At 69.4% G+C, this 55,170-nt stretch carries 51 protein-coding genes, 1 tRNA gene and 2 pseudogenes; 33 read left to right on the forward strand and 21 right to left on the reverse strand.

Features of this window, described 5'->3' with window-relative positions; translation table 11 throughout:
- Positions 1 to 222, reverse strand: a 222-nt coding sequence (locus FL344_RS22190) for a TIGR04563 family protein (protein WP_141619928.1), incomplete at its 3' end; no start/stop codon positions are given.
- 6 nt (positions 223 to 228) lie between these two features.
- Positions 229 to 432: a TIGR04563 family protein gene (locus tag FL344_RS22195; protein ID WP_002638649.1), complete on the reverse strand. Its 204-nt coding sequence runs from the start codon at positions 430 to 432 to the stop codon at positions 229 to 231.
- A gap of 454 nt (positions 433 to 886) precedes the next feature.
- Between FL344_RS22195 and tilS the strand changes: the two genes are divergently transcribed.
- Complete coding sequence (gene tilS / locus FL344_RS22200; RefSeq protein WP_141619929.1) at positions 887 to 2,242, forward strand: tRNA lysidine(34) synthetase TilS; 1,356 nt, start codon at positions 887 to 889, stop codon at positions 2,240 to 2,242.
- Between the two features lie 180 nt (positions 2,243 to 2,422).
- Complete coding sequence (gene ftsH, locus FL344_RS22205) at positions 2,423 to 4,339, forward strand: ATP-dependent zinc metalloprotease FtsH (RefSeq protein WP_090490779.1); 1,917 nt, start codon at positions 2,423 to 2,425, stop codon at positions 4,337 to 4,339.
- A 99-nt stretch (positions 4,340 to 4,438) separates the two neighbouring features.
- On the opposite strand, the gene FL344_RS22210 is transcribed toward ftsH (FL344_RS22205), so the two are convergent.
- From FL344_RS22210 to FL344_RS22220, 3 genes are all read right to left on the reverse strand, one after another.
- Positions 4,439 to 5,365, reverse strand: a complete 927-nt coding sequence (locus FL344_RS22210) for a pirin family protein (protein ID WP_141619930.1) — start codon at positions 5,363 to 5,365, stop codon at positions 4,439 to 4,441.
- Between the two features lie 31 nt (positions 5,366 to 5,396).
- Complete coding sequence (locus FL344_RS22215) at positions 5,397 to 6,092, reverse strand: pirin family protein (RefSeq protein ID WP_141592575.1); 696 nt, start codon at positions 6,090 to 6,092, stop codon at positions 5,397 to 5,399.
- 128 nt (positions 6,093 to 6,220) lie between these two features.
- Positions 6,221 to 7,102, reverse strand: coding sequence for a LysR family transcriptional regulator (locus tag FL344_RS22220; RefSeq protein WP_141592574.1), 882 nt, complete (start codon positions 7,100 to 7,102; stop codon positions 6,221 to 6,223).
- A gap of 134 nt (positions 7,103 to 7,236) precedes the next feature.
- Here FL344_RS22220 and FL344_RS22225 point away from each other — a divergent pair, with 134 nt between their 5' ends.
- The 8 genes from FL344_RS22225 (at position 7,237) to tsaE (ending at position 14,464) form a co-directional block, all read left to right on the forward strand.
- Complete coding sequence (locus FL344_RS22225) at positions 7,237 to 7,785, forward strand: YceI family protein (RefSeq protein ID WP_141619931.1); 549 nt, start codon at positions 7,237 to 7,239, stop codon at positions 7,783 to 7,785.
- 72 nt (positions 7,786 to 7,857) lie between these two features.
- Positions 7,858 to 8,262: an OsmC family protein gene (locus tag FL344_RS22230; protein ID WP_141619932.1), complete on the forward strand. Its 405-nt coding sequence runs from the start codon at positions 7,858 to 7,860 to the stop codon at positions 8,260 to 8,262.
- 85 nt (positions 8,263 to 8,347) lie between these two features.
- The gene (gene folP / locus FL344_RS22235) at positions 8,348 to 9,562 is read left to right on the forward strand and encodes a dihydropteroate synthase (protein ID WP_141619933.1); all 1,215 of its coding nucleotides are present in this window, start codon (positions 8,348 to 8,350) and stop codon (positions 9,560 to 9,562) included.
- Between the two features lie 261 nt (positions 9,563 to 9,823).
- Positions 9,824 to 11,218, forward strand: a complete 1,395-nt coding sequence (glmM, locus tag FL344_RS22240; protein WP_141592570.1) for a phosphoglucosamine mutase — start codon at positions 9,824 to 9,826, stop codon at positions 11,216 to 11,218.
- Positions 11,219 to 11,329: 111 nt separating this feature from the next.
- Positions 11,330 to 12,055, forward strand: a complete 726-nt coding sequence (locus FL344_RS22245) for a pyridoxine 5'-phosphate synthase (protein ID WP_026113891.1) — start codon at positions 11,330 to 11,332, stop codon at positions 12,053 to 12,055.
- Positions 12,056 to 12,061: 6 nt separating this feature from the next.
- Entirely contained in the window at positions 12,062 to 12,442 is a 381-nt protein-coding gene (acpS, locus tag FL344_RS22250) for a holo-ACP synthase (RefSeq protein WP_011554351.1), read from the forward strand.
- Between the two features lie 4 nt (positions 12,443 to 12,446).
- Positions 12,447 to 13,982: an NAD(P)H-hydrate dehydratase gene (locus FL344_RS22255; RefSeq protein WP_141619934.1), complete on the forward strand. Its 1,536-nt coding sequence runs from the start codon at positions 12,447 to 12,449 to the stop codon at positions 13,980 to 13,982.
- Positions 13,979 to 14,464: a tRNA (adenosine(37)-N6)-threonylcarbamoyltransferase complex ATPase subunit type 1 TsaE gene (gene tsaE / locus FL344_RS22260; protein ID WP_141592567.1), complete on the forward strand. Its 486-nt coding sequence runs from the start codon at positions 13,979 to 13,981 to the stop codon at positions 14,462 to 14,464. The genes FL344_RS22255 and tsaE overlap by 4 nt, the downstream gene beginning before the upstream one ends.
- Before the next feature lie 84 nt (positions 14,465 to 14,548).
- Here tsaE and FL344_RS22265 read toward each other — a convergent pair whose 3' ends face one another.
- The 5 genes from FL344_RS22265 to FL344_RS22285 all read right to left on the reverse strand — a co-directional run bounded on the left by FL344_RS22265 (position 14,549) and on the right by FL344_RS22285 (position 20,496).
- A complete protein-coding gene (locus FL344_RS22265) occupies positions 14,549 to 15,412 on the reverse strand; it encodes a class II glutamine amidotransferase (RefSeq protein ID WP_141592566.1) in 864 nt (287 codons plus the stop codon).
- Positions 15,413 to 15,502: 90 nt separating this feature from the next.
- Positions 15,503 to 16,768 (reverse strand): imidazolonepropionase, encoded by a 1,266-nt coding sequence (gene hutI / locus FL344_RS22270; RefSeq protein ID WP_141619935.1) that lies wholly within the window; start codon positions 16,766 to 16,768, stop codon positions 15,503 to 15,505.
- A 3-nt stretch (positions 16,769 to 16,771) separates the two neighbouring features.
- On the reverse strand, positions 16,772 to 17,527 hold the full coding sequence (locus FL344_RS22275; protein WP_141619936.1) for a hypothetical protein: 756 nt from the start codon (positions 17,525 to 17,527) through the stop codon (positions 16,772 to 16,774).
- Between the two features lie 2 nt (positions 17,528 to 17,529).
- Positions 17,530 to 19,185: a urocanate hydratase gene (hutU, locus tag FL344_RS22280; protein ID WP_140792892.1), complete on the reverse strand. Its 1,656-nt coding sequence runs from the start codon at positions 19,183 to 19,185 to the stop codon at positions 17,530 to 17,532.
- A gap of 108 nt (positions 19,186 to 19,293) precedes the next feature.
- Complete coding sequence (locus tag FL344_RS22285; protein WP_141619937.1) at positions 19,294 to 20,496, reverse strand: BON domain-containing protein; 1,203 nt, start codon at positions 20,494 to 20,496, stop codon at positions 19,294 to 19,296.
- A gap of 244 nt (positions 20,497 to 20,740) precedes the next feature.
- Here FL344_RS22285 and FL344_RS22290 point away from each other — a divergent pair, with 244 nt between their 5' ends.
- Genes FL344_RS22290 through FL344_RS22300 form a run of 3 tightly spaced genes read left to right on the forward strand, consistent with a single transcriptional unit; the run spans position 20,741 to position 26,871 of the window.
- Positions 20,741 to 23,119, forward strand: a complete 2,379-nt coding sequence (locus tag FL344_RS22290) for an FdhF/YdeP family oxidoreductase (protein ID WP_141619938.1) — start codon at positions 20,741 to 20,743, stop codon at positions 23,117 to 23,119.
- Between the two features lie 15 nt (positions 23,120 to 23,134).
- Positions 23,135 to 25,453: a hypothetical protein gene (locus FL344_RS22295; RefSeq protein WP_141619939.1), complete on the forward strand. Its 2,319-nt coding sequence runs from the start codon at positions 23,135 to 23,137 to the stop codon at positions 25,451 to 25,453.
- Between the two features lie 38 nt (positions 25,454 to 25,491).
- On the forward strand, positions 25,492 to 26,871 hold the full coding sequence (locus tag FL344_RS22300) for a sigma 54-interacting transcriptional regulator (RefSeq protein ID WP_090490763.1): 1,380 nt from the start codon (positions 25,492 to 25,494) through the stop codon (positions 26,869 to 26,871).
- A gap of 5 nt (positions 26,872 to 26,876) precedes the next feature.
- Here the strand turns inward: FL344_RS22300 and FL344_RS22305 are convergent, their stop codons facing one another.
- The 3 genes from FL344_RS22305 to FL344_RS22315 form a co-directional block, all read right to left on the reverse strand.
- On the reverse strand, positions 26,877 to 28,208 hold the full coding sequence (locus FL344_RS22305) for a serine/threonine-protein kinase (RefSeq protein ID WP_141619940.1): 1,332 nt from the start codon (positions 28,206 to 28,208) through the stop codon (positions 26,877 to 26,879).
- 79 nt (positions 28,209 to 28,287) lie between these two features.
- Positions 28,288 to 32,064 carry a serine/threonine-protein kinase gene (locus FL344_RS22310; protein ID WP_228565271.1) on the reverse strand — a complete coding sequence of 1,259 codons (3,777 nt, stop codon included), beginning with the start codon at positions 32,062 to 32,064 and terminating at the stop codon, positions 28,288 to 28,290.
- 162 nt (positions 32,065 to 32,226) lie between these two features.
- Positions 32,227 to 32,463 (reverse strand): helix-turn-helix domain-containing protein, encoded by a 237-nt coding sequence (locus FL344_RS22315; RefSeq protein WP_013940940.1) that lies wholly within the window; start codon positions 32,461 to 32,463, stop codon positions 32,227 to 32,229.
- Positions 32,464 to 32,730: 267 nt separating this feature from the next.
- On the opposite strand from FL344_RS22315, the gene FL344_RS22320 reads away from it, so the two are divergent.
- The 6 genes from FL344_RS22320 to FL344_RS22345 all read left to right on the forward strand — a co-directional run bounded on the left by FL344_RS22320 (position 32,731) and on the right by FL344_RS22345 (position 38,890).
- Positions 32,731 to 33,138, forward strand: coding sequence for a (deoxy)nucleoside triphosphate pyrophosphohydrolase (locus FL344_RS22320; RefSeq protein WP_090490760.1), 408 nt, complete (start codon positions 32,731 to 32,733; stop codon positions 33,136 to 33,138).
- Position 33,139: 1 nt separating this feature from the next.
- Positions 33,140 to 34,066, forward strand: coding sequence for a hypothetical protein (locus tag FL344_RS22325; protein WP_141619942.1), 927 nt, complete (start codon positions 33,140 to 33,142; stop codon positions 34,064 to 34,066).
- Between the two features lie 175 nt (positions 34,067 to 34,241).
- Positions 34,242 to 36,266, forward strand: a complete 2,025-nt coding sequence (gene ftsH, locus FL344_RS22330) for an ATP-dependent zinc metalloprotease FtsH (protein ID WP_090490758.1) — start codon at positions 34,242 to 34,244, stop codon at positions 36,264 to 36,266.
- A gap of 112 nt (positions 36,267 to 36,378) precedes the next feature.
- Positions 36,379 to 36,624: an RNA polymerase sigma factor region1.1 domain-containing protein gene (locus FL344_RS22335; RefSeq protein ID WP_090490757.1), complete on the forward strand. Its 246-nt coding sequence runs from the start codon at positions 36,379 to 36,381 to the stop codon at positions 36,622 to 36,624.
- A 103-nt stretch (positions 36,625 to 36,727) separates the two neighbouring features.
- On the forward strand, positions 36,728 to 37,357 hold the full coding sequence (locus FL344_RS22340) for a nucleotide exchange factor GrpE (RefSeq protein ID WP_141592555.1): 630 nt from the start codon (positions 36,728 to 36,730) through the stop codon (positions 37,355 to 37,357).
- Positions 37,358 to 37,456: 99 nt separating this feature from the next.
- On the forward strand, positions 37,457 to 38,890 hold the full coding sequence (locus FL344_RS22345) for a trypsin-like peptidase domain-containing protein (protein ID WP_141592554.1): 1,434 nt from the start codon (positions 37,457 to 37,459) through the stop codon (positions 38,888 to 38,890).
- Positions 38,891 to 38,902: 12 nt separating this feature from the next.
- On the opposite strand, the gene FL344_RS22350 is transcribed toward FL344_RS22345, so the two are convergent.
- Complete coding sequence (locus tag FL344_RS22350) at positions 38,903 to 39,538, reverse strand: DUF6066 family protein (protein ID WP_141592553.1); 636 nt, start codon at positions 39,536 to 39,538, stop codon at positions 38,903 to 38,905.
- A gap of 167 nt (positions 39,539 to 39,705) precedes the next feature.
- Between FL344_RS22350 and FL344_RS22355 the strand changes: the two genes are divergently transcribed.
- Positions 39,706 to 40,065 carry a PilZ domain-containing protein gene (locus tag FL344_RS22355; RefSeq protein ID WP_013940932.1) on the forward strand — a complete coding sequence of 120 codons (360 nt, stop codon included), beginning with the start codon at positions 39,706 to 39,708 and terminating at the stop codon, positions 40,063 to 40,065.
- Between the two features lie 169 nt (positions 40,066 to 40,234).
- On the opposite strand, the gene FL344_RS22360 is transcribed toward FL344_RS22355, so the two are convergent.
- Positions 40,235 to 41,785 carry a Glu/Leu/Phe/Val dehydrogenase gene (locus FL344_RS22360; RefSeq protein WP_141592552.1) on the reverse strand — a complete coding sequence of 517 codons (1,551 nt, stop codon included), beginning with the start codon at positions 41,783 to 41,785 and terminating at the stop codon, positions 40,235 to 40,237.
- A gap of 337 nt (positions 41,786 to 42,122) precedes the next feature.
- Here FL344_RS22360 and FL344_RS22365 point away from each other — a divergent pair.
- Positions 42,123 to 42,197 (forward strand) — tRNA-Thr (locus tag FL344_RS22365).
- Positions 42,198 to 42,317: 120 nt separating this feature from the next.
- Here FL344_RS22365 and FL344_RS39260 read toward each other — a convergent pair.
- A pseudogene (locus FL344_RS39260) lies at positions 42,318 to 42,569 on the reverse strand (hypothetical protein); the annotation flags it as partial.
- A complete protein-coding gene (locus tag FL344_RS22370; protein ID WP_228565272.1) occupies positions 42,556 to 42,849 on the reverse strand; it encodes a DUF2381 family protein in 294 nt (97 codons plus the stop codon). The gene FL344_RS22370 and the pseudogene FL344_RS39260, both read right to left, overlap by 14 nt.
- A gap of 204 nt (positions 42,850 to 43,053) precedes the next feature.
- Between FL344_RS22370 and FL344_RS22375 the strand changes: the two genes are divergently transcribed.
- The 3 genes from FL344_RS22375 (at position 43,054) to FL344_RS22385 (ending at position 45,731) form a co-directional block, all read left to right on the forward strand.
- On the forward strand, positions 43,054 to 44,355 hold the full coding sequence (locus tag FL344_RS22375; protein WP_141619943.1) for an AHH domain-containing protein: 1,302 nt from the start codon (positions 43,054 to 43,056) through the stop codon (positions 44,353 to 44,355).
- Position 44,356: 1 nt separating this feature from the next.
- On the forward strand, positions 44,357 to 44,938 hold the full coding sequence (locus tag FL344_RS22380) for a DUF1629 domain-containing protein (protein ID WP_228565273.1): 582 nt from the start codon (positions 44,357 to 44,359) through the stop codon (positions 44,936 to 44,938).
- Positions 44,939 to 45,272: 334 nt separating this feature from the next.
- Complete coding sequence (locus tag FL344_RS22385) at positions 45,273 to 45,731, forward strand: hypothetical protein (RefSeq protein ID WP_141619944.1); 459 nt, start codon at positions 45,273 to 45,275, stop codon at positions 45,729 to 45,731.
- 192 nt (positions 45,732 to 45,923) lie between these two features.
- On the opposite strand, the gene FL344_RS22390 is transcribed toward FL344_RS22385, so the two are convergent.
- Genes FL344_RS22390 through FL344_RS22405 form a run of 4 tightly spaced genes read right to left on the reverse strand, consistent with a single transcriptional unit; the run spans position 45,924 to position 48,456 of the window.
- Positions 45,924 to 46,547, reverse strand: coding sequence for a cyclopropane-fatty-acyl-phospholipid synthase family protein (locus FL344_RS22390; protein WP_141619945.1), 624 nt, complete (start codon positions 46,545 to 46,547; stop codon positions 45,924 to 45,926).
- A 28-nt stretch (positions 46,548 to 46,575) separates the two neighbouring features.
- Positions 46,576 to 47,370 carry a sulfite exporter TauE/SafE family protein gene (locus FL344_RS22395; RefSeq protein ID WP_141619946.1) on the reverse strand — a complete coding sequence of 265 codons (795 nt, stop codon included), beginning with the start codon at positions 47,368 to 47,370 and terminating at the stop codon, positions 46,576 to 46,578.
- A gap of 26 nt (positions 47,371 to 47,396) precedes the next feature.
- Positions 47,397 to 47,723 carry a rhodanese-like domain-containing protein gene (locus FL344_RS22400; protein ID WP_141619947.1) on the reverse strand — a complete coding sequence of 109 codons (327 nt, stop codon included), beginning with the start codon at positions 47,721 to 47,723 and terminating at the stop codon, positions 47,397 to 47,399.
- 31 nt (positions 47,724 to 47,754) lie between these two features.
- Positions 47,755 to 48,456, reverse strand: coding sequence for an MBL fold metallo-hydrolase (locus FL344_RS22405; protein WP_141592546.1), 702 nt, complete (start codon positions 48,454 to 48,456; stop codon positions 47,755 to 47,757).
- A 91-nt stretch (positions 48,457 to 48,547) separates the two neighbouring features.
- On the opposite strand from FL344_RS22405, the gene FL344_RS22410 reads away from it, so the two are divergent.
- The 9 genes and pseudogenes from FL344_RS22410 to FL344_RS22450 form a co-directional block, all read left to right on the forward strand.
- Positions 48,548 to 48,973, forward strand: coding sequence for a YeeE/YedE family protein (locus tag FL344_RS22410; protein ID WP_141592545.1), 426 nt, complete (start codon positions 48,548 to 48,550; stop codon positions 48,971 to 48,973).
- 11 nt (positions 48,974 to 48,984) lie between these two features.
- Positions 48,985 to 49,455 (forward strand): DUF6691 family protein, encoded by a 471-nt coding sequence (locus tag FL344_RS22415; RefSeq protein WP_141619948.1) that lies wholly within the window; start codon positions 48,985 to 48,987, stop codon positions 49,453 to 49,455.
- 94 nt (positions 49,456 to 49,549) lie between these two features.
- Positions 49,550 to 50,077, forward strand: a complete 528-nt coding sequence (locus FL344_RS22420; RefSeq protein ID WP_141592543.1) for an RNA polymerase sigma factor — start codon at positions 49,550 to 49,552, stop codon at positions 50,075 to 50,077.
- Complete coding sequence (locus tag FL344_RS22425) at positions 50,064 to 50,825, forward strand: anti-sigma factor (protein WP_141619949.1); 762 nt, start codon at positions 50,064 to 50,066, stop codon at positions 50,823 to 50,825. Before FL344_RS22420 ends, FL344_RS22425 begins: the two co-directional genes overlap by 14 nt.
- Positions 50,826 to 51,037: 212 nt before the next feature.
- A complete protein-coding gene (locus FL344_RS22430; protein ID WP_141619950.1) occupies positions 51,038 to 51,394 on the forward strand; it encodes a rhodanese-like domain-containing protein in 357 nt (118 codons plus the stop codon).
- Between the two features lie 100 nt (positions 51,395 to 51,494).
- Positions 51,495 to 53,093, forward strand: coding sequence for a bifunctional UDP-sugar hydrolase/5'-nucleotidase (locus FL344_RS22435; protein WP_141619951.1), 1,599 nt, complete (start codon positions 51,495 to 51,497; stop codon positions 53,091 to 53,093).
- Positions 53,094 to 53,122: 29 nt separating this feature from the next.
- Positions 53,123 to 54,166 (forward strand): YeiH family protein, encoded by a 1,044-nt coding sequence (locus tag FL344_RS22440; protein ID WP_141619954.1) that lies wholly within the window; start codon positions 53,123 to 53,125, stop codon positions 54,164 to 54,166.
- A gap of 28 nt (positions 54,167 to 54,194) precedes the next feature.
- A complete protein-coding gene (locus FL344_RS22445; RefSeq protein WP_228558284.1) occupies positions 54,195 to 54,656 on the forward strand; it encodes a DsrE family protein in 462 nt (153 codons plus the stop codon).
- Positions 54,657 to 54,671: 15 nt separating this feature from the next.
- Positions 54,672 to 55,170: pseudogene (locus FL344_RS22450) on the forward strand (hypothetical protein); the annotation flags it as partial.

The following is a 55,170-nucleotide window of genomic DNA, read 5'->3' on the forward strand; positions in this document are numbered from 1 at the left end:
CACCGGCTGGGCGGGGGCGGGCGGGGGGGCCGCGGGACGAGGAGGCGGGCTGAGCACGTCGTTGACCGACGGCATCTTCCGGATGTCCCCGCGCGCCACCTTCCACGCTTGCTGGACAATCCAGGACAGCGAGCGGTCCTGCCTCGTCGCCTCACGCTGGATCTCCTCCAGCATGTCCTCGGGGAAATAGAGACTCTGTTTACGATGGTCCGTCGTAGCCATCCGTCGTTACTCCTCCCGAGGGTCCTGGCGCTCGTCGCCAGTCACGTCATTCACGGCGGGGAACGACTTGATGCGCTCGCGGGCGATCTTCCACGCCTGCTGCACGACCCAGGAAAGGGAGCGGTCCTGGCGGGTCGCCTCTTCCTGGATCTCCTTCAGCATCTCCTCGGGGAAGTACAGCGACTGCTTGCGCTTGTCGGTGCCTGCCATACTTGGGTCTCCGGGGCGGATTCGGGGTGACGACCTGAACACACCTGGGCCGTTATCCGACAGACTCCCAAGTGGGTCAACGGTTTCCAAGGACTCATTCCGAGGTCGCACGGTCCGTCCCCGTGCTCGTCCAGTTGCACGTAAGCTGTGCAACCATGCGCGAAAAAGGAAACGCCCCGGACTCCACGAGGGAGTCCGGGGCGCTTCGGAAAGAGGGACCGCCCGGGGAAATCTCCAGGCGGGCCCGTGGACCCAGAGGGGGAGGGGGGGGACCCCTAGGTCCAACAGCTCAAAATTCGACCGTCTCAAGAACAGCGTTCGCGGCCGCGTGTATTTCCGCTACCGCATCAACGCCGATTCGATGTTGTGGCGATCATAAGAATCAGCCCCCCTGCCTTCAACCGCACGTGCCTCTGTAACCCGCTCGCCCGACACTCCATTCCACCGCGGTCCGATGCCCCGTCACGATTCCGCCACGCAGCTGCTGACGACGACGCTTCAAGAGGCGTACACCCGGCTGGGACTCGAGGGAGGTTCGGTGCTGCTCGCCGTTTCCGGCGGCGCGGACTCCACGGCCCTCCTGGTGGGAACCGCGCTCGTCGCCGAGCGACTCCGGCTTCGCGTGGAGGTGGCCTCGCTGGACCATGGCCTGCGTCCCGAAGCGGTGGAGGAAGCCCGCCAGGTGTCCGTCCTGGCGGCCGCGCGGGGGCTGCCCTGCCACGTCCAGGCGCTGCGGCTGCATCCAGGGGCCGGCATCGAGGCGCGCGCGAGGGAGGCTCGCTACGCGGCGCTGGAGGCGCTCCGCCTCGGGCGGGGCCTGGACGTGGTGGCCACCGCGCACACCGCCACGGACCAGGCGGAGACGCTGCTCATGCGCCTGGCCCGAGGCACCGCCCTGCGCGGCGCGGTGGGCATCCACGAAGCGCGCCCCGGACTGGTGCGTCCCCTGCTGTCGTGCACGCGGGAGGAGGTGGTGGCCTTCCTGGCGGAACAAGGTGTCGCCTATGTGACAGACCCGATGAACGCCGACCCTGTCCACTTCCGGACGCGCGTTCGCCTTGGAGTGCTACCCGCCCTGTCGCGCGCCGCCGGCTTCGCGGTGGAAGGGCACCTGGCCGCCTTCGCGCGGGTGGTCGCGGAGGACGAGTCGCTGCTGGCGTCCATGGCGGACGCGGCCTTCGACCGGCTGCGCCTGGAGGATGGCGCGCTGGATGCGGTGGGCGTGCGCGCGCTGGAGCCCGCGCTGCGCCGGCGGGTGCTCGCCCGGCTGGTGGCCGGCACGGAGGCCGCGGTGGATGAGGCCACGCTGGCCCGCGTGCAGCGCGCGGTGGCCCAGGGCGGCACGGCCACGTTGGGGCGGGGCTACGTGCTGCGCGCGACCAGCGGACGGGTGCGCTGCGTGCGGCAGGTGCCGTCCACCCCACCGGCTGAACTCCGGCTGGAGCACGCGGGTTCGCGGGGTGCGCTCGTGGGGACGGGCTGGAATTTTTCCGTCGAGTTCGCACCTCCACCTGCGGGCGTGCTCGGGCTGGCGCTCGGGGACGGGACGCGCTGGCCGCTGACCGTGCGGACACGCCGCCCCGGCGATCGGGTGTGCACTGCCGGGGGACAACGCAAGCTCCAAGATGTGTTGGTTGATCTTCGAGTGCCCGCGGAAGCACGGGCCACGCGGCCGGTGGTGGCGGATGCCGAGGGGCAGGTGTTGTGGCTCCCCGGCCTCTGGTCTCCGGTGGCTCCGCGTGCGGCCGCCAGGGAGTACCTCTGGGCGGTCCCTCCCGGTTCGAGCATTCAGCGGACCGCGGCGTTATAGAGTGGCAGAGTCGCAGTTCGGGGGATGGGCGCGGCCCCCTAAATAGTTGAGGGCTTTTTGCTGTTGCTGATACGGTCCGTCGCTGGGTAGCTCGCCTGGTGTCGGCCAAGTGATGGATAAAGCTGGGGTTCTTCCCAGCGCGGCCCTCATCCCGCCGAGTTCCGAAAGGGCAGCTGACACGTGCGTTCGACTTACAAGACCATCGGGCTCTGGGTCATCCTGATCGTCCTCTTCGTCGCCTTCTACAATTTCTTCTCCCAGGGCAACGACCAGGTCCAGGAACCGTCCTTCACCCAGTTGCTGACGAAGGTGGAGGAGAAGAAGGTCCAGGAGGTTGCCGTCAAGGGCAACACCTACTCCGGCAAGTTCACCGACACGTCGGAGAAGTTCCGCACGACGGGGCCGGCGCCGGATGCGGCCATGCTGAACCAGCTCCGCAGCAATGGCGTGGACGTGAAGTACGAGCGGGAGGAGCAGAACAGCCTCTGGCTGACCATCCTCGGTCAGTGGATGCCGGTCGTCTTCCTGTTCCTGTTCTTCATCTTCTTCATGCGCCAGCTCCAGGGTGGCAGCGGCAAGGCGATGACCTTCGGCAAGTCGAAGGCCAAGCTCCTCAGTGAGAGCCACAACAAGGTCACCTTCGCGGACGTGGCCGGCGCGGACGAGTGCAAGGAAGAGCTCGAGGAGATTGTCGCCTTCCTCAAGGACCCGAAGAAGTTCACCAAGCTGGGCGGCCGGATTCCCAAGGGCGTGCTGATGATGGGCTCGCCGGGAACGGGCAAGACGCTGCTCGCCCGCGCGGTGGCCGGCGAGGCCGGCGTGCCGTTCTTCTCCATCTCCGGCTCGGACTTCGTGGAGATGTTCGTGGGCGTCGGCGCCAGCCGCGTCCGTGACCTCTTCGAGCAGGGCAAGAAGAACGCCCCCTGCATCATCTTCATCGACGAAATCGACGCCGTGGGCCGTCACCGTGGCGCGGGCCTGGGCGGTGGACACGACGAGCGCGAGCAGACGCTCAACCAGCTCCTCGTGGAGATGGACGGCTTCGAGTCCAATGACGGCGTCATCCTGATTGCCGCCACCAACCGTCCGGACGTGTTGGATCCGGCGCTCCAGCGTCCCGGCCGCTTCGACCGGCGCATCGTGGTGCCGCGTCCCGACGTGAAGGGCCGCCTGGGCGTGCTGAAGGTGCACACCCGCCGCGTGCCGCTGGCGCCGGAGGTGGACCTGGAGGTCATCGCTCGCGGTACGCCGGGCATGACGGGCGCGGACCTGGAGAACCTCGTCAACGAGTCGGCGCTCATGGCCGCGCGGCAGAACAAGGAGCGCGTGGACCTGAGCGACTTCGAGGCCGCCAAGGACAAGGTCTTCATGGGCCCCGAGCGGCGCTCCATGATCATGACCGAGAAGGAGAAGAAGAACACCGCCGTCCACGAGGCGGGCCACGCGCTGCTGGCCAAGCTGCTCCCGGGCTGCGACCCTCTCCACAAGGTCACCATCATCCCGCGCGGCCAGGCCCTGGGCGTCACCTGGAGCCTGCCCACCGAGGACAAGGTCAACGGCTACAAGAAGCAGATGCTGGACCAGATCTCCATGGCTATGGGCGGCCGCATCGCCGAAGAGCTCATGTTCAACGAGATGAGCAGCGGCGCCGCCAACGACATCGAGCGTGCCACCGAGACGGCCCGCGCCATGGTGTGCCGCTGGGGCATGAGCGAGAAGATGGGCCCCCTGGCGTTCGGCAAGAGCGACGGTGAGGTGTTCCTGGGCCGCGACTTCAACTCGTCCAAGGACTACTCCGAGGACACCGCCCGGCAGATTGACGCCGAGGTCCGCAGCATCGTCGTGGGCTGCTACGAGCGCGGCAAGAACCTGCTGACGGAGAACATCGAGGCCCTGCGCCGCGTGTCCGACGCGCTGGTGGAGTACGAGACGCTGGACGCCGAGGACGTCAACATCCTCCTCCAAGGTGGTCAGCTGACCCGTGAGCGTCCGCCCCCGCGCGTGAATGCGCCCCCGAAGGCGACGGAGAAGAAGGACAAGCGGAAGATTCTCGACGCGCTCGAGGGCCTGCCGACGATGGAGCCGAAGAAGGCCTGAGCGTCACGCCCTTCCAGCGGTTGAGCTGAAATGAAGAAGGCCCTTCCCAGCAGCGTGGGAAGGGCCTTCTGCTTTGCGGGCTCCCGGGAGTCCGCGCGCCTACGGGTAGCGCACGGGGAGGGGGGCCTCGGGCAGGGGGATGAACTCCGTCTCATCCGGGACGGCGGCGAAGCGGCCAGCCTTCCAGTCCTCCTTCGCCTGCTCCAGCCGCTCCTTCGAACTGGAGACGAAGTTCCAGAAGATGTAGCGCGGCCCGTCCATGGGCTCCCCGCCGAGCACCAGCAGCCGCGCCGCCGCGGTGGCGCGGAGGGTGACGGCGCCGCCGGGCCGGAAGACGAGCAGCTCTCCCGGCTCGAAGGCCATGCCGTCCACCTCCACGGTGCCCTGGACGAGGTACATCGCCCGCTCCTCGTGCTCGGCCGGAACCACGAAGCGCGCGCCGGCCTCCAGCGCCACGTCCGCGTAGAACATGTCCGACAGCGTCTGCACCGGCGAGCGCTGACCGTGCACGGTGCCGGTGATGACGCGCATCCGCGCGCCCTCGCCCTCGTGGACGGGCATCTGGTCCTCGGGGTGGTGGACGAACGCTGGGGCCGTCTCCTCATGGCGCTTGGGCAGCGCCACCCACGCCTGCATGCCAAAGAGCTTGCTGCCCGCGGCGCGTGGGCCGGGGCCGGTGCGCTCCGAGTGGACGATGCCGTTGCCCGCCGTCATCCAGTTCACCGCGCCGGGGCGGATGGGCTGCACGGTGCCCAGGCTGTCCCGGTGCATGACTTCTCCGTCGAAGAGGTAGGTGACGGTGGCCAGCCCGATGTGCGGATGGGGCCGCACATCCAGGCCGTGGCCGGGTTGGAAGCCGGCGGGGCCCATCTGGTCCAGAAAGATGAAGGGCCCCACCATCCGGCGGCGGGCCGAGGGCAGCGCGCGCCGCACCTCGAACCCGTCGCCCAGGTCGCGTGAGGGCGCGACGATGAGTGTCTCCATCGAAGGAGGAAGCTGCTCCGCGTTCAAGTCGTCCCGGCTCATGTCGTGCTCTCTTTCGTTCAGCGATGTGGCCTCAGGCCAGGTCGAACAGCAGCGCTTCCACCGGCTCCGTGGCGGAGAGGACGAGCTGCGACTCGTCCGCCACCGCGGCGCCGTCCCCCGCCTTCAGCTCCACGCCGTTGAGCGTGGCCTTGCCCCGCGCCAGCTGCAGCCAGGCGTGGCGGCCTGGAGCGAGCGTGTACGTCGCCTGCTCGCCCGTGCCCAGCAGCGTCGCGTGAAGCACCACGTCCTGGTGCACCGTGAGGCTGCCGTCGCGGGCGTCCGGGCTGGCCACCACCCGCCAGCGGCCCTGGCGCTCGGCCTCCGGGAAGGCCTTCTGCTCGTAGCCAGGCGTCAGGCCCTTGCGGTCCGGGATGATCCAGATCTGCAGGAAGTGGAGGTTCTCATCCGCGCCGTTCATCTCGCTGTGCAGCACACCGGTGCCGGCCGTCATCCGCTGGATTTCACCGGCGCGCAGCAGGCCCTCGCCGCCCGTGCTGTCGCGGTGGGCAATGGCGCCGCTCAGCGGGTAGGTGATGATTTCCATGTCCCGGTGAGGGTGCGTACCGAAGCCCTCGTGGGGCGCGACGCGGTCCTCGTTGATGACGCGCAGGGCTCGGAAGCCCATGAAGTCCGGGTCGTAGTAACTGGCGAAGGAGAAGGTGTGGTGGGAGTCCAGCCAGCCGTGGTTGGCGTGACCGCGGGCTTCCGAGGGGCGAATGGCAATCATGGCGTTCCTTTCCGCGGCAGAACCTGGATGGCGGCCGCTGTTTCGAGAGTCATGATGTGCGTGAGGGCCTTCCGGGACTAGGCGTGGACAATGGGAAGAATCGTTCCACGGATGGAACGATGTCCCGTTCAGCCGGGGATGGGCCAGTGCTCGCGCAGGCACTCCACGAAGGCCATCACCTTGGGGGAGTGGTGCCGCGTGCTCGGGTAGACGGCGTGGACGGGGGCGCCCGTGGAGCTCCAGTCCGGCAGGATGCGCTGCAAGCGCCCGGCGGCCAGCTCCGAGGTGAAGGGGAGGTTGGGGAGCAGGGCGATGCCGGAGCCCGCCCGCGCCACCGCGTAGAGCATGTCCGGCTCATTCACGACGATTCGGGCGGGCACCTTGATGTCCACCGAGCGGTTGCCGGAGTGGAGCGTCCAGACGTTGTTCTCCAGGCCCGCGCCGAAGAGGAGGCAGTCATGCTTCTCCAAATCCTTCGGCGCCTTGGGCGTCCCGCGCGCCTTGAGATAGCTGGGCGCCGCGATGACGACGCGCTCCACGATGCCCAGCCGCCGCGCCATGAGTGACGAGTCCGCCAGCCGCCCGGCGCGAATCGCCACGTCGAAGCCTTCCGCCATCAGGTCCACGTTGCGGTCGGTACACACCAGCTCGAGCTGGACCTCGGGGTACTGCTTGATGAAGGTGGACACCAGTGGCCCGATGAAGCTGAACGTCAGCGGCGTCGTCACGCGCAGCAGGCCATGGGGGGCGGCCTGCATCCGCGTCACGGCCAGCTCGGCCTGCTCCGCCTCCGCGACGATGCGCGCGCAGTGCTCGTAGTACGTCCGGCCCACGTCGGTGAGCCGCAGCTTGCGTGTGGTGCGCTGGAGCAACTGAGCGCCGACCCGCGTCTCCAGCTCCGACACCTTCCGGCTCACCGTGGACTTGGGCATCCGCAGCCCACGCGCCGCGGCGGTGAAGCTGCCTGCCTGGACGACGCGTGCGAAGACGAGCAGCTCGTTGAGGTCCATCTCCCGTCCTTCCCGGAGCGTTGTTCCGTGGGTGGAACAGTTCTTCCAGTCTGGCCCATCTAATCAAGCCCGGGGGGCCCCGCTACCTTCCTCCTCGTCGAACACACCGCTTCACACAAAAAGGAAGGCACCTCATGGCCACCACGACCTGGAACATCGACACCACCCACTCCGCCATCCACTTCTCCGTCCGCCACATGGTCATCGCGAAGGTTCGCGGCAGCTTCCGCAAGTACAGCGGCGCCATTTCGCTGGACGAGCAGGACATCACGAAGTCCTCCGTCGCCGTCACCATCGAGACGGGCAGCATCGACTCCGGCGTCGATCAGCGTGACAACCACCTGCGCTCGCCGGACTTCTTCGACGTGGAGAAGTTCCCCACCATCACGTTCAAGAGCACGAAGGTGGAGAAGGCGTCCGGCAACGGGCTGAAGGTGACGGGCAACCTGACCATCCGCGACATCACCCGCGAGGTGGTGCTGGACGCCGAGCAGCTCGGCGGGGCCAAGGACCCGTGGGGCAACGTCAAGACCGCGTTCGAGGCGAAGACGTCGGTGGACCGCCGCGACTTCGGCCTGACGTGGAACCAGGCGCTGGAGGCCGGCGGCGTGCTCGTCGGTGAGAAGATTGAAATCGCCATCGAGGTCCAGGCGGTGAAGGCGCAGGCCGACCAGGCGGCCTGAGTCACCCACGCGGACCGCTCCGGAGGCGCCTTCACCGGGCCTCCGGTCCACCTTCTTCTCCCGGAGCCCCCCATGACGACCCACACCCAGACCGAGAAGCCCGGAGCGTTTCGCCAGGTCCTGCAGACCGGCACCCATACCTTGCACGCGGACGTGGCCCCCGCGCTGGGCGGAGAGGACTCCGCGCCCGGCCCGCACGACTACTTCGACGCCGCGCTGGCGGCATGCAAGGCCCTGACGGCCACGTGGTACGCGAAGCGTCACGGCCTGGCCCTGGAGCGTGTGGAGACGCACGTCGAACGGGATGATTCGCGGGAGCGGCAGGGCACCTACACGCTGAAGGTGAAGCTGGCGTTCCACGGGGCGCTGTCGCCGGCGGACACGCAGCGGCTGTACAACGCCGTCGCGCAGTGCCCCATCCACAAGCTGATGACGACGTCCACGGTGGACATCGTGACCGAGCCGCTCGAAGCCTGAGCCCCGGGCGCGCTCGGGAGCGGTAGGGTAGGGAAGCGCGTCCCGTCCTGGTGGCGGTACGCGGTCCCCTCCCTGGAGCCTCCCGATGATTCGCGCCCGCCCCCTGACTTCGGAGCACCCGGAGGACCTCATCCTGGCCTTCCGGCGGATGGGGCTGACGGAGCCCACGCAACGGGCCCTGCTGGAGACGCTGCCATTCACTCGGCTCCTCCTCACCGGGTTGCTCCCCCAGGACGAGGCCTTCCTCCAGACGCTGTCTGAGGCGTTCCCCGAATGGCTTCCCGGGGACGTCCACTCCCGTTCAGGGACGGGGCTGCTGACAGGGCGCGCCGAGCAGTTCCAGCGGCTGGTGACGGCTGCTCGCGCCGACGCCCGGGGCCTGTCCGCGTTGGCATCGGCGGTGGCGTCCGCGCTGGCCGCGGGCGTGGCGCCCGCGGTGCTGACGCTGGGCGAAAGGCGCTTCGAGTGGGGCTCCCGCACCTACGTCATGGGCGTGGTGAACGTGACGCCGGACAGCTTCTCGGATGGCGGGCGCCATGCCGGGACGGACGCCGCCGTCGCCCATGGGTTGGCCTTGGCCGAGGCGGGGGCGGACCTGCTCGACGTGGGCGGCGAGTCCACCCGGCCCGGCTCCCTGCCGGTCAGCGCCGACGAGGAGCTGGCGCGGGTGATTCCCGTCATCGAGGGACTCCGGGCCCGGACCGATGTGCCTCTTTCCGTGGACACCACCAAGGCGGCGGTGGCGCGCGAGGCGTTGAAGGCCGGTACGCACCTCATCAATGACATCACCGGCTTCAGCTCCGATGCCGGCCTGCCCCGTGTGGTGGCCGAGGCCGGCGCCGCCTGCTGCCTGATGCACATCCAGGGCACTCCGGCCACGATGCAGCAGGCGCCGCGCTACGACGACGTCGTCGAGGACGTGCTGGCCTTCCTGGAGGCCGCCATCCTCCGGGCCGAGTCGGCGGGCATCCCCCGGGGGCGCATCCTCCTGGACCCCGGCATCGGGTTCGGGAAGACCTTCGAGCACAACCTCTTCCTGCTGCGCCGCCTCCCGGAGTTGCGCGTGCTGGGGCTGCCATTGCTGGTGGGCACGAGCCGCAAGGGCTTCCTCGGCCGGTTGGCGGGCGGCAAGCCTGCCTCCGAACGGCTGGCGGCGACGTTGGGCTCGGTGGCCTCCATGGCGGCGCTGGGCGGGGCCGACGTGGTCCGCGTCCATGACGTGACCGAGGCCCGGGACGCGCTGGCCGTCGCGGACGCCATCCGGAGGTGCGAAGACGGAGGAACGTTCTACGCCCGGTAACAAGGTGTGGCTTACAGCCCTCAAGCTGTGGCGGGAACCTTCACCTTCCGCTGGCCGCTCCCCGAGCCGCCGTGTATGGACGGCTGCGATTCGGTTGGTACTGATTTCGCAACCTCTTTTAGTCTGCGTCGGCCCGCATGCCTGGGTGGTTGCCCAGGGAGCAATGGGTTCCTAACTTCGAGCCCGGGTGGTGGGCGGGGTATAAGCCCCGACGTCGAGAGGCCGGCGCAGGCCCGGCGTGGGAAAGGCGGAGCGGCACACATGGCGTACAGGATGAACATGCCTCCGAAGGAGGCGCAGGCTTCCCAGAAGCTGTTCGGCACGGATGGTGTTCGCGGGAAGGCGAACGTCTATCCCATGACTGCCGAGGTCGCGATGCAGCTCGGGCGGGCGCTCGCGTTCCTCATCCGCAACGGCCCGCACCGCCACCGCGTCATCGTGGGCAAGGACACGCGGCTGTCCGGCTACATGTTGGAGCAGGCGCTGGCCTCCGGCCTCACCTCCATGGGCGTGGACGTGGAGCTCGTCGGGCCGCTGCCGACCCCGGGCATCTCCAACATCACCACCTCCATGCGGGCGGACGCGGGCGCCGTCATCTCCGCGTCCCACAACCCCTACGAGGACAACGGCATCAAGTTCTTCTGGCGCGACGGCTTCAAGCTGCCGGACGAGACGGAAGGCAAGATTGAGGAGCTGGTGTCCAGTGGCTCCATCGACTCCATCCGCCCCACGGCCACGAAGATTGGCCGGGCCTTCCGCATGGAGGACGCGCGGGGCCGCTACATCGTCTTCCTGAAGGCCACCTTCCCGCGCGAGCTGACGCTGGAGGGGATGACCATCGTCGTCGACTGCGCCAACGGCGCGGCCTACAAGACGGCGCCCGCCGTGCTGGAGGAGCTGGGCGCCAAGGTGATTGCGCTCGGCGTTTCGCCGGACGGCAAGAACATCAACCACAAGTGTGGCGCCCTCTATCCGGAGAACCTGGCCAAGACGGTGGTGAAGCACGGCGCGCACCTGGGCATCGCCCTGGACGGTGACGCCGACCGCCTCATCGTCGTGGATGAGAAGGGCAAGGTCGTCGACGGCGACGCCATCATGGCCATCTGCACGGGCGAGCTGGTGGCCCGCAAGCAACTGAAGAAGAAGATGTTGGTCTCCACGGTGATGAGCAACATCGGCCTGGAGCGCGCGGTGGCGCGCTGGGGCGTGAAGGTGGCTCGCACGCGCGTGGGTGACCGCTACGTCGTCGATGAGATGCGCCGCAATGGCTACAACCTGGGCGGCGAGCAGAGCGGCCACCTCATCTTCCTGGACCACACCACCACGGGTGACGGAACCCTGGCGGCGCTCCAGTTGCTCGCGGTGATGTGCCGGGCGGGCAAGCCCCTGAGCGAGCTGGCCTCCATCTTCGAGCCCGTGCCCCAGACGCTGCTCAACGTCGTCGTGAAGCAGAAGAAGGAGCTGGGCGAGCTCCCGACGGTGATGAAGGTCATCAAGAGCGTGGAGCAGCGGCTGGGCAACACCGGCCGGGTGCTGGTGCGCTTCTCCGGCACCGAGCCCAAGGCCCGCGTCCTCATCGAGGGCGAGGACGCCGCCCGCAACCAGGCCTACGCGAAGGAAATCGCGGACGCGCTGTCCAAGGCCCTCAGCGTCTGAGGGCCGCTGCGAACGGTGGTTGACTTCCGGACGCAGCCAGCGTGAAGAAGGACCGGCGCGCACCGGGGCCTTTCGACAATCCCATGGCCGCGCATGAGCGAGGTGCGGTCGATGGGACAGCGACTGGGTGTCAACGTGGACCATGTGGCGACGCTGCGTCAGGCGAGGCGCACCACGTATCCGGATCCGGTGACGGCCGCGGCGCTGGCGGAGCTTGCCGGCGCGCAACAAATCACCATCCACCTGCGTGAGGACCGGCGTCACATCCAGGACCGGGATTTGCGCATCCTCCGTGAGACGGTGCAGACGCTCCTGAACCTGGAGATGGCCGCCACCGCGGAGATGGTGAAGCTCGCCTACGAGCACAAGCCGGACGTGGTGACGCTGGTGCCCGAGCGCCGCGAGGAGCTCACCACGGAGGGCGGCCTGGAGGTCGCCAACCAGCGCGAGCACATCGCGAAGATCATCAAGAACCTGAAGGACGGCGAGATTGCCGTCTCGCTCTTCATCGACCCGGACCTGGACCAGGTGCGGGCGGCGCACAAGGTGAACGCGGACCGCATCGAGCTGCACACGGGCCGCTACTGCGAGGCGCGCAACGAGAAGGAGCGGGCCCGGGAGCTGGCGCGCATCATCGACGCGGCCAAGGCGGGCACCAAGCTGGGCCTGGGCGTGGCCGCGGGCCATGGGCTCAACTACGACAACGTGCACCCCATTGCCCGCATCTCCGAGATCGACGAGCTGAACATCGGGCACGCCATCGTCGGTCGCGCGGTGCTGGTGGGCTTCGAGCGGGCGGTGCGCGAGATGCTCGAAATCATGCGCAACCCGGGGTAGGGCGCCATGGGAATCCGCGGCCTGGGCCTGGACATCTGCTCCATCTCCCGCATCCAGCGCATCCTGGACGGGCCTCGCGCGGAGCCCTTTCTGAACCGTGTCTACACCGAGGCGGAGCGGGCCCTCTGCGGCCGGCGCAGTGACGCGGCCAGTGCCTATGCCGCGCGCTTCGCCGCCAAGGAGGCCCTGGTGAAGGCGCTGGGCGCCCCGCCGGGCATCCGCTGGAAGGACATGGAGGTCCGGCGGCAGGGCGGAGCGCCTTATTTCGCACTGTCCGGCGTGGCCCTGGAGGTCATGGAGGCGCGAGGGCTGGAGGCCTTCCTCGCGCTGACCCACGATGCGGACGTCGCCGCCGCCACGGTGGTGCTCCAATCGAAGGGGGATTGAAGCCATGTTGTGCGTCCTCACCGCCGCCCAGATGCGTCAGGCCGAGCAGGCCGCCGAAGCCAGCCACGGCATGCCCTCCGCGTTGCTGATGGAGAATGCCGGGCGGGGGCTCGCGGAGGTGGCTCGGGGGCTCATCGGCCCGGGTGGGCGCTACGTGGTGGTGTGTGGACCGGGCAACAATGGAGGGGACGGGCTGGTGGCCGCGCGCTTCCTCCGGGAGGGCGGTGCCTGCGTGTCGGTGGTGATGGTGGGCGACGCCGCGAAGCTGACGCCCGAGGCGCGCCGGAACGTGGAGGCGGTGAAGGGCTTCGGTGTGACGCCGCGCACGCTGGATGCCGTGGAGCCGGCCAGGCGCGGTGACGTGGTGGTGGACGCGCTCTTTGGCACGGGCTTGAGTCGTGCGCCCGCGGGGGCCTTCGCGGACGCCGTTTCGGCGATTCGCGGCTGGCGGGCAGCAGGGGCCAAGGTCGTGGCGGCGGATGTGCCGTCCGGGCTTCAGAGCGACACGGGAGCGGCTTTCTCGCCCTGTGTGGAGGCGGATGCCACCGTGGCGTTCGGCTTCCTCAAGCCGGGGCAGGTGCTGGAGCCGGGGGCCTCGCTGTGTGGCCGCGTGCACCGGGTGGACATCGGCATGGGGGGCGAGTCCTCGAAGGAGGTCTCCGGTCCCGAGCTCTTCGTGGTGGAGGAGTCGGACGCGCGCCGCACATTGCCGGCGCGGAAGGCGGGCTCCCATAAGGGGACCTTTGGCCACGTGCTGGTGGTGGCGGGCAGCCGGGGAAAGACGGGGGCCGCGGCGCTGGTGGCGAAGGCGGCGCTGCGCTCCGGGGCGGGGCTCGTGACAGTGGCCGCTCGCGCGGATGCGCTGGACACCATCCAGGCGCATTCAGCGGAAATCATGGGCATCCCGCTGGAGGCTTCCGGGCCGCTGGGCATGGGTGACCTGGACGCGCTGGTGGCGGCGGCGGAGGGGAAGGATGCGCTCGTCATCGGGCCGGGGATTCCTCGGGGCCCGGAGACGGGGGCGCTGATTGGCGAGCTGTTGTCGCGCGTGGAGGCGCCCGCGGTGCTGGACGCGGACGCGCTCAATGCGGTGGCCACGGACTTGTCGGTGCTGCGCCGAGCGAAGGCGCCGGTGGTGATGACGCCGCACCCGGGAGAGATGGCCCGGCTGACGGGCAAGTCCACGAAGGAAGTCCAAGCACACCGGCTGGATGTGGCGCGGCAGTTCTCCGTGGGCTTGAAGGTGACGCTCGTGCTGAAGGGAGACCGGACGCTGACGAGTGACGCGGACGGGCGCGTGTACCTCAACACCACGGGCAACCCGGGCATGGCGACGGGGGGCTCGGGGGATGTCCTGTCCGGGATTTGTGGCGCGTTCCTGGCTCAGTCGTTTCCGGTGCCCACGGCCATCTGGACGGCGGTGTACGCGCACGGGCTCGCTGGGGACCTGGCGGCGGCGAAGCGCGGGCAACTGGGATTGGTTGCAGGGGACATCGTGGAGCAGGGGCTGTGCGAGGTGTGGCTGCGGTGGGAACGATGAGCACGGAAGCGTCGGCTGCGCGTGTGCGGACGGTACGGCTGGAGTCTCCCGAGGAGACGCACCGGTTGGGGGTGCGCCTGGGTGAGTTGCTGGAGCCCGGTGACTTCGTGGGGCTGATTGGCGACCTGGGCGCGGGAAAGACGCACCTGGTGCGCGGCGTGGCGGACGGGGCGAACGTTCCTCGCTCCGAGGTGGCGAGCCCCACGTTCGCGATTGTGTATCCGTATTCGGGACGCATCCCGCTGTACCACGCGGACCTGTACCGGCTGACGGACTACGACGACCTGTACGCCACGGGCTTCCTGGACCTGGAAGGCACCGAGAGCGCGATGCTGGTGGAGTGGTTGGACAAGATTCCGCAGGCCGCGCCGCGCGACTACCTGCGCGTCACGCTGAAGCACGCGGGCGGCGAGGCACGCGAGCTGACGGCGGAGGCGTTTGGTGTACGGCCCGCGGCGTTGCTCGACGCGTGGATGGGCTGACTCGAAGCGACAAAAGTCCCGACATTTCCGAACAGCGAGCTCGCAGCACCAGCGCGCTGCCATCAGCGCGGGTCTCCAATGCCCTCAGGCCAGATTGGGTGACGCGGCCGGCTTCACGGCGGGGAAGAGGTCCGGGCCCGCGAGCTCCGGCACGCGCCAGTGGTGGAACACGAGGTTCGCGTCCACGCCGATGACGTCTTCTTCGGCCACCGGTGCCCAGTACGGCCCGCCACACAGCGACTCACTGGCCACGACGAGCTGTTCCAGCTTCGTCCCTGGCGCCGGCAGCGTCGACACGTCATCGCGCGACGGGCCCGTGGACACGAACAGCGTTCGGTTGCGCCGCGAGGCCACCATCAACTCGCCGTCGGACACGAGGAAGTTCATCGCCGAGCGGCCATCCTGTCCCACGGCATCCGTGATGGCGGCCACCAACGACATCGTCTCCGCCAGCGCGCGCGCCACGGCCTCCACGGGGACCTGCCGGTCAATCGGATGCCGGGCACCCAGGCGGGTGAGGAACAGGTAGAAGCACCGCTCGCTGTCCGTGGTGCCCCTGATGTTCGTCCGCAGGCTCGGGCAGATGAGCGCTTCCACGGCAGCCCGGTGCTGCGCGAACTCCCGCAGCGTGCCGTTATGCACGAACGACCAGCGGCCATGCAGGAAGGGGTGCGAGTTGCGCAGCTCCACCGCGCCCACCGAGGCCAGGCGGATGTGCGCCACCACCGTGTGGGAGGACACCCGGCTGCTCACCCGCTCGAAGTCCGGGTCGCTGTGCGCGGGCCCCACACCGTGGGCCACCACCGGCGCCTGCTCGGCGCCGTAGGCCGCGATGCCCCATCCATCCTTGTGCTCGCGCGACTGGATGAGGAGCGAGTTCTTCTCCGTTACCAACGAGGGGTGTACGGCGGCAGGAATCGCTGAACGGAATCCAAATAGTCGGCACATGGCTAGCAACGAATGTTCTTAACGTCCGGCCCTGACGGATGTTGTTCCGTCTTTATCCACTCGGAGCCGCTGTGTCTCTGCGACGCCGGTTCACGCGCAACCATCCATCTGCTGCCGGACAGCGATGCGTCCGGCCTTCACGACCACTCGCGCGTGCGCTACCCCTAGATGGTAGGGCAGGTGGCGGTACGAAGCACAGCTGAAGACCACCAGGTCGCCCGCGTCGCCTACGGTCAGCCTTCCGTGCTGTTGCAGCCCCAAGGACATCGCCGCGCCACGGGTGGCTCCCCAATACGCCTCTGCCGCAGTAAGCCCGTTTTCCAGACACGCAAGTCCCAGCGCCAGTGCTGTGTTTTCACTCATGGCGGAACCGGGGTTGACGTTGGTGCCCAAAGCGACGTTGAGCCCCGCATCGCGGATGCGGCGTCCAGGCGCGTAGGGCCGCATGCGCAGGAACAGCGTGGAGGTGGGAACGAGCACCGCCGTGACGTTGGCGTCCGCCAGCGCCTTGAGTCCCGCGTCCGTCACCTGCTCCAGGTGGTCCGCCGTGGCGGCCCCCAGCTCCGCGGCGAGCTCGGAGGCACCACACGCGGTGAGTTGGTCCGCATGCAGCCGCGGCACCATTCCCAGTGCCCGGCCCGCGCTCAAGATGCGGCGCGCCTCGTCCACGGTGAAGGCGCTGTCTTCCACGAAAACGTCACAGAAGCGCGCCAGCCCCTCGCGCGCGACGGCGGGGAGAATCTCCTCGATGCACAGCCGCACGTAGTCCTCGCGCTTGCCGCGGTACTCCTCCGGCACGGCGTGCGCGCACAGCAGCGTGGGGACCAGCTCCAGCGGCGTCAGCGTCCCGAGCCGCCGCACCGCGCGCAGCATCTTCAGCTCCGTCTCCAGGTCGAGCCCGTAGCCGCTCTTCACCTCCGCCGTCGTGACGCCCTGCTCCAACAGGCGCTTCGTGCGGGGGAGGGCGAGCCGCACCAGCTCCTCCTCGCTCGCGGCCCGCGTTGCCCGCACCGTGCCGGCGATGCCACCGCCCGCCTTGGCAATCTCCAGGTAGGTGGCGCCCTGGTTGCGCAGGTCGAACTCCGCCGAGCGCTCACCGGCGAAGACGAGGTGCGTGTGGGGGTCCACGAAGCCGGGGCCCACGAAGCCGCCCTGGGCGTCCACGACTTCGGTGCCAGGGCCCACCGCGCCCGTGGGGAGGCCGGCCTCGGGGCCCACGTAGGCGATGCGTCCTTCGCGCACGCCCACCACCGCACCTGGGCGTGGGGTGAGCGCGTCCTCCGCGCGCTCGCGGTGCGAGCCTTCCACCGTCAGCACTTCGGAGGTGTTGCGCACCAGCAGGTCCAGCACGTCCATGGCTCAACGTCCTCCGCGTGCGCCCATGATGGGCACGTTCCAGCTCACACCCTTGCCAACCTTCGCGCGGCCGAACCCGCCCGACAGCTCGAAGTCGTTCTTTCCGCCCCAGGAGACGCGCGCCGCCACCACGCCGCCGTAATACAACGCTTGCTCGTTGCGCCCGTGCGACGCCACCGTGTGCCACGACGCGAAGGGCACCAGGCCAATGGACACGTTCTTCTCCGGCTGCATCGTGAGCGCGCACGACACCTCCGCGCCGAAGATGGTGCCCGGCCCGCCGCGCGGGGTGCCCACCCCGAAATCACTGGCGCCTCGCAGCGACAACGCCGGGGCCAGGCCCAGCCGCTCCGAGCCCACGTAGTACGAGGCCCCGGCGTACAGCCCGTACCCGGGCAGCGGGATGGGCAGGAGGAACTCGCCCTGAAGCCCGGTGTGCAGGTGCAGCCGCTCGGACACGGGCACCGTCAGGGCCGCGTCGAACGCCACGCCCCACTGCTGCGTGGAGAAGCTCGACTCGTTTCCCCGAAAGCTGTTTCCCGTTCCGAGGCCGCCCTGCGTCCCCGCGATGGGCGCGCTCAGCCGGGGGCCGGAGCGCATGCCGACCTGCATGACGTTGCGGTCCGGCGCCCCGGGCCCCATCCGCATCACCATGGGGCCCATCGCCGTGGGGGCGCACCCCGTCAGTCCCACGACGGCGGCGCCCCACAGTCCGACACCTGCCGCGCACAAGCGCTTCACTGCGGCCTCCTGCTTCATCTTCAGGTGGTGATGCCGGGAATCTTCACGCCGCGCTCTTTCGCCACCTCGATGGCCTCCGGGTAGCCCGCGTCCGCGTGGCGCAGCACGCCCATGCCGGGGTCGCTGGTGAGCACGCGCTCGATGCGGCGCGCGGCCTCCGCCGTCCCGTCCGCGACGATGACCTGACCGGCGTGCAGCGAGTAGCCCATGCCCACGCCGCCGCCGTGGTGGAAGGACACCCACGAGGCGCCGTTCACCGCGTTCACCAGCGCGTTGAGGATGGGCCAGTCCGCCACCGCGTCCGTGCCGTCCTTCATCGCCTCCGTCTCGCGGTTGGGCGACGCCACCGAGCCGCAGTCCAGGTGGTCCCGGCCGATGACGATGGGCGCCTTCACCTCGCCCTTGCGCACCAGCTCGTTGAACGCGAGGCCCGCCTTGGCGCGCTCGCCATACCCCAGCCAGCAGATGCGCGAGGGCAGGCCCTGGAACGCCACGCGCTCCTCGGCCATGTTCAGCCAGCGCTGGAGCGAGGCCTTCTGGGGGAACAGCTCGCGCACCACGCGGTCGGTGACACGGATGTCCTCCGGGTCACCGGAGAGCGCCACCCAGCGGAAGGGCCCCATGCCCTCGCAGAAGAGGGGACGGATGTAGGCGGGGACGAAGCCGGGGAACTCGAAGGCGTTCTCCATGCCGCCCAGCTCCGCCTGGCCGCGCAGGTTGTTGCCGTAGTCGAAGACGTGGCTGCCGGCCTTCTGGAAGTCGTTCATCGCCTGCACGTGCATCATCATCGACTCGCGCGCGCGGCGGACGTACGTCTCCGGATCCCGCTGGCGCAGCTCGGCGGCGGCCTCCAGCGACAGGTCCGTGGGGATGTAGCCGTTGAGCGGGTCATGGGCGCTCGTCTGGTCCGTGACGAGGTCCGGCTTGATGCCGCGGCGGTACAGCTCGCGGAACACCGACGCCGCGTTGCCGATGACGGCGATGGAGCGGCCCACGCGCTTCTCCTGGGCGTCCTTCACCAGGGCCAGCGCTTCATCCAGGTCCTTGGCGACGACGTCCAGGTAGCGCGTCTCCACGCGGCGGCGAGCGCGCGTGGGGTCGATCTCCACGCCGAGGAACACCGCGTTGTTCATGGTGGCGGCCAGCGGCTGCGCGCCACCCATGCCACCCAGACCGCCGGAGAGGATGAGGCGGCCCGCCAGGTCGTCGGTGCCGAAGTGGAAGCGGCCGGCGGCGGCGAAGGTCTCGTAGGTGCCCTGGAGGATGCCCTGCGTGCCGATGTAGATCCACGAGCCCGCGGTCATCTGGCCGTACATCATCAGGCCCTTCTTCTCCAACTCGTGGAAGTGCTCCCAGTTGGCCCAGCGGCCCACGAGGTTGGAGTTGGCGATGAGCACGCGCGGCGCGTCCGGGTGCGTGCGGAAGATGCCCACGGGCTTGCCGGACTGGACGAGCAGGGTCTCATCGTCGCCCAGGTTCTGGAGGCTCGACACGATGCGGTCGAAGGAGGGCCAGTCGCGGGCGGCCTTGCCGGTGCCGCCGTAGACGACGAGGTCCTCGGGGCGCTCGGCGACGTCCGGGTCGAGGTTGTTCATCAACATCCGGAGCGCGGCCTCCTGGACCCAGCCCTTGCAGGACAGGGTGGAACCGTGGGGGGCGCGGATGACGCGGGACATGAACGGACTCCTAGAGTGTGGCGGACGGAAAGGCCCGGCACACTACCTGAACCGGGGTGCTTCCGGGCCACCGCGATGTCCGCGTCGCGCCGCGTCGCGTCCGCCGCCTCACGAATGCAGCGTGTCGTCGTCGGAGGCGTCCATGCCCGGAGTCTGGACGGGGCTGCGTGACGCGGGCCGGTCCACGACGCCGTCCTCGCGGTCGATGCGAATGTCGTTGATGACCTCCTTCACTCCCAGCACGTCCCGGGCGAGCGCTTCCGTCGCGTGCCGCTCATCCTGGCTGCGCACCACGCCGGCCAGCAGCACCACGCCGTCCCGCACACGGATGTCCACGTCCGCGGCGTCCACCCAGCTCTGCATCAGCCCGTCACAGAGGTCCGCTAGGATTCGCTCGCTGGAGCGCCGGTAGCCTCGCGGCGCGCGTCCCCGGGGGGGCGCCCTCACAGGGCCTTCGGGCGGCCGGTAGCGCCCACCCGAGAAGCCACCTTGCCCCAGGTCGTGGTCGTCCGGGCGTGACGGACTGGTGGAGTACCCATCCCACGGTGGCGCCATGTTCTCCACACCGGGGCCATGGCCCGCAGGCTGTGTGCCCCCGTAGCGGACATCCGTTTCGGCCATGTGGCCGGCGGCGCGCCAGGGCCGGCCCCGGTCCATGCCGCCCGCTTCGCGTCGTCGGCGCTCGTGGGCGTCATCGGCGCCTCGGTGGCCATGGCGCCTCCCGCCGTGCCCCCGGCGCTCTGGCATCTCACGGCCGCCCCGGCGTCCTCCCTCCGTCCCCACGTCCTCCAGGACGCCGAGGTAGGGAGGCTCCAGGCGCCAGTCCTCCGCGACTTCGCGGAACGTGCCGCTGGGGCTGTAGCCGGGCCGTCTGGCGATGCGCTCCGGGTCGAAGTGCCGGGCGCGGCGGTCCAGCTCCCGGTCCAGGTCGAAGTCGCGGCCATACTCCCGGCCCTGGTCCAGGGCGCGCGCGGCGCGTCCGAAGTCCACGTCTTGTTGGTAATCGCGTGTGTCCCGGTCCCTCGCCGCGTCCCGGAAGTGCCGCTCGCTGTCGAAGGTGCGTGGAAACGCATCATCCTCGGAGGCCCAACCGCCTCGGCGGTGCTGGCCCCGTCGTCGCTCGGCGCTGGCGTCGTCCCGCTCGAAGTCGCCCCTGCGTTCGGACCCGCGCTCGTCGCCGTGCGCATCCCTGGCCGGGGCGCGGGCCCAGGTGTCCCTCGGATGGGTGTGTTCGTCCTCCCAGCCCCTCGAGGACCGCTGCTCCCGCTCCCTGTCTCCCCATCGCCGGTCGTCATCGCGCCTGCCGTTCATCTGGATGGCCTCCTCTCGTTGAGCGTTCGCCCAGGGCCTGTCTCCTGACGTTCTGGACCGCGAGCGCTGCTGGCAACGCAGGCAGGCCCCGTCAGAGGCCCGGCCGGGCATGGGGGCCCCGGAGTGGCCGCTGTATGCCGGGGGAGGCGCCAGTCGTTCCATGAGCATTCCCGCGCGGCCAGAGCGCGGTAGAGTCCACTGCCGCGGCCAGCCAGCCAGCCGCGCGATGCCTGGAGGGAGTGCCATGGACGACGGGAACCGGAACGCACAGGGGCCTGGCGCGCGAGCGTCGTCCGCGCTCACGAAGGCAACGCCCTGCGCCCAGCCTCCCGAGGAGGCCCGTGGCCCCACCGTGGGGCCCATCGCGACGGTGGCGGGCGGCCTCCCCGCCGTCATCTCCGCCATACGGCACGTCTACGGTGAAATGGACGTGGTGCGTGGGACGAAGCTGCTGCTCAAGGTGAACCAGAAGGAGGGCTTCGACTGCCCCGGCTGCGCGTGGCCCGACCCGGGACACCGCTCCATGGCGGAGTTCTGTGAGAACGGCGCCAAGGCGGTGGCGGAAGAGGCCATGTCCGCGCGGGCGACGCCGGAGTTCTTCCGTCGATGGAGCGTGGCGGACCTCGCCCTCCAGACGGACCATTGGCTGGGCAAGCAGGGCCGGCTGACGCACCCGATGTTGCTCCGCGAAGACGCCACGCACTACGAGCCCCTGTCCTGGGACGAAGCCTTCGCGCTGGTGGCCGAGGAGCTGAACGCGCTCGACACGCCAGACGCCGCGAGTTTCTACACCTCCGGGCGTACCAGCAACGAGGCGGCGTTCCTCTACCAGCTCTTCGTACGGCAGTTCGGCACCAACAACCTGCCGGACTGCTCGAACATGTGCCACGAGTCGAGCGGCTCCGCGCTCAACGAGACGGTGGGCATCGGCAAGGGCACTGTCACGCTGGAGGACTTCGACCAGGCGGATGCCATCTTCGTCATCGGGCAGAACCCGGGGACGAACCATCCGCGCATGTTGTCGTCGCTCGAGGCCGCCGCGCGACGGGGCTGCCAGATTGTCAGCATCAACCCGCTGCCGGAGACGGGGCTCAACCGCTTCAAGCACCCGCAGGACGTGCTGCACCTCATCGGGCCCGGAACGGCGCTCAACTCCCTGTTCGTTCAGGTCCGCATCAACGGCGACGCCGCGCTGCTGCAGGGCATCGCCAAGGCGCTGTTCGAGATGGAGGACGCGAACCCCGGCTCGGTGGTGGCCAAGGGCTTCATCGACGACAAGACGCTCGACTTCGAGGCCTACGCGGCCCACATGCGCGCGGTGAAGTGGGAGGACGTGGAGGAGGGGAGTGGGGTGCCGCGCGCGCAGGTGCTCGCGGCGGCGGAAATCCTCGCGCGCTCCGAGCGCACCATCTTCTGCTGGGCCATGGGGCTGACGCAGCACCGCAACGGCGTGGCGTGCATTCAGGAAATCGTCAACCTGGCGCTGCTGCGCGGCGCTATCGGCAAGCCGGGCGCGGGCCTCTGCCCGGTGCGTGGTCACAGCAACGTGCAGGGCGACCGCACCATGGGCATCTGGGAGAAGCCTCCCGAGGCCCTGTTGACGGCGCTGTCCCGGGAGTTCGGGTTCGAGCCGCCGCGGCACCACGGCATGGACGTGGTGGACACGCTGCACGCCATGCACGACGGCCGGGTGAAGGTGTTCTTCGCGCTCGGTGGCAACTTCCTCTCCGCCACGCCGGACACGGAGTTCACCGCCGAGGCCCTGCGCCGCACGCGCCTCACCGTCCACGTGTCCACCAAGCTCAACCGCTCGCACCTGGTCCACGGACGGCGGGCGCTCATCCTGCCGTGCCTGGGCCGCACCGAGCGCGACGTGCAGGCCGGCGGGGCCCAGTTCGTCACCGTGGAGAACTCCATGGGCGTGGTGTCGTCTTCGCGGGGCTCGGTGGCGCCCGCGTCGGAGCACCTGCTCAGCGAACCCGTCATCGTCGCCCGGCTGGCGACGGCGGTGCTGGGGGCGCGCTCTCGCGTGCCCTGGCTGTCGCTGGTGGAGGACTACGACCGCATCCGGGAGCAGATTTCGCGCGTCATCCCCGGCTTCGACGACTTCAATCGCCGCGTGCGGGAGCCGGGCGGCTTCGCGCTGCCGAACGGTCCGCGCGAGGGACGCTTCACCACGAAGAGCGGCAAGGCGCACTTCACGGTGCATGCGCTACAGCCCATTGCCCTGGAGCCGGGACAGCTCCTGATGATGACGATTCGCACGCATGACCAGTTCAACACCACGGTGTACGGGCTGGATGACCGCTACCGGGGCATCCGCAACGGCCGCCGGGTGGTGTTGCTGCATCCCGCCGACATGAAGGCGCAGGGGCTGGCCGCGGACCAGCTTGTCGACCTGCGGAGCCACTTCGAAGGCGAGACGCGGCTGGCGCGTGGCTTCCGCGTGGTGCCGTACAACATCCCGCGCAGGTGCGCGGCCACCTACTTCCCCGAGGCCAACGTCCTCGTTCCCGTGAACAGCTTCGCGGAGAAGAGCCGCACGCCCACGTCGAAGTCGGTGGTCATCAGCATCACCCCGGCCGGAGAATCGCGGGCCCTGCCCGCTGGCGCGGTGGCATGAGGCGCGTGAGAGAGCATGCAGCCCGTCAATGAAACCGGGTGGCCGGAGTCGCTCCGGTCCCTCTATGAGACGGTGACGGGGACGCCCGCGGCGGAGGCCATGGCCGCGTCCACCCAGTGGCGCGAGTCCTTCGCCGCCTGGGTGCGAGGCGCTTCGCTGGATGAGCGCACCCTGGCGCAAGCGGCGGCCTGGAGCCGCCTGAACGAGGGCGAGCGGACCCTCGGCGAGCTGTTGTTCCTGCTCTCTTCATGCAGTGAGTTGCTGTGGCCCTACGCCGTGCCGCCCCGGGGCCTGCTGCCGCGCTTGATGGCGCGGCAGGAGACGATGCTGGCCGCGTTGCTGGAGGTGGGGGACGCGGACACGGCCGCGCGGGTGCGGCGTGAGACGGAGGCCACCGTCACCACGGTGCTGACGCGCATCCTGAAGCGGCACCCGGACGCGCTCCAGTCCCTGGTCGGCGACGCGCCGTGTACCTTCGACGGCCGGGCCCTGCGCTTCCACGGCGCGGTGGAGGTGGACCTGCGCCAGGTATTGGGCACCGGCGCGAAGTCCGTTGCGCTGCTGGAGCAACTGCGTGCGCTGATGCCGGCGACGGCGGCGGACGGGCGCGACCGGTTGGCGGAGTTCATCCGGACACGGGCCGCGCGGCTGCCGTGGCGGGAAGCTTCGGAGGTCCTGGCCGAGCGCCTCTTCTCGCTGGCGACGTCGCCGGAGGGCCGCAGCGGCATGAGTGGCTTCCTGGCGTGCTACCCCGGTGGACGCAAGGAGCCGGACTGGTGCGCTCGGGCGGGGCTGCTGCTGTCACGCACGCTGGAGGTCGGCGGTCCCCCCGAGGTGGTGGAGAACCTGTGCGAGCTGCTGGCGCGCTTCGATGCGCCGCCGGTGGACGGCCTGCGCGGGGCGCTGGGCGCCTTGGTGAACGGCGACTTCGAGGCCTCGGCGGACCTGGGCCCCGTGCGCTTCGTGCTCGACCACTGCCAGGCCACGCTGCGCAAGGGCGAGCCGGGTCTGGTGCTCACGCTGCTGTGGCTGGAGGAGCGGCTGTTCCGTGCCGCCGTGCGCAAGGGCGCGCCAGATGCCTTCGACCGCCGCAAGCGCGCGCTGTCGAAGCTCAAGCCGGGGGCGCCGGGATTCGACCAGCTCCACTGGCTGGCGGAAGAATGTGCCGAGCTGTGGCCTCGTTTCATGCCCGGTGCCGTGCGGCCCGGTCTGGACGAGCTGGCGGCGTGGCGTCAGGAAGTCGCCGACCGCGTGGGGCGCAAGCCCGTGCTGCGCAAGGCGGCCATCGAGTTCTTCCTCTGGTGCGCGCCGGATGCCGCATCGTCCGAGGCGGAGCTCACGGTGCTGGCGCTGGTGCGCACAGCGACCGACCGGCGACAGGTGAAGCGGCTGAAGGAGCACCCGTCGTCACGTGTTCGCCTCCGCGTCCGGACGCTCCAGTCCTGGTTCCAGGGCCCGTCGGCGAAGGGGAAGCCGGGCGCCCCCGTGGAGCCTTCGCCGGCTTCAGGCCCCGCGACGTTGACGGAGGCGTTGCGGCACCTGCATGTGACGCGCGCGGTGCCGCTCGGAGGCCGGACGTGGCTGCGTGACCGGGACCTGGAGGAGCTGTTGCTGGGCGCTTTCGGTCGAGTGGAGGCGGAGTTCTCGTCTCGCTATCCGGAGCGCTTCCGCGAGGACACCGAGACGCTGGCGGCGGACCTGCTCGAAGCACTGCGCGCAGAGCTGGCGCGGGTGAAGGCGGACGTCGCCGCGTTGATGGCCCAGGGGCAGCCATCTCCGTGGGAGCTGTCGATGACGGTCCGGCGCCGTGAACCGGAGCCCGTGCCCGAGCCTGTCCCGGTGGACGGCGAGGCGGCTCCGGACGCCGTGCCTCCGCCTTTGGCCGCCGCGCGGCTGGGGGTGGAGGTGGCTTTCGTCCTCGACGTGGCGGTGGGCGACTTCCTGCGCACGCGGCGCGTGGTGTCCGTGCAGGTGGTGAAGCTCGAACAGCGCGGAGAGGGGCAGTGGCTGCCCGCCTTCCGGCTGGGCCGGGAGCACCTGGACGCGCAGTTGCTGCGGACCGACGCCGCGTTCTGCCTGTTCCTGGCGCCTCCGTTTCCTCGGGCCGAGTGCTGGGTGGTTCCGTCGCGAACGGTGCGCGCGATGATGGAATCGCAGCGCTCGCTGTCGGGTGTGCCGCGAGACGGGGTGCAGCGGGTGGCGCGCTCACTGTCCCACTGGCTGTTGGGCGACCTCGTCGGTCTGTGGACGGGGGACGAACGCCCGGAGTCGCTTGCCCGGCTGTCTCGCGCGGAGGACGGGCCGGACTTCGTCGTCGAATGGGGCCTCCGGTAGCGCTGGTGTGGCGTCCACGGTGATAGCGTCCATCCCTTATGAGTCACACCGAGCGACCCCAGGGGGCGGGCCGTCCAGCCGAAGGGCCTGATTCCGTCCAGCAGACGCGGCCCACAGGTACAGGAAGGCCCGGGACCTCGGGCGCTGTTCGCCGCTTCCGATTCACCGTCCTCGAAGGTCCGCAGCCTGGGCAGTCCAAGGACAGCAACGCGGACACGTTCTCCATCGGTTCGCATGGGCTCAACGACTTCGTCATCGAGGAGCCCACCGTCTCGCGCTTCCACTGCGAGGTGAAGGTCGACCACGACGGCGCCCGCCTGCGGGATTTGGACAGCCGAAACGGCACGGTGCTCGACGGCGTCCACGTGCGCGACGCGTACCTTCGGGGCGGCAGCATCCTGCGCCTGGGCCGGGTGAGCGTCCGGTTCGACTTCAGCCCGGAGACGAACCGGCTGCTCATCTCCGACCGCACGACGTTCGGTGAGCTGGTGGGCTCGTCGCCCGTGACGCGCGCCAGCTTCGCCCTCATGGAGCGAGCCGCCGCGAGCGACGCGACGGTGTTGCTGGAGGGGGAGACGGGCACGGGCAAGAGCCGCGCCGCCTTCGCCATCCATCAGGCCAGCGCCCGGGCCTCGGGGCCCTTCCTCACCGTGGACTGCGGTGCCATTCCCGGCAACCTGCTGGAGAGCGAGCTGTTCGGCCACGAGAAGGGCTCCTTCACCGGCGCCATCCAGCGCCGCGTCGGCGCCTTCGAGGAAGCGGACGGCGGCACCATCTTCCTGGACGAGATTGGCGAGCTGCCCGCGGAGCTGCAACCGAAGCTGCTGCGCGTCCTGGAGAACAAGGAGATTCGCCGGCTGGGCGCCAACGGGTACCAGCCCGTCAACGTGCGCGTCATCGCCGCCACGCACCGGGACCTGCGCGCCGAGGTGAACGCGGCGCGCTTCCGCTCCGACCTGTTCTTCCGCCTCGCGGTGGTGCGCATCATCATCCCCGCGCTGCGGGAGCGGCCCGAGGACATCCCCCTCATCGCGGAGCGAATCCTCACGGCCTTCGGGGCCGGCTCCGAGCAGCTCGCGGCGCTGAGCACGCCGGAGTTCATCGCGCAGCTCCAGCACGCCGCGTGGCCGGGGAACGTGCGCGAGCTGCGCAACCACCTGGAGCGTTGCCTCGTCTTCCAGGACGCCATGCCGCCGGACGCCGAGGAGGTGAGCGCGCAAGCGGTGCTGCGCAGCCTGGTGGACCCGAAGCAGCCCTACGCGGAGGCCCGCCGCCGCGCGCTGGAGGTCTTCGAGCGCGAGTACCTGGATGCGCTCCTCAAGCTCCACGGAGGCAAGGTGTCGCAGGCCGCCACCGCCGCGGACATGGACCGCGTGTACCTGTACCGCCTGCTGCGCCGGCACCGGCTGCGGACGTAGCCCGCTCAGCGGCTGGCGAGTGCATCCGACAGCAGGACCTCGCCCGCCGCGCCTCCCGAAGCCCAGGACTCCAGGCGCAGCAGCTCACCGCCCGCCAGCCTCGGAAGTCCCTGGGCGTCCGTGCTCAGCTCACACAGGGCCGCGTGCGCATAGACGCGGACTTCCACGCTGTCACCCGCGGCCTCACGCGCTTGCCGCAGCAGCGCGTTTGCCACCTGGCGCGCTTCCACCAGGGCAGGGACACGGGCCTCGGAGGCGGGAGGCAGTGACTTCCACGCGAGCACGGCGTTGCCACTCTCCAGGGCGAGCATCCAGCCACGGGTCTCCAGTTCGGTGAGCGTCGCGTCCAGCGTGGCGTCCCTGGCATCCAGGTCCGCGTCGGAGGGCTCGTCCAGGGCCTCCGGGAAGCGGAGGTCCACATAGACAGCCACGGCCCATGTCTCATCCGGAGTGGGCGCCAGCGCCGCGCGCAAGGCTTCGAGGAAGGCGGGCACGTCTGGCCAGCGGTCCCCAGGGGCCTTCGCGAGACACCGTTGGACCACGGCGTCCAGTGCTGGCGGTGCGTGCACCCGTTCATCCAGGTGCGGTGGTGGCGCATGGAGGTGCTGCTCCTCGACCTCCACCACGCTGGTGCCCTCGAAAGGCAGGCTCCCGGTGAGGAGTTGGTAGAGAAGCACGCCCATCGCGTACAGGTCGGTGCGTGCGTCCAGGGCCTGCCCGCGAATCTGCTCGGGGGCCATGGACACGGGCGTGCCGAGCACGGCGCCGCCGGATGTCAGGCCGGAGAGCCCCTCCGGTGGCTCCACGCGGGCGATGCCGAAGTCCACCAGCTTCACCGTGAAGCCCTCCGCCAGGGGGATGACCATCACGTTCTGGGCCTTGAGGTCCCGGTGCAGGATGCCGCGGCCATGGGCGAAGTGCAGCGCGGCGCCCAGTTCCTCCATCACCGTCAGCGCCTCCGCGAGGGAGAAGGGGCCTCGGTGCGTGAGCCACTGGTCCACGCTTTCGCCCTCCAGCCATTCCATGGCCAGCCAGGGGCGTCCGTCGCGAAGGTCGCCGTGCTCGAGCACCTCCACGATGTGGGGATGGCGCAGCACCCGGAGCGTGTCCGCTTCCTGCTGGAAGCGGCGGAGCACGTTGGTGACGTGGTTGAACTCGGCACGCACCACCTTCACCGCGGCGGGAGCCCGGGTGGACAGGTGCGACGCGCGATAGAGCCACGCGGTCACGCCCGCGTGGACGCGTGACTCGATGACCCAGTCGCCCACCAGCGCTCCGGGTTCCAGCTCGTCTCCGTAGAGCGATATGGCGTGTTCGCGTGGGGGCCCACCGGCCATGGGACGTCCCTCCGTGCCGTTGCTGCGACACCCCGTGCTAACACGGTTCTCGGCTCCGGCACTGGGCGTGGCCGTCCCGCTAGGGGCTTTCGGCTGGGGCCACCAGCGCGCGGACGCGGTCCGTCCACAGCGGCGCTTCGCGTGCGGTCTCCTCGACCTCCGCGACCCGAGCTCGCAGCGTCACCGTGTCTCCGGCCTTGCGAGCCGCGCGTGCCGCCCAGACGAGAATCTCCAGCCGCTCATCAGGCGTGGCCAGCCGGCGGGACTCTTCCACCAGGTGGGCCCAGGCATCGGCGCCGTAGGGAAGGGCGTCTCGAGCCTCGTTCACGACGCGCCGGACCACGGACAACATCAGCGCGTCCGAAGGTGACAGACGCTGCCGTGTGTCCGGCTCCTCGAGCCAGGCGAGCTGGCGCGCGACTTCGGGCAGGTCTCCCAGTTCGCAGCACAGGCGCGCCACCAGCAGGGCGTCCTGGGCCATGGACCGGGGGAAGAAGCGCTGGCTGAGCACGCCGGCCCGCCGCGCTAGGGGCAAGGCCTCCACGGCCCGGCCCTGGTAGCCGAGCAGCAGCGCCAGGTTGAAGGCGGAGGTCCGTTCAATCTGCACGTTGCCCAGCTCGCGTCCCAGGGTCACTGCGCGCTCCAGGTCCGCATGAGCGCCCGCCGCGTCCCGGCGCTGGACATGCAGCACCATCCGGTTGTTGAGGGCCACGCCCAGGTGCAGGGTGTCGCCGGTCGCCTCGCACAGGGCGATGGCTTCGTCGAAGCGGCGCGAGGCGTCGTCCAGCCGGTCGGTCCACGCCAGCATCGCGCCCAGCATGGCCAGGGCGATGGCCTCCGTCTCCGAGTCCTCTCCGGACCGCGCGGCCTCCACGGCTCGCTCCAGGGCGGGCACAGCCCCGGTGATGTCCTCCTGCCGCACGAGGACGCGCGCCTGGGCCAGGGCATGGCGCGCGGCCAGCTCCGAGGGGACCGCGTCCTTCAGGCAGTGCAGGGCCTGCTCCAGCAGCGCGGTGGAGCCCATCGCGTCGTCCTGCCAGTCGAGGGCGGTGGCTTCTTCCAGCAGCAGGTCCGCCTCGCGCACCACATCGCGGTGGGCCTCGGCCAGCAGGCGGGCGGCGCGCAGGTCTTCCACGGCGTCGTCGATGCGCTGGAGGCGGTAGCGCACGCGTCCTCGTCCCGACAGCAGCTCCAGCCGGACGGCCTCTTCGGTGCGCGGCACCAATGACAAGGCGGCCGAGTAGTGCCGTTCCGCCTCCAGGAGCCGGTGCGCGTGGCGAGCGGATTCGGCCAGGTTCCAGTGGAGCGCCGTAGCTTGGAGGGAATCTCCGGCGGACTCGGCCAGACGCGCCCTTCGGGCGGTGGGCGTAGCGGGCAGGGCGCGCAAGGCGGCCGTGCAGATGCGCCGCTTCAGTGGCGGAGGGAGCAGGGCCGTGAAGGCTTCGCGCAGGGTGGTGTGTTCGAAGCGCCAGCGTCGCGGCCCTCGAGGTTCCAGCATGCCCGTTCGTGCCAGCCGCTCCATCGCGACGCCCGGGTCCAGCGACAGGTCCAGGTCCGCGTCTGTCTCCAGGTGGGCGAGCGTGGCGGTGAGTTCCTCCAGCCGCACGTCGTCTCCCAGGAGGGCCGCAACCTGGAGCGGGGTGCGCATGCCTGTGGGCAGGCCCGAGAGGCTTCGTTCGGCGAGCCGTTCATCCGCGCCCGGGCGGTCCGGGGCCAGCCCGTTCAGGGCGTCCGCGGCGAGGTAGCCACCCCCATCCGGGCGGGTACGGATGGCGCCCGCGCCTCGGAGGGCACGCACCGTCTCCAGCATGCGGAGCGGCGAGCCACCGCAGCGGTCCACCAGCTCTCTCAACACGCCTTCGGCAATCAGGTCTACGGGGCGCAGCCACCGGCGAAGCAGCTCGCGCGCATCGTGTTCCGGAAGGGGAGGAAGCTCTCGCTGTTCGGCGTCTCCTGCGCGTTCCCCCAGGTAGGGGCGCAGGCCCAGCAGCCGGTGCCGGCCGGCGAGCACCACGCACAGGGGGGCACCCTCCCCAGAGAGCGTCGCCAGTTCCAATGCATCCAGGGCCGTGGGGTCCAGCGTGTGCGCGTCATCGACCAGCAGAACCAGGGGCTGCGCGGCCGCGAGCCGCCACAGGTGCGCTGCGATGGCCCTCGCCACCAGTTGCCTGCGCGCCGCCGGGTGCACAGCGGCCACATCCAACGGAGGACGCGCGTCCGCGAGCAGCCGGCGCAGCGCTTCATCCGAGGGCGTCTGGGATGGCAGGCCGAGGACGGTGTTGATGAGACTTCGCAGCCCGCTTTCGCTCGCGCTCCCTTCCTCCGGGAGCGCCTCGACGAAGCGCACGGAGACGCCGGGCGTGCCCTCCAGTTCGCTCCGCCACGTCGTGAGCAGGCGTGTCTTGCCCTGGCCCTCTTCCGCCAGCAGGGTGCGCAGCACGGGCGCGCCGTGTGCCTGCACGCGCGACAGGGCTTCGCGCAGCCACTGCCGTTCCGTGTCCCGGCCCAGGAGGACGTCAGGAGATGTCAGCGCGTCCCCATGCGGCGTGCTGTAGGGCAGGTCGCCCAGGTGGGCTCGGACGCTGGCCGTCAGCGCGACTGTCTCCGGGGTGGAGACGGATTCAAGCGATGGCCACCACCGCTCGGGCCGCTCCACCGCCGCGCCACCCACCGTCAAGCGGCCTGCACGCTCACGAATGCGCAGCGGTGCGCAATGGAGCGCGAGCGTTGCGTTGGGGGGGAGGGCGGCTTTCAGCACCTCCGCGGCCCGGAGCGCCGCGCGCAGCCCGGCTTCCACCGCCGCTTCGTGGGGGAACGCGAAGAGGCAAAGGCCCGGCTCCACGCGCGCGAGGATGGCGCCGCTTCCGGCGAGGGAGGCCTGCAAGGCCGGTGCATCCCGTGAGGTCTTCACGCCGAGGACCGCTACGTCGCGCGTGGCTCGGCTGGCGTCTGGGGTGGGGGCGGTTGAAGGGCCCGTGTTCGTCCGTGGCGCCTCCGTGGCGCGACGCGGGGTCTCCGCCAAGGCCCCGGACACCACATGGGTGCCCAGCGCATCGCCAGCGCCCTGAAGCTCGCGCAACTCCTCCGCCAGCGACCGCGCACTGTCTCCCCGGTCCTCGGGCACCTTGGCCAGCAGTCGCTGCACCAAGGTCTCCACCGCCGCGGGCACCGGCCAAGGCGCGAGCGTCCGCATCGCCGGAGGCCGCCGCGAGACATGCGCCTGGAGCACCGCTGCCGCCTCTCCGACAAAGGGAGGCCGACCACACAGCAGCTCAAAGAACATGACCCCAAGCCCATACAGGTCCGCGCGCGCGTCGATGTATCGCGCGTCCCGGCACTGCTCGGGTGACATGTACTCATGGGTCCCCAGCCGCTGACCCGTGCGGGTGAGCCCTGGCGAGAGCCCCTCCCCATCATCCTGGGCCGACAGCCGCGCGAGGCCGAAGTCCAGCAGGACGAGCCGCCCTTCGGACAACACGACGTTCTCCGGCTTCAGGTCCCGGTGCACCACGCCGGCCGCATGGACCTGGGCCAGCGCCTCCGCCAGGGCTCGCGTCAGCGGGGCCGCATCGGTCCAGGGCAGGGCACCGGCGCCCGGCAGCTTCGCCAACCGCTGAGCCAGCGTCGGGCCCTCGATGCGCTCCATGATGACCACCCGCTCACCGGCGCGGGTCGTGGCCTCGCCCAGCAGCCGCGGCACGGCGGGGGGGCCAATGCGGCGCAGGGCCTCCAACTCCCGCCCCAGCCGTTCGCCCGCGAGCGGCTCCAGCACCTTCAGCGCGACGTCCTGCCCATCCACCTCACGCCGCGCGGCGAATACCCGTCCAAACCCACCGCGCCCCAAGGGCGCTCCCATGACATAGCCCGCCACATCCGGAGGCTCTGGCAAAGAGCCTGGGGCACGCGCTTCGACCGGGCCGTGGCGAGGACAGCGCTCGGCCACGCGGCGATGGCAGGTGGGGCAGCGCATGGGGCGTGGGAGCTCGGGGCCGGGAGCTTGGACGGCCACGCCCGGACGTCAGTCACTCATCTCCGGCAGCTCGGGCAGCACATCCGGGTCCAGCTTCAGAATCACACACAGGCGCGTCAGGGTGGGAATGGTCGGCACCATCACCCCGCGTTCCACCCGAGCGAGCACTTCCACGGGGATTTCCAGTTGCTCGGCGACCTCCTCCATGCCGAGCCCCGCCTGCTGGCGGGCGGCCTTCAGTGCCGCTCCGAGCACCTCGGCCCTTTCCCTACGACTCGTCGTCATGGGCCGAGCATGACGCCTTCTCGCGTTCCCGTCATCCAATTCACCACATGCCGGTGCGCTGGCGCACGGACCCGAACATTGCCCGGGGGGCGGTCGGCCGGGGCAAGCCCCCCGGGCGTCCGCGGCGACTGTGCGGCCCAGGGGGAGGGTGGCCAGGTTGCCCGGACATGCGCAGGCTGGGCGACTGGGGTTGCGGCATTGGCGCCGGGCGGGGGCTGTGTTAGGTCGCCCCTCCCCCCGGTGTCCCGCCAGAAAGAGGAGAAGCGAATGGCCCGCCGTCAGGTCCGTGTCGTCGGTGCGATGCTCCAGAATGAGCAGGGGCGCTACCTCATCACCCAGCGCCCCCCCACCGCGTCACTGCCCCTGCTGTGGGAGTTCCCCGGCGGGCGCGTGGAAGAGGGCGAAGAGGACGCCGAGGCCCTTGCCCGGGAAATCCAGGAAGAGACGGGCGTGGAGGTGGACGTGCTGGGTCAGGCCATGCACACCCACCACGAGTACCCCAACTACGACATCGACTTCCGCGTCTTCCACTGCCGGCTCTCGCGGCCGACGGAGGAAATCCAACACCTGCGCGTGCATGACCACCGCTGGGTGACGCTGGAGGAGATGTCCGCGTACCGCTTCCCGGACGCGGATGCCAAGACGTTGGCGAAGCTGCTCGACCTGGACAGCTGACGTGCCGCGCCGTCTCCTCCTGGCGTTGCTGGCCGGAGTGCTGGGCGCGTGCTCCCGCTCCAAGCCGCCGCCCGCGCCGCCCCCACCCGAGGCGACGAACCAGGTCCCTGCCCAGGGCGTGCCGGGGTGCACGCTCTACAGCGAGCCTCAGCGGTCCGGCACCGTGCCCGACGTGCTGTCCGAGCTCTCCGGCCTGGCCGCCAGCCAGCGCCACCCGGGCGCCTTCTGGGCGCACAACGACTCCGGCAATGGCTTCGAGCTGTTCGCGATGGACGCGAAGGGCGCCATCCTCGCCCGGCTGACGCTCACCGGGGCCACCCCTCGCGACATCGAGGACGTCACGGTGGGCCCCTGCGCCTCGGGGGCGTCGCGCGGCTGCGTCTATCTTGCGGACATCGGTGACAACTTCGCGCGCCGGGAGCAGGTGCGGCTCTACCGGCTGCCAGAACCGGAGGCGCTCGAGGACGCCACGGTGCCGGTGGAGGTGCTGTCCTTCATGTACCCGGACGGGCCCCGCGACGCGGAGTCGGTCATCATCGACGCCCGCTCTGGCCGGTTGGCCGTCATCACCAAGACGCTGGACTCCCTGGGGGATGTCTTCGCGCTGGATGGGCTGAGCGTGGAGACCCCCATCCAGGCCCGGAAGCTGGGGACGCTGACGGCGCCGCTCGGGATGGACCGGGCCACCACCGCGGCCTCCCTGCATCCCTCCGGTGAGCGGCTGCTGCTGCGCACCTACTCGCGCGCGTACGAGCTGCGCCGCCCCGGCGCCGCGCGGCTGGAGGACCTGCTGCAAGGACAGCTCGTCGAGGTTCCGAGCGGGAGTCAGGCGCAGGCAGAAGCCATCACCTTCGTGCAAGACGGCAACGGCTATTTGTTGGGGACGGAGTTCACTGGCCAACCCTTGTGGTTGATCGGGTGTCGCTGATTCGGCGCAAGGGCCCGCACATGCCGTGAAGCCCGCCTGGCGGGTTGACGGTATGGCAACGGTGAACATCTTTGGCCCGCCAGGGAAGACGCCTCGCGGTCACTGTGTCCGCGTGGGCGGGGGAGGGGGAGGGTCGAGCGTGCCGACGATGAAGCCACAGGATTTGCCGCCTGGGATGGGCCCACGCGGAAAGAAGACAGACAAGCCAACGCCAACGGGGAAGGGGTTCAAGTTCGGCTCACCGTTGGGCTACATCCTGTTGCTCGTCCTGGGCTTCCTGCTGTTCCGCAACGTCTTCCAGGACGCGGGCGTGCGGCGCGTGAGCTACAGCCAGTTCCGCGACGGGGTGGAGGCCGGGAACTTCAGCCGGGTCCAGATTTCGAACGAGTGGGTGAAGGGCTTCCTCAAGGACACGGCACAGCCGCCTCCTCCTCCGGCAGACGGGGAGCGCACGCTGCGCGGCGAGCCGAGCGCCCTGCCATGGATGGCCTACCGCGTCGCCGGTGACGAGGGGCTGGTGCCGTTGCTGGAGCAGAAGGGCATCCAGTTCGAGGCCGTGCCGCAGTCAGGGCTGGGCGAGGCGCTGTGGATATGGCTGTTGCCCCTGGGCCTCTTCTTCCTCTTCTGGAGCTTCATGATGCGCCGGGTGGCCGGCGGCATGGGCCAGGGCCCGCAGAGCGTCATGAGCTTCGGGAAGACGCGCGCCAAGGTGCAGGCCGAGGCCGATACCGGCGTGGGCTTCAAGGACGTGGCTGGCGTGGACGAGGCGGTCGACGAGCTGCGTGAAATCGTCGAGTTCCTCAAGACGCCCGAGAAGTTCCGCCGCCTGGGCGGGCGCATCCCCAAGGGGGTGCTGCTGGTGGGCCCTCCGGGGACGGGCAAGACGCTGCTGGCGCGAGCCGTGGCGGGTGAAGCGGGCGTCCCCTTCTTCAGTCTGTCGGGCTCCGAGTTCGTGGAGATGTTCGTCGGCGTGGGCGCCGCGCGAGTCCGCGACTTGTTCGCCCAGGCCACGTCGAAGGCGCCGTGCATCATCTTCATCGACGAGCTGGACGCCATTGGCAAGAGCCGCAACTCGGGCGTGGCCGGTGGACATGACGAGCGTGAGCAGACGCTCAACCAACTGCTCGCGGAGATGGACGGCTTCGACAGCCGCGCAGGGCTCATCATCCTGGCGGCCACCAACCGTCCGGAGATCCTGGACAGCGCGCTGATGCGTCCGGGCCGCTTCGACCGGCAGGTGCTGGTGGACCGGCCGGACAAGCGGGGCCGCGAGCGCGTGCTGGAGATTCACGCCAAGGGCGTGAAGTTGGGACCGGACGTGGACCTCAAGGCCATTGCCTCGCGCACCCCGGGCTTCGCGGGCGCGGACCTGGCCAACGTGGTGAACGAGGCCGCGCTCCTGGCCGCGCGCCGCAACCGCGACGCGGTGATGCGGGCGGACTTCGAGGAAGCCATCGAGCGTGTCGTCGCCGGTCTGGAGAAGAAGAACCGCCGGATGAACGAGCGTGAAAAGGAGATTGTCGCGCACCACGAGGCGGGCCACGCGGTGGTGGGGTGGATGCTGCCTCACGCGGAGCGGGTGACGAAGGTGTCCATCATCCCACGCGGCCTGGCGGCGCTGGGCTACACCATGTCGCTGCCGCTGGAGGACCGCTATCTCATGTCGCTGGACGAACTGCGCGACAAGATGGCGGGGATGATGGGCGGCCGGGCCGCGGAGGAGATTTTCATCGGGGAAATCTCCACCGGCGCGTCCAACGACATCCGCCAGGCCACGGAAATGGCCCGGATGATGGTGCGGGACTACGGCATGAGCACGCTGGGGCCGGTGGCCCTGAGCGCGGACCATGGCCCGGGCTTCCTCCGCTCGGCGGGCGTGCCGGAGACGCGCAGCTACTCCGAGCAGACGGCGCGGATGATTGACGAGGAGGTGCGCAAGCTCGTCAGTGAAGCGCTCGACAGGGCCCGTCAGGTGCTGACCACCCACAAGGACAGGGCCCAGGCGTTGGCGGCCCGGCTCCTGGCCGTGGAGGTGGTGGAGGAGGACACCATGGTGACGATTCTGGGACCCAAGGTGTTGGCGCAGCGCGGCCTGCTGCACCCGGAGGCGCGTCAGGTCATCTCCGCGCACCCGGTGGACGTCGGGGGCAATGACGACCAGACGCCGCCCACGCAACACTCGGATGCGCTCGACTCCTGAGGCTCCGGCTGGCTGGGCGCCTGCCCTCCAGCCGTCCCGAAGCCCACCGCCAGCGCGACGTCCTGCGGTGACCGGTGGGCGAAATTATCTTTAGCGGAAAGGAGGCGTCGCCGTGGAGAACAGGATCGGCAAGAGCTACATCGCCCGCAAGGCCCTCTTCGCGAAGGGGCTCAAGGAGGGCCGGCTCACGGTTCAGGAGATTGAGGAGGCCCTGCCGGCGGGAACCCTGACGGCGGCGGAGCGCTGGCTCCTCTATTACTCGCTGCGGGCCGCCCAGGTGGAAATCATCGACGAGGTGACAGGGCAGGTGGACCACGGCTTCATGGCCGAGTCTCCCGCCGCGCCGCAGGAGCACTAGCTCGCTCCCGCGTTGACAGGGGCCGTCTCGCGGTTAGGTTCCGGGCAGCAGTGACTCCCTACCTCTCGCGCGACTGCGCACCCACCATCGCCTCAGGTTAGACATGGCCGGCAACACCCGCACCGACGCAGCTCCCGAAGCCACCCAGCAGCCCCCCTCCGCCAACAGCGAGGGACCTGTTTCCGCCGCCGAGGAGATTTCCTCCCAGCAGCAGGCTCCGGAGGAGCACGCGGCTGCCGGTCAGGACGCGGAGCGGGAGCGGATGGCCGCGGAGCTGGAGACGCTTCGCAAGAAGTTCGACATTGCCGTCCGCGCGGTGCAGGCCGCGGAGAAGGACCGCGAGGAGTTCAAGCAGCGCGTGACGCGGGAGCGTGAGCGCATGCTGGACGTGGAGCGCGGCAACGTGGCCATCACGCTGCTGGAGGCCATTGACGAGTTGGACCGGTGCCTGTCCGTCAGCGCCCAGGACACCTCGCCGCTGGCCGAGGGCGTCCGGATGATTCGCGCCGAGCTCTTGCGCAAGGCGCAGTCCACGGGCATCGAGCGCCTTCAGGTCGTCGGGCAGCCCTTCGACCCGAACACGGCCGATGCGGTCGACATGGAAGTGACCGCCTCGCCGGACGAGGACCACCGCATCGTCGCCGAGCTGCGTGCGGGCTACCGGCTGAAGGACCGCATCATCCGTCCGGCCCGGGTGAAGGTGGCGAAGTACGTCGCCCCCGTCCAGGCCTGACGCCGCCGTTCAGGGCGCCCCCGTCACTCACGGGAAGGGGGCGCCGGGCCAGGCTGTTGAGTCCGCTCGACCCTGGTCCGCCGTGTAGACTGCCGCTCCGTGCTCTCCCGATTCTTCTCCCTGTGTTTGGTGCTGGCGCTCGTCCCGGTCGCGGCGGCCGCCGAGGGTCCTCTCGACGCGTGGCTTCCCGCGCGGGCCCGGGAGCATGCCGCGTGGTTCGCCGCGCAGGCCGCGGGTGTCGAGGGGCAGACGGGCAGCCTGGGCCTGTGGCGCGAGCGCGCCGAGGGAGACCCGGGCATCCCCCACTTCGTGCCCCCGTCCTCGCTGGCGCCGCTGATCCGCGCGGTGGAGGCGGGCGTCGTCAACATCACCACCGTGGGGCCCCGGGCCGGTGGCCTGGAGGGGATGAAGAAGTCCACCGGCTCCGGCTTCGTGCTGACGCCCGACGGGCTCGTCGTCACCAACAACCACGTGGTGGCCAGCGCGCAGCAGATTGCCGTGCGTCTGGCGGATGGCCGCGAGTTCGCCGCCTCCGTGGTGGGCCGTGACGCCTCCACGGACGTGGCGCTGCTGCGGCTCAGCGGCGTGGACCTGGGCAAGCTGCCCGCCGTCTACCTGGGGGACTCGGACCGGATGGCGGTGGGCGACTGGGTGGTGGCCATTGGCAACCCCTTTGGCCTGGACCACTCCGTGTCCCACGGGATGATCTCCGCCAAGGAGCGCGTGCTGGGCGTGGGCCAGTTCGACGACTTCATCCAGACGGACGCGCTCATCAACCCCGGAAACTCCGGTGGGCCGCTCTTCAACATGAAGGGGGAAGTGGTGGGGGTGAACACCGCCATCATCAGTCAGGGGCAGGGCATTGGTTTCGCGGTCCCCAGCAACCTGGTGAAGGAGCTGCTGCCCAACCTCCGGGAGAACGGCAAGCTGGAGCGTGGGTGGCTGGGCGTCGTCATCAATGACGACGGGAGCCATGGGGGCGGTGAGCGCCAGGCCCCGCTGGTGAAGGACGTCTACAAGGGCAGCCCCGCCGCGGCCGTGGGCATCCGCCCCGGAGACCGGCTGGTGGCGGTGAACGGGCGGCCCATCGGCTCCTACCTGCAGCTGTTGCGCAAGGTGGCGCTGCTGGCGCCGGGCACCGAGGCGCGCCTGTCGCTGACGCGGGGCACCGAGACACAGGAAGTGACGGTGCGGCTGGTGGCGCGCCCCGCGCAGGAGGCCACCGAGGGGCTCATCCAGCGGACGGCCAGCGAGGAGGAGATGGGGCTGGTGATCCGCGACCTCACGCCGGAGGTGGCCGCGCCCCTGGGGGAGACGGCCTGGTCCGGCGTGCTGGTGTCGGGGGTCACGCCGCGCAGCCCGGCGGATTCGGCCGGCCTGCGGGCGGGAGACGTCGTGACGGAAGTGAACCGCCGCCGGGTGAAGGACGTGGCCGGGGTGCGCGCGGCACTGGGGAAGGGGAGCGCCGGGGTCAGCATCCTCCTGCGGGTGAAGCGGGGCGAGGCGCTCCAGTACATCGCCATCGCCCGGTGAGGTGACGCCCGGCTAGCGCTTCTTGGCGTCCTTGCCGTGGAGCCACAGGCCCATGGCCTGGCCGCTGCGACCCTCGGTGATGAAGATGGCTTCGATGCGCGCCGTCACGCCGTGGCTCTTCCCGCCGCCCTTCTTGGGAAGGGTCCACACGCTCTGCGGGGTGAAGACAATCTGTGCCCGCACCGAGCGCGTGGAGAAGAGGCGGTTGAACATCTGCAGGTTCCACCCCGCCGGCATGTCACCGGTGACGGTGAGGTAGGGGAGGATGGGGTTGCCGTTGGCGTCCGTCTTCTTGGGCGCGCCGTGGGTGAGCGCCGAGCTGCCGCCGGGGAAGAACGGGGTGATGTTGATGCTGTACTCGCCCGTGCCCAGCGAATAGGGCCCCGGGGTGAGCATGGTGGCGTCGTCCTCGGTGACGATCATGTACAGCCGCTTGCCCTGGTACTTCTTCCGGAACGCCTCCGCGTTGGCCTTGCACTGCGAGTCCACGAAGGGGCCGTCGCACGCGCCCACGAACTTATCCAAGAAGGTCCCCAGCCCGCCCAGCGGCTCGGCTTCGTCACGCAGCTTGGCGAAGCGAGGGTCCGCGTCCGCCAGGGCAAGCGCGGGCGCGAGGAAGAGGGCGGCGGCGAGGAGGATGCGATTCACGGGCGAGGTCTCCGGGGAACAAGGGTTCAGCCCGGAATCGTGCCATTTCGGAAAGCGTCCGGCACTCGTTACATGGGTGTGTGGGGGTGGATGTAGGTGAAGAACTTGCCTACATGTGGCTACCGTGTAGGTTGCGCCTGTCACCACCTGTTCCGGGAGCTACCCCCATGTTTGAGCGTCCTCACGAGCGCCGTTCCCACCTCCGTTTCGACAAGGTCTTCACCGTCTACCTCACCACCCAGGATGGGATGCTTCGGGGGGTGGGCCGCAACATCAGCGCGCGGGGCATGTTCGTGGAGGTCCGGGACCAGGTGGGCCTGGGCGAGAAGCTGAAGGTGACGTTCGCGGGCGAGGACGGGACGGAGATGACGTGCCTGTGCGAGGTCCGCTACCAGGTGGCCCTGGCCTTCGGGCGCAAGGACGGGCGCGAGGGCAGCAGCCGCGGCGTGGGGCTGCGCATCGTGGCCTATGAGACGCAGGACGACGCGCCCCTCCTGCTGGTGGACCGCGAGCGGGTGATGCACTGACATCCGTCCGGGGCCCGTGAGGGGCTTCGCGGCCTGGCGCTTCCCGGAACAGCAGCGGGGGCCGCCCAAGCCAACCTCTGGGCCCGGCGAAAACGAAAGGGCACGGCCTTCCAGATGGAGGACCGTGCCCTTCGTGTTTCCAGCCGTGGGCGGGTGCCCGTGGCTTCGACTACTGCGAGAAGCCCTCGAGGAGGTAGTGGGCCTCGATGCGCTTGAGCGCCAGAATCATGGCGGCGCAGCGGGTGTCCACCGTCTCACCGATGCAGTACTGGCGGCTGTCGTGCATCTCCGTCTTGCGCGGCTGGTTGCGCGAGATGTCGCGGATGATGCGGTAGTTGCGCTTCATGGCGCGCTCGAGCCGCTGGTCGACCTCGGCCTCGCTCCAGCGCTCCATGCGCTTGTTCTGGATCCACTCGTAGTAGCTCACCGTCACACCACCGGCGTTGGCGATGATGTCCGGGATGAGCTCGATGCCGCGCTTCTCCAGGATGCGGTCGGCCTCCGGGGTGGTGGGGCCGTTGGCGCCCTCGGCCACCAGCTTGACGCGGAGGCGCTCGGCCACGTCGGCGGTGATTTCGCCGCCCAGGGCCGCGGGGACCAGGATGTCCGCCTGGACGTCCCAGAGGTCCTTCTTCTCGATGCGCTGGGCGCCCGGGAAGCCGAGCACGCTGCGCTTGAGGTTCTTGGGGTCCTGCACGTAGGCGGAGAGCGCGGCCACGTCGATGCCGTCACCATTGAAGATGGTGCCGTCGGCGTCGTTCACCGCGAGCAGGCGGGCGCCCATCTGCGACAGGATGTTGGCGGCGTGGCTGCCCACGTTGCCGAAGCCCTGGATGATGAACGTCTTGCCCTTCACGGACTCGCCGCGGTCGGCGTAGTAGTCCTCGATGCAGAAGGCGACGCCCTGGCCGGTGGCCTTGTGGCGGCCCTCGGAGCCGCCGATGCGCACGTCCTTGCCGGTGACGATGCCGCGCAGGTTGTGGCGCTCGCGCTCACCGTCCGAGTACTGGCGGTAGAGCAGGGCCATGATGCCGGGGTTGGTGCCCACGTCCGGCGCCGGGATGTCGATGTCCGGGCCAATCATGCTCTTGAGCCGGTACATGAAGCGCAGGGTGATGGCCTCGATCTCCTCGCGGCCGTACTCGCGCGGGTCGATCTGGATGCCGCCCTTGCCGCCGCCGAAGGGAACCTCGGCGATGGCCGTCTTCCAGGTCATCTCCGCGGCCAGGGCCTTGAAGAGGTCCAGGGACACCTCGCGGTGGTAGCGCAGGCCGCCCTTGTAGGGGCCGCGCGCCTGGTTGTGCTGCACGCGGTAGGCCTTGAAGCGCTGCGACTCACCGGGGACCAGCTGGTACACCTTGCCGTCGGGCAGGCGCAGGTGGCCCTGGCGGATGTCCACGTCCGAGCCCAGCAGGGCGCGGCCGTTGAGGATGATGTTGCCGTTGGCCAGCAGCTCCAGGCCTTCCTTGTTGCGGACCTGCGTCTCGGGGAGGTTGGAGAAGGTGCGCGCCTTCTCCTCGGAGAGCGGGACGAGACGGTCCTTCAGCTTCGCCGTGACGTAGAAGATGTGCTCGTAGTCCGGCTCCTCCAACTCGAGGCGGACGCGCTTGTCCAGCGCGATGAGGTCCGCTGCACGATGGAAGATCTCCATCGCCTCGGTGTAGACGGTGCGCTTGGGCGTAGGGGCCGGGGCACGCATGAAATTCTCTTCACTGGCCATGACGGGAGATGCTCCTTGTCGCGTCGCCGCTCGTGGGCGAGGCACGTGGGGGTAGCGGGGCCCTTATGTACATAGGCGCTCCGAGACTTCAACCGCGCCAAGCACCCGTCCTCTCCCAAGAATCTGGAGCGATAACGGGCACTTATGTCAACGCGATGTGTCACCTACGACAGACGCGGTGTGTCATCCATGTCAGGGTGGTCAATCGTGGTGATGGTTGGAAAACCAACGATGCGGGCGCGCGGAAAATGGGCGGAATGGCGGGGAGGGTGAGCACTCGCCTTCATTTCTGCTTGCCGGGCATGAGCCGCCATGGTACTCCCCGCGCACCTGTCGCGCCGACATAGCTCAGCGGCAGAGCAACTGATTCGTAATCAGTAGGTCCCCAGTTCAATCCTGGGTGTCGGCTCCAAGAAAAGAGAAGGGCTGGTTGCTTCAAGCAACCAGCCCTTTTTCTTTTCCGCCGCATTCAGCGCCCGGGCGTTGATCCAACCAGGCCGGCGGCCGCGACGATTTCAGCGGCCCTGCTTCCTCACCGGAACTCGTCCACGATGTAGACCCCTGCGCGGGGCGAATCGAGGATGGCTGTCCCTGGCTTGGACTCCGGGTGCTTTCGGAGCTGCCCGAACCCGAGGCGAGCCACTGCGCAGATGGGCACCTGATCTCCGCCATTCATCAGTTGGGCCGCATGGTCGCGGATGACGACTTGGGGGCCGCCTGTCCAGACCCGGCCGTAGAGCCGAGCTGGTGCTTCAGGGAGCCCGAGGTTCTCATTCAGCATCGCGGTGGAGAGCCCGGATGGGCTTCAGGATGACCTTGTTGTGGACCACCGTGAGTGGTTCGAGTCGACCTTCCCAGCCGAGCACCGTCGTCTTGCTCGGGTTGACGGGCTGCTCGAAGCGCAACGTCGTGATGACTTGCCCCTTCACGTAGACGGAGTGGGTTCCGTTCTCCGGATGCTCGGAGAGCAGGATGGACCGCCGATAGTGAGCGGTGGCATGCGCACCCAACGACGCTAGCGCTGCGAAAGTCAGGATAGACCTTGTGAATTGGGTAGGTCTCATCGAGCGAACAGCCTGTCAGGAGCGTGGTGGGGTAATTCACTCTTGCTCGGTGGCGCCTGAAGGACAGTGCAACCTGAAGGGTATGGAAATTTAAATGGGATGCGTGTAGTAGTTTGGTTGCCGCGCGAGCTCTGCTGAAGTTGTCAGACCCCAGAGTCAGGCTGCAGCGCCTCCTGATTTTCAGGGGTGTCTTCGGGGGATGCTATGAGATGGGTTGCAGTGGTGTCTTTGCTGCTTCTTTCAGCGGGGTGTGCGACCACTCGCATTGTCAATATCGATGCTGGAAATGGTCGGCGACTCGTCCACGAGTCGGTAGATGTTGATCCAGTCGAAGTGAGCGAGGACGAATTCAAGTCTGCCCTTACGCAACTCATCCTCGACATGCGCATGGACGTTGCGTTCCGAGCGGCTGAAGCGGCGGATGAGCGAGGATGGGTGCGCTCCAGGGTCCTGCTCGCGTCCTCGAAGGGCCTCGCGGATTCGGGGGCGGGGAGTTCACCTGAGTCTTTGTACGCGCGCATCTGCCCCGACGCGGACGACTGCTTGACCCTGGTGGGTGGAACGGGGCTGACGTTCTCGCGAAAGGACCGGACGCTCATGGCGCTGTCCTTCGCGCTCGACACCGTTTGGGCGAGCATCGAGGCCGAGGTCGGCAAGGTGCTGAACCCAGTGGCGCTCAAGGCCCTGGTGACGTCGGCCGCGCTGACGCTGCTCCTCACGCTGGCGCTGCCCGAGCCCGTCACCAAGGTCATCGCGGTAGCGCTGACGGCGGCGATGGTGGCCTATCTCGGCGTGGTGCCTGTCTGGGAGATTGGGCGCGGATTCGTCCGGTTGTGGGATGATGCGGGGACGGCGATGAGCGTCATCGAGCTACAAGACATCGGGCATCGGTTCGGGCGGGTGCTCGGCACGAACGGCACGCGCGTCCTGGTGCTCGTCGTCATGGCGGCACTTGGAGGAAAGAACGCGGTGGCAGCCCAGGGGCCGAGACTTCCGGGCTTCCCTCAGGCCGCGATTCGGGCGCAGGCCGAGGCGGGATTCTCGCTCGGAGCGGCGTTGAATGGCGGCGTGACTTCAATCGCGATTCCCGCTGCTGGAGTGCTGAACGTTGCCCTGGCGCCTGGTGCTGCTGCCGCCCTGGCGATGTACTCGGACGGGCGATTTCCTGGTGACGCGGTGGGGCCCGTTCATCACATCTGCACGAACAAGAACCCCATCTCCGACGCTACCGGCGGTCCTTGGACTCCTCAGTGCCAGAAGCTATTCGAGAAGGCCGGGATGACGCTCGAAGACGCTGCCAACAAGGTGCGGCTCAAGGGACACGAGGGGCCTCACCCTGAACTGTATCACCGAGCGGTGATTCGGCGTCTTGAACTCTCTGTTGCGCGCTGCCGAACGACAGAGACCTGCCGGGCCAGTCTGATGAAGGAACTTGCGAGGATAGCGAACGAGCTTATGACGCCGGGAAATCCGCTGCGGAGCTTCATTGTGAAGGTGGAGAAATAAGTTGGAGCGTCATTATTACTCAGTGGAGCTGGGTGATGTGCCACGGTGGCTGATTGAGACGCCGACACGGGATTCTGGTGAGGCGTTTGACGAGCCTTGGATGTTCGCGGATGGTCGCATCCTTCCTGATCTGGGTCCCCTCGCAGCACGAATCGCACATCCTGGCACAAGGCGTGCGTTTGACTTCTCTGTGATTGAGGCTGCCCCCATCGTCAGCGAAGCCATTGCGAACGTCTTCAGGACACTGGCTCCCAACGATGTTCAGCTCTTTCCGGTGTCAATAGAGAGAGAGTCCGAGCGGTACTTCGTCGTCAATGCAATCAAGGTGGTTGATGCCATTGACGAGGCACGGTGCCTGGAGGTGCATCACTATGACGAACCGTCCCCTGATTACCCAGGCGAGTACAACTGGATCTACGGACTGCGAATCGACCCCTCGAAGACTGAGGGCGCGCACGTCTTTCGACTGAAGAAGTTCAAGATCGCCTTCATTGTCTCGGAGGACATCAAGAACGCGCTCGAACGGATCGGGAACCTGGGCGTGTCGTTCGAGCGCGTGACCGAGGCTCCCGTCCTTCATTGACGGTCGGGGCTGATATCCGAGCCGGCGACGATTCCGATCTTCAAAGTCTATGACTTGCCTCCGGTGTCGCGTGTGGCCCGACCCGGAGGGCCACACGACAGTGCTCACGAAACCATTGCCGCGCTGCTTGATGCCCCTTCGAAACAGCTACACAAGATTCGGGACTTGACCCGCTGAACGGCTACCCATTTGCGGACCGAGCCAACGGGGATGGCAACCCCTCGGACGCTCGCAGCATTTGAGCAGTTCAGAACACTTCTCAGATGCGTAAGCGGGATCTCGTGAAAGTCAGATAAATTTCGACTGCCTTTTCGGCCTTGCCACAGGAGTGCCCATGTCGGTTCGCACCATCAGGAAGCACCTTCCGCTCATCGCAGTGACTGCTTCGGCGTTGGCCTTGCTCAGCGCCTGCGGGGAGCCTCTTTCCGCCGAAGGAAGGGAAGTCGATACGGACGACACGGTAGTCGCCTTCGACATTCCGCCACCGACAGTGACTGGGAGCTGTTTTCGGAATGATTCATTCACCAGGATTGAGTGCTCTGGGAGTGCAAGCGGCGGCGTAGCGCCGTACACTTATCAGTGGCAAATGGCACATAATCTCGATGCCAATCCAGACCCAGTCAACTTCTACTGGCGCAATGGCTCCACTACTTTTAGTGAGCCGTGCAAGTATGACTTGTTTATCGGCGGGCGATACTACACCAAGTACATCCGATTCCGCGTGCTTGACGCCAATAACTACGTTTCAAATTTCATTGAACAACCATTCATCTGCTGGACGCCAAACCCGTAGGAAGCCGCCGGCGCACTCCTGACTTACTCCCGGAGGTCAAGTCTCGAATCATGTGTGGTTGGCCGGGGAGGGGCAGGGAGGAAAGCTCCTTGGCGGCATCATGCTTCGGTGTCCAGGTTTGATTTCAACAGGTCGATGACGAGGGCGGATACGGCGCCGGAGCAGGTGTCCTCCGCCCGTGCAGGTCCAGGCTCACGTCGCCTTGCGACCGACGAGCTGCACCACGGCGGCCCTTCCGGTGTGCAGGGTCCCCTCGCGGACCTCGCGCGTCAGCTCACGGAGCACGGGCAGCTCCAGCCCCGCGAAGTCCTCGCGCAGGGCCTCCGTCGTGTAGAGGAGCTCCTCGACAGGCGGACCGCCCGTGCGGAAGCCCAGTTGAGCGGGCGTGTACGCTTCGAGGAGGACCAGGCCACCGGGGCGGAGGCTCTTCACCAGCGCGCCATGCACCCGCCGCCGCAGTGCGGGGGGCAGGTGACAGAAGATGACGATGGCCGCGTCCCACGCCTCCGGCGCGAAGGTGAAGTGCGCCAGGTCGCTGACGCGCGTCTCGATGTTGACGCCGCGCTCGTCTGCCAACTGCTTGGCCTTCTGGAGTCCCACGCTCGACGCGTCCACGGCGGTGACGGCGTGGCCCAGGGAGGCGAGGTAGACGGCGTTTCGGCCCTCACCCTCACCAAGACTCAGCACGTGCCCGCCGGGAGGAAGGCGCGAAGCCATCTCCACGAGGAAGTCGTTGGGCTGGGTGCCATAGACATACGCCGGGTGACTGAAGCGTGCGTCCCATTGAGCGGCTGCGTCGGGGGGCTGCTCGGCCATGGTGCTCCTCCTGGAGTTCTGCGTGACGTCAGTGGGCATTCTGCGTCGTGGTGGCGGCGCCCCCCAGCCCCAACGCTTCCCGGTTCTTGAAGAAGATGAAGACGCCCATCACGACGAGGAAGCCGGAGAACGCTGCCTTGAGCGTCGCCTGGGAGACGAAGTGGGACGCCCAGGTACCCAGCAGGATGCCCACCACGGCGATGGCCGTGAAGATGCCAAGGGAGACCCAGGGCACCTCGACATGGCCGAGGTAGCCGGCGAAGCCCACGAGGGAGTTGAGGGCGATGACGAGCAGGCTGGTGCCCACCGCCTGCTTCATGGGCAGGCCCACCAGCAGTACCAGCGCCGGGACGATGAGGAAGCCGCCGCCCACGCCGACCAGACCGGTGAGGCCTCCCACCCCGAGGGCGGCCAGGGCCATGAGGGGGAAGGACGCCTGCCGGGGCTCGGGCGCCTGCGCGGAGTCCTTCCGGCCATTGCGGAACATGAAGACGGCGGAGACGAGCATCACCGTGGCGAAGAGCAGCAGTTGCGTCGTCCCGGAGATGAGCGCGGACAGGCGCGCCCCGGCGTAGGTGCCCGCCATGGCCACCGTCCCGAAGACGAGGGCCGCCTTCCACTGGACGTTGCCCCTACGCCAGTGGCTCGCCGCGCCGAAGAGGCTGGTGACGCCCACCACGGCCAGTCCCATGGCGATGGACTCCTTGGCCCCGAAGCCCAGGACGTACACGAGGATGGGGACGGTGATGATGGAGCCACCGCCGCCGAGCAGGCCGAGCGACAGGCCCATGAGCGCCGCGAGGGAGAAGCCGAGAAGGGGCATCGTGTTCGTCCTGTCGCGACGCGCGCTCAGCCTTGGGGCCGCGGCGCGAGCGGCTCGCGCACGGCGAGCATCCCGCCCGCCAGGTTGAAGAGGTGTTTGAAGCCGCCTTGGGCGAGCAACCGCGCCGCCTGCGCGGAGCGCCCGCCCGAGCGGCAGATGAGCAGCAGCGGCGCCTCGCGCGGCCACGCGCCGGCGGCGGCCTCAAGCGTGGCCAGGGGGACGAGCTCGGCTCCGGGCAGGTGGCCGAGGGGGCCGGTGTACTCGTCCGGTTCGCGCACGTCGATGCGCCGCACCTCGGGGCCGAGCGTGTCGAGCTGCGAGGGCGTGATGTCCTGATAGGGGCGGAGTGTCATGGTCGGGACTCCTGCGAAGTGGCCAGGGGACTCAGGCCCCTTGGGGTGAGGGCGCCGTGTGTCCGCAGGCGCGGTTGGCCGGGACGGCGGCGTCAATCAGCTTGGGCCTGGGCAGGTTGAGGTTCTCCATGATGTGGATGAACTCCTCCCGGCTCTTGCCGGCCACGCGGGGGTTGTGCCGCTTCTCCTCGGCGATGCTCGTCACCGTGCGGCCCTTGTAGTCGTGGGCGGGGTAGACGAGCGTCTCATCGGGGAGGGCGAAGAGGACGCGCGTGAGGCTGTCGTAGAGCTGGCTCGCGTTCCCGTTCTGGAAGTCGGTGCGGCCGTTGCCGCGCACGAGCAACGCATCCCCGGTGAAGACGCGGTCGCCGAGCAGGTAGCTGATGCTGTCGTCCGTGTGCCCCGGGGTGGCGAGCACCTGGAAGACGAGCTGACCGACGCGCACCTCGTCCCCGTGGCGGACCTGGATGTTGGCGCAACTGGCGCCGTTCACGCTCCCCACCACCGTGGCCCGCGTGCGCTCCCGCAGCGTGCCCGACGCGGTGACGTGGTCGGCGTGGACGTGGGTGTCGAAGACGTGGGTGAGGGTGAGGTCCAGCTCGGCGACCAGTTGCAGGTCGCGGTCGGCCTGCTCCAGCACGGGGTCGATGAGGACGGCCTGGCGCGTGGTCTCGTCGCCGATGAGGTACGTGTACGTCGAGGACTCGGAATCGAAAAGCTGCCGGAAAATCATGTCGAAGCCTCCTGTCCATGAGAGCCCGGGGCGTGGAAGAAGGATTCAGGCCCTGCTGAATCCTTTCTTTGGAGCCTGGCTCTCACGCGACATGACTTCCTCCATCCTCCTTCCTCTCCTGGGCGGGGCCCTCATCGGGCTGAGCGCCTCCCTGTTGCTCCTGGCCAACGGCCGGGTCGCCGGCATCAGCGGCGTGGTGGGCTCGCTGCTGGCCCCCGTGCGCGGTGACGTCGCCTGGCGCGTGCTCTTCTTCGCTGGGCTGCTCGCCGGGGGGCTGCTGCTCGCCTGGTTGCGCCCCGGCTCCTTCCCGGCGCCCTCGGCCCCGAGCGCGGGCGGCCTCTGGCTGCTGGTGGGGGCCGGACTGCTGGTGGGGTTCGGCTCGCGGCTGGGCAACGGCTGCACCAGCGGACACGGCGTCTGCGGCATCAGCCGGGGCTCGGTCCGCTCCATCTCCGCCACGCTCACCTTCATGGCCACCGGTGTCCTCACCGTCTTCCTGGTCCGCCACGTCCTCTAGAGAAAGCCCCCATGCGTTCCTCCCTCAGTGCGTTCCTCAGCGGCCTCATCTTCGCCCTCGGCTTGGGCCTCGCCGGCATGACGGACCCGGCCAACGTCCTCGGCTTCCTCGACATCGCAGGCGACTGGGACTATCGGCTCGCGTTCGTGATGGGCGGCGCCATCGCCGTTCACGCGGCGCTGCGACCCCTCATCCACCGGCGCGCGCAGCCCCTGTTCGCCGCCAGGTTCCCCGCGTTCGCCGCCAGCAAGCCGGACGCGAAGCTCCTCGTGGGCTCGGCCCTCTTCGGCGTGGGCTGGGGGCTGGCCGGCTATTGCCCCGGTCCCGCGCTCACCTCGCTGGCGACCGGGGCCTTCCCGTTGCTCGTCTTCGTGCCCGCCATGTTCGCGGGCTTCTACCTCGCGCAGGTGCTGCAGTCGCGGAGCGGCGTGGGCGCACCGCGTCCAGGGGCTCCGCACGTGGGCGCCACGCCCGCTCAGTAGCCCCGCGTCCGCCACGCGGAAGGCGAGGGCGCTCCTCCTTCTCGAGCGCCCTCGTCCTTTTCCGGGAACCTCTCACCCGTCCCACTGTGTCCTCATGCCCGTGAGCGCCCGCGCCTTCATTGAACGTGCCCTGGAGCACCTGCCCGTCTTGAGACGGGTGGGGCGTCGGCTGACGGGCAGCGCCGCGGAGGCGGATGACCTGGTCCAGGAGACGCTGGCGCGCGCCCTGGAGCAGCGCGGCGCGCTGAGAGAGACCGAGCGCCTCAAGGCCTGGCTGCTCGCCGTACAGCGCACCGTGTTCCTCAACTCCCGCCGGGGGCTGCGGCCTCACCTGGAGGTGCTGGAGGGCGGGCTGGGCCGGGCGCTTCCTCCGGAGCCATCCGCGGACCTGGAGGCGGAGCTGCACGCTCGCACCTTGAGTGCGGGGATGCAGGCGGCGCTCGACTCCCTGGCGCCGGAGTGGCGCGACACGTTGTGGCTGCGGGAAGTCGAGGAGCTGAGCTACGAGGAGATTGCTCAGGTGCAGGGCTGCCCGGTGGGCACCGTGCGCTCGCGGCTGGCGAGGGCGCGGCTGGCGATGCTCGACTTCCTCGAGAAGGAGAAGGTCCATGGAAGCCTGTAGCCCCCAGTGGCAGGAGCGTCTCTCCGCGTGGTTCGACGGTGAGGTCCAGGCGCATGAACAGCAGGCGGTGGCGCACCACCTGTCCCGATGCGCGGGCTGTGCCCGGGAGGCTGCTCGCTATGCCTCGCTGCGGCAGGCGCTGAGGGCGGAGGGCGCCGCGGAGCAGCGAGTGCCGCCCGAACTGACGGAGCGTGTCACGCGGTTGGCGCCGCGCCCCAGGCCGTCCTTCCCCAGGCGAAGGCTGGCGGCGGGCCTGGCCGCGGTGCTCGCATCGGTGGGGGTTCTCTGGACGTCATGGCCCAGTGGCATGAACGAGGCGCTGGCGATGGACCTCGAGCGGCACCACCTCAAGGCCTTCTCCCGGATCGCCCCCTGTGAGTTCGAGTCCTCGGACCCGGCCGAGGTGAAGGCGTGGGTGGAGCGGGAGGTGGGCTATCCGGTGGATGTGCCGGTGGTGCCAGGCGCGACGCTGCTGGGGGCCCGTCGCTGCCGGTTGCATGGAAAGCTCTCCGCCTCGTTGCTGTACCGGCACGAGGAGGGCAAGGCGATGACGCTCTTCCTTCCCCTGCCGGGCTCGGCGGCGGCGCAGGAGGCGGCCCGCTTCGCTGGTGACGGGCCTCGGTGCACGCAAGGGCCCGTGGGCGAGCGCATCTGCGTGCTGCCCGGTGGGGGCGAGCGGGCCGCGCTGGCCGTCTCCGAGCTGGAGCCCGCGGTGCTCCTGGCCGCGCTGGCCCGCCTCTCTCCCTGAGGCGGCTGGGGCGGGGCCCTGCCGGAAGCGGCGGCCGAACCGTCCCCGCCGGCCGTTGGGGGAGGCGGGAGTGCGCGCGTCTGCGTGCCCTTGTCGCGGCCGGGCTGCCGGGCGGAAAGGGCGCTGAATCCTTCGGCCGTCGCCATGGCTCTCACCAGGCTGTACGCACTTCCCGGGGGCCAGTGGCCACCGGGGTCGCTTGGAGCCGCGCCATGAAGGTCATTTTCGTTGTCGCCGCCGCCGTGTTCATGGGTCTCTTCTTCACCGCCTGTACGCGCCCGCGTCCAGGTGACGCCGCGGTGGGGTCCGAGGCCCGCCGCAGGGTGGAGGCGGGCGCCACGCTGGTGGATGTCCGCACGCCCGAGGAGTTCGCCTCCGGTCACCTGCCCGGCGCGGTGAACATCCCGGTGGATGAACTGGCACGGCGGTTCGGAGAGCTCGGCTCGCCGCAGACGCCCCTGGTTGTCTACTGCCGCAGTGGCGCGCGCAGCGGCCGTGCCGAGCGCCTGTTGAAGGAGCAGGGGTTCCAGGACGTCTTCAATCTCGGCCCCATGTCGACGTGGCCGTGATGCGCGAGGCGTTCGAGGTGAGCCGCTGTCCGGGAACTTCGCGCGGCGCATCTCGTGTCACTTCCGCTGTCTCCTTTCACTCCTCGCAAGGTGCTCCACGATGTCCCGTCTCCTGTTCGCGCTCGGCGCGCTGCTCGTCCTGGCCTCCGGCTGTGCTTCATCCCGGCCCCCGGTCACCGCCAGCGCTCCCGCGTCCCAGCGCCAGCAGCTCACCGTCCTCTACGTGGCGGACCTGCACGCGCAACTGCGCGCCCACCCGGAGCTCTTCTGGCGCGATGGGAAGGAGCGCATCGAGATGGCGGGCGGCTTCGCCCGCGTCGCCGCCGCCATCCAACAGATTCGGGCCGAGCGTGGTGGTGACGTGCTGGTGCTCGACGCCGGCGACACGATTCAAGGCTCGGGCGCGGCTGCCCTCACCGAGGGCGGCGTCCTCATCGAACCGCTCAATGCGCTCGGGCTGGACGGCGCGGTGCCCGGCAACTGGGAGGTGGTGTATGGCCCCTCGGTGCTGCGCCAGCGCGCCCGTGAGCTGAAGCATCCGCTCTTCGCTGCCAACCTGCGTGATGCGGCCAGCGGTGAACGGCTCTTTCCGCCGTACCTGGTGAAGGAGGTGGGCGGGGTGAAGGTGGCCGTGGTGGGCTTCACGGACCCGGACGTCCCGCGCCGTCAGCCCCCGGGGTACAGCAAGGGGCTGCGCTACGACGGCCCGGAGGCGCTGCCGGAGCTGGTGCGCGAGGTGCGCGAGCGCGAGGGCGCCCAGGTGGTGCTCTTGATGTCGCACGTGGGGCTCGCCAAGGCCGTGGGGATCGCCGCCCGGGTGCCGGGCGTGGACGCCCACCTGTCCAGCGACACGCATGAGCGCACCTATGTCCCCATCGAGCAGGGCGGAAGCTGGGTGGTGGAGCCCGGCGCCTTCGGCTCCTTCCTCGGCCGGATGGACTTGTGGTTGGAGGACGGGAAGGTGGTGGACCGCCGCTGGGAGCTCATCGAGCTGACCGCGTCGCGCTTCCCCGAAGACCCGGAGATGGCGCGGCTCGTGGACGCCGCGCTCGCGCCTTATGACGAGCAGCTGTCCTCGCCGGTGGGGCACACCGACGTGACGCTCGCGCGCTACGCGGTGGTGGAGAACCCGCTGGACAACGTGCTGGCTGACGCCATCCGCGCCGCTGGCGGGACGGAGATTGGCCTCTCCAACGGCTTCCGCTTCGGCACGCCGCTGCTGCCCGGGCCCGTGCGTGAGGCGGACCTGTGGAACTTCTTTCCCATCACCAACAAGCTGAAGACGGGCAAGGTGAGTGGCCGTCAGCTTCGCGCCTTCTGGGAGCAGGAGTTGGAGAACGTTTTCGCGAAGGACCCGGAGAAGCGCTTCGGCGGGTGGCTGCCGCGCCCCTCGGGGATGACGGTGCGCTTCCGCTCGGAGGCCCCCAAGGGGCAGCGCCTCCTCGCCCTGGAGGTCGCTGGCGAGCCGGTGGTGGACGAGCGCCTCTACACCGTGACGGCCTGCGAGCGGGAAGGGGACTCGCCGGACATGCTCTGCCGCATCCCCGGCGTGCAGGATCCGCAAGTGCTCGAAGTGGACGCGCACGAGGCGGTGCGCCGCTTCCTCGCCGGCAAGCCGAGACTGCGCGAGTCGCTGGAGGGCCGCGCGGTGGGCGAGGACCTGCCGGCCGTGCTCCGCACCCAGCAGGTCCAACCGTGAGCGCGACTTCCCCCCACCGTCCCCCTGAAATGACCGCACCTCTCGCCACTTCCGACTCGATTTCCGCCGCGCCTCCGCCTGGAGGCCCCTGGCGCCGGCGGCTGCCGGGGCTCGGGCTCGCCGCTGGACTGGCGGTGGTCAGCTACGGGCTGGCCACGCTCCCCGGCCTCAAGGTGGTGGGGCCCCTCACGGTGGCCCTGCTGATTGGCATCTCACTGCGCACGGCCCTGGGGCTGGCCCCCGGCCTGATGGAGGGCACGCGCTACTCGGCGCGCACGGTGCTGCGGTTGGGCATCGTGCTGATGGGCGCGCGGCTCGACTTCGGGCTGGTGGCGAAGGTGGGCCCACGCGTGCTGCTGCTGGCCCTGGCCGTCATCGTCGGCGGCATTCTGGGCATCCGCTGGGTGACGAAGCGCTTCGGCGTGCCGGAGAAGCTGGGCACGCTGCTGGCGGTGGGGACTTCCATTTGTGGCGCAAGCGCGGTGGTGGCCGCCAGCTCCGTCACCCGCGCGGAGGAGGAGGACACCACGCTGGCGGTGGGGCTGTGCGGAATCCTGGGCACGGTGGGCGTCCTCTTCTACGTCTTCGTGGGGCCGCTGCTGGGGCTGAGCACCGCGCAGCTCGCCATCTTGTCGGGCGCCACGTTGCATGAGGTGGCGCAGGTCATGGCCGCGGCCTTCACCTGGGGCACCTCCGCCGGGGACCTGGGCACGCTGGTCAAGCTCACCCGCGTGGTGCTGCTGGCCCCCGCGCTCGTGGTGCTGGGGCTGGTCTCCGGCGCGGGCGGGCAGGTGCGCTACTCGCTGAAGGAGCCACCCATCCCCTGGTTCGTCATCGGCTTCCTCGCGGTGGGCGTGCTGGGCACGGTGGGCGTGGTGCCCGCCGCCGCCAAGGCGTGGCTCTCTACCGCCAGCGTCTTCCTCATGGTGATGGCCATGGCGGCCATGGGCCTTGGCACCCACCTGAGCATGGTCCGCCGCGCGGGCATGCGCGTCGTCTACGCGGGCCTCGTTGGCTTCGCCGCCCTGGCGCTGTCCGCCTGGGGGCTCATCCATGTGCTGTCCATCCAGTAGTCCTCGAACCACTTCGGAGTCTGTTCAGATGAATCGCTTCCTGCCGTTGCTCGTCATCGCGCTCGTCACCGCTCCCCTGGCCACGTTCGCCGCGCCGCCGTCCCAGCCCGCGAAGAAGGAAGTGCCCGCTCGCCAGGGCAAGCTCGTCTTCGTGGCCAACACGGGCTTGGAGGACATCGGGACCCTCTCCAGCTCCCTCCGACACGTGAAGAACGCCAAGGAGTCGGGCTACCTCTCGGACGTGGTGTGGCTCACCTACGGCCGCGCGGTGGTGGCGTTGGACCCGACAGTGAAGGCCGTGCCGGCGGAGGTCCGCGAGGCGGCCCAGGCGGCGAAGGCCGCTGGCGTGCGGCTGGTGGCGTGCGGCACCGCGCTGCAGAAGTTTGGCATCGACCCGAAGAAGCTCCAGCCCCAGGCCGACGTGGTGGACGACGGCGTGGCGGAGTTGTCGCGCCTGGTGGCTGAGGGCTACCAGGTCATCCGCTACTAGCGAGTCGTGGCCCCCATGGAGCGCGCGACGCGCAGGACGCGGATCGTGCTGTCGCTCTGCCTGCTGGCCCTGGCCGGCATGGCGCGGCCGGGGCGGGCCGAGGAGGTGGTGGAGGCGGGGCCGCGGCTCGAAATCAGGGAGGCGCTTCAGCTCCGAATCGACCAGGGGCTGAGCGCCTCGGGCGCCGCCGCCGTGAGCCTGCGACGTGGGCGGGTGGGGCTCCACCTGACCGGGTCACCGTGGGTGCGGGGCGGACTGGAGGTGTCGTTCGACCGGCTCATCCTCCTGCCCGGTCCGCTCCAGGGGCCGCCGCTGGCCCTCCACGAGGCCAGCGTCACCTTCACCGTGCTGCCCCAGCGCGCCTGGCTGAGCGTGGGGCTGTTCCGTCCGCAGGTGGGCCGGGAGAGCCTCACCAGCGGCTTCGAGGTGGACTCGCTGGACAAGGCCATCACACAAGGCCCCCTGCGCGAGCACCTCACCGGGACGGAGTCGGGGCGTGCGCCGGGGGTGGACG

The organism is Myxococcus sp. AB036A (genome assembly GCF_006547355.1).
Lineage (GTDB): Bacteria > Myxococcota > Myxococcia > Myxococcales > Myxococcaceae > Myxococcus > Myxococcus virescens.

Excerpts from the sequence above, each read along its gene's own strand:
- FL344_RS22195 (WP_002638649.1), bottom strand. The coding sequence starts at position 432 with ATGGCAGGCACCGACAAGCGCAAGCAGTCGCTGTACTTCCCCGAGGAG.
- tilS (WP_141619929.1), top strand. The coding sequence starts at position 887 with ATGCCCCGTCACGATTCCGCCACGCAGCTGCTGACGACGACGCTTCAA.
- FL344_RS22210 (WP_141619930.1), bottom strand. The coding sequence starts at position 5,365 with ATGAGCCGGGACGACTTGAACGCGGAGCAGCTTCCTCCTTCGATGGAG.
- FL344_RS22215 (WP_141592575.1), bottom strand. The coding sequence starts at position 6,092 with ATGATTGCCATTCGCCCCTCGGAAGCCCGCGGTCACGCCAACCACGGC.
- FL344_RS22220 (WP_141592574.1), bottom strand. The coding sequence starts at position 7,102 with ATGGACCTCAACGAGCTGCTCGTCTTCGCACGCGTCGTCCAGGCAGGC.
- FL344_RS22225 (WP_141619931.1), top strand. The coding sequence starts at position 7,237 with ATGGCCACCACGACCTGGAACATCGACACCACCCACTCCGCCATCCAC.
- FL344_RS22230 (WP_141619932.1), top strand. The coding sequence starts at position 7,858 with ATGACGACCCACACCCAGACCGAGAAGCCCGGAGCGTTTCGCCAGGTC.
- folP (WP_141619933.1), top strand. The coding sequence starts at position 8,348 with ATGATTCGCGCCCGCCCCCTGACTTCGGAGCACCCGGAGGACCTCATC.
- glmM (WP_141592570.1), top strand. The coding sequence starts at position 9,824 with ATGGCGTACAGGATGAACATGCCTCCGAAGGAGGCGCAGGCTTCCCAG.
- FL344_RS22245 (WP_026113891.1), top strand. The coding sequence starts at position 11,330 with ATGGGACAGCGACTGGGTGTCAACGTGGACCATGTGGCGACGCTGCGT.
- acpS (WP_011554351.1), top strand. The coding sequence starts at position 12,062 with ATGGGAATCCGCGGCCTGGGCCTGGACATCTGCTCCATCTCCCGCATC.
- FL344_RS22255 (WP_141619934.1), top strand. The coding sequence starts at position 12,447 with ATGTTGTGCGTCCTCACCGCCGCCCAGATGCGTCAGGCCGAGCAGGCC.
- tsaE (WP_141592567.1), top strand. The coding sequence starts at position 13,979 with ATGAGCACGGAAGCGTCGGCTGCGCGTGTGCGGACGGTACGGCTGGAG.
- FL344_RS22265 (WP_141592566.1), bottom strand. The coding sequence starts at position 15,412 with ATGTGCCGACTATTTGGATTCCGTTCAGCGATTCCTGCCGCCGTACAC.
- hutI (WP_141619935.1), bottom strand. The coding sequence starts at position 16,768 with ATGGACGTGCTGGACCTGCTGGTGCGCAACACCTCCGAAGTGCTGACG.
- FL344_RS22275 (WP_141619936.1), bottom strand. The coding sequence starts at position 17,527 with ATGAAGCAGGAGGCCGCAGTGAAGCGCTTGTGCGCGGCAGGTGTCGGA.
- hutU (WP_140792892.1), bottom strand. The coding sequence starts at position 19,185 with ATGTCCCGCGTCATCCGCGCCCCCCACGGTTCCACCCTGTCCTGCAAG.
- FL344_RS22285 (WP_141619937.1), bottom strand. The coding sequence starts at position 20,496 with ATGAACGGCAGGCGCGATGACGACCGGCGATGGGGAGACAGGGAGCGG.
- FL344_RS22290 (WP_141619938.1), top strand. The coding sequence starts at position 20,741 with ATGGACGACGGGAACCGGAACGCACAGGGGCCTGGCGCGCGAGCGTCG.
- FL344_RS22295 (WP_141619939.1), top strand. The coding sequence starts at position 23,135 with ATGCAGCCCGTCAATGAAACCGGGTGGCCGGAGTCGCTCCGGTCCCTC.
- FL344_RS22300 (WP_090490763.1), top strand. The coding sequence starts at position 25,492 with ATGAGTCACACCGAGCGACCCCAGGGGGCGGGCCGTCCAGCCGAAGGG.
- FL344_RS22305 (WP_141619940.1), bottom strand. The coding sequence starts at position 28,208 with ATGGCCGGTGGGCCCCCACGCGAACACGCCATATCGCTCTACGGAGAC.
- FL344_RS22310 (WP_228565271.1), bottom strand. The coding sequence starts at position 32,064 with ATGGGAGCGCCCTTGGGGCGCGGTGGGTTTGGACGGGTATTCGCCGCG.
- FL344_RS22315 (WP_013940940.1), bottom strand. The coding sequence starts at position 32,463 with ATGACGACGAGTCGTAGGGAAAGGGCCGAGGTGCTCGGAGCGGCACTG.
- FL344_RS22320 (WP_090490760.1), top strand. The coding sequence starts at position 32,731 with ATGGCCCGCCGTCAGGTCCGTGTCGTCGGTGCGATGCTCCAGAATGAG.
- ftsH (WP_090490758.1), top strand. The coding sequence starts at position 34,242 with ATGGGCCCACGCGGAAAGAAGACAGACAAGCCAACGCCAACGGGGAAG.
- FL344_RS22340 (WP_141592555.1), top strand. The coding sequence starts at position 36,728 with ATGGCCGGCAACACCCGCACCGACGCAGCTCCCGAAGCCACCCAGCAG.
- FL344_RS22355 (WP_013940932.1), top strand. The coding sequence starts at position 39,706 with ATGTTTGAGCGTCCTCACGAGCGCCGTTCCCACCTCCGTTTCGACAAG.
- FL344_RS22360 (WP_141592552.1), bottom strand. The coding sequence starts at position 41,785 with ATGGCCAGTGAAGAGAATTTCATGCGTGCCCCGGCCCCTACGCCCAAG.
- FL344_RS22370 (WP_228565272.1), bottom strand. The coding sequence starts at position 42,849 with ATGAGACCTACCCAATTCACAAGGTCTATCCTGACTTTCGCAGCGCTA.
- FL344_RS22375 (WP_141619943.1), top strand. The coding sequence starts at position 43,054 with ATGAGATGGGTTGCAGTGGTGTCTTTGCTGCTTCTTTCAGCGGGGTGT.
- FL344_RS22385 (WP_141619944.1), top strand. The coding sequence starts at position 45,273 with ATGTCGGTTCGCACCATCAGGAAGCACCTTCCGCTCATCGCAGTGACT.
- FL344_RS22390 (WP_141619945.1), bottom strand. The coding sequence starts at position 46,547 with ATGGCCGAGCAGCCCCCCGACGCAGCCGCTCAATGGGACGCACGCTTC.
- FL344_RS22395 (WP_141619946.1), bottom strand. The coding sequence starts at position 47,370 with ATGCCCCTTCTCGGCTTCTCCCTCGCGGCGCTCATGGGCCTGTCGCTC.
- FL344_RS22400 (WP_141619947.1), bottom strand. The coding sequence starts at position 47,723 with ATGACACTCCGCCCCTATCAGGACATCACGCCCTCGCAGCTCGACACG.
- FL344_RS22405 (WP_141592546.1), bottom strand. The coding sequence starts at position 48,456 with ATGATTTTCCGGCAGCTTTTCGATTCCGAGTCCTCGACGTACACGTAC.
- FL344_RS22410 (WP_141592545.1), top strand. The coding sequence starts at position 48,548 with ATGACTTCCTCCATCCTCCTTCCTCTCCTGGGCGGGGCCCTCATCGGG.
- FL344_RS22415 (WP_141619948.1), top strand. The coding sequence starts at position 48,985 with ATGCGTTCCTCCCTCAGTGCGTTCCTCAGCGGCCTCATCTTCGCCCTC.
- FL344_RS22420 (WP_141592543.1), top strand. The coding sequence starts at position 49,550 with ATGCCCGTGAGCGCCCGCGCCTTCATTGAACGTGCCCTGGAGCACCTG.
- FL344_RS22425 (WP_141619949.1), top strand. The coding sequence starts at position 50,064 with ATGGAAGCCTGTAGCCCCCAGTGGCAGGAGCGTCTCTCCGCGTGGTTC.
- FL344_RS22430 (WP_141619950.1), top strand. The coding sequence starts at position 51,038 with ATGAAGGTCATTTTCGTTGTCGCCGCCGCCGTGTTCATGGGTCTCTTC.
- FL344_RS22435 (WP_141619951.1), top strand. The coding sequence starts at position 51,495 with ATGTCCCGTCTCCTGTTCGCGCTCGGCGCGCTGCTCGTCCTGGCCTCC.
- FL344_RS22440 (WP_141619954.1), top strand. The coding sequence starts at position 53,123 with ATGACCGCACCTCTCGCCACTTCCGACTCGATTTCCGCCGCGCCTCCG.
- FL344_RS22445 (WP_228558284.1), top strand. The coding sequence starts at position 54,195 with ATGAATCGCTTCCTGCCGTTGCTCGTCATCGCGCTCGTCACCGCTCCC.